The organism is uncultured Algibacter sp. (genome assembly GCF_963976535.1).
Taxonomy (GTDB): Bacteria; Bacteroidota; Bacteroidia; order Flavobacteriales; family Flavobacteriaceae; genus Algibacter_B.
On the sequence record NZ_CAXBLF010000007.1, the window covers coordinates 1 to 57,671 of the forward strand.

The window sequence follows — 57,671 nt, forward strand, 5'->3', positions numbered from 1 at the left end:
GCATAAATATTGGTGTTATGTGGTATTAGGTCGAAGCTAAAGATAAGAACTTAATTAAAGGTGTGTAATTTAGAACAAGTATAAATTGATTACTTTTTGTAAGGATTTAAATTTGATAAGACGTAAAGAACTTTTGTTTATACCTATTTAATTTTTAAATGACATATTAATAATTTCAATTATTTTTTGTTTAGTTGAAATAGGAAATATAACCATAGTCACAGCTACGATTCTATTTTATGTTGAAATATGAGCCAAAAAGGAACATAATAATATGCCATATTTTGAGGTTAAATTGGTGTTTTCTGTAATTACCTGAAGTTTTGTTCGACCTAATGGCAGTTACTTTGTAGAGATTAAAAAAAATAATAATTACGAATAAATGAAAAAACAATTTATAATACTACTTATAGCTTTAATTTCTGTTGAAGGGTTTTCACAAGAATTAAACGCCTTTTTTAGTAAAGCTGATGCCTTTTTTAAAACAAACGTATCTAACGGAAAAGTAGCTTATTCAAAAATTCATGCAAATCAAGATGAACTTAGCAATATTTTAAAAATAGCTGAAGGGATTTCAATTTTAAAAAATGATGCTGATAACTACCAAGCGTTTTGGATTAATGCTTATAATTTATCTGTGATAAAAGGTATTATTGATAATTATCCAACAAATTCACCACTAGATAATGCAGGTTTCTTTGATAAAACAACCTACAGTTTAGGCGGAAAAAACATCACCTTAAATGATATTGAACACAAACTTTTAAGAGGACAGTTTAATGATGCACGATTTCATTTTGTATTGGTATGTGGTGCAGTTGGTTGTCCACCTTTAATTAATCAAGCTTATTTACCAAGTACTTTAAATGCGCAATTGGATACCCAAACAAAAATAGCATTAAATGGTTCTTTTTTAAGAGTAAATGCTAAAAAGAAACGTTTGCAAGCATCTCAAATCATGGAATGGTATAAAAGCGATTTTACTATGAATGGTAAAAGTGAAATAGATTTTATAAACACCTACAGAACAGAAAAATTAGATCGTAAATTTAAATTAACCTATTTTCCTTATGATTGGAGAGTGAACAAACAATAACAAATTCCTCCGAAGGCAGGAATTTTTTTTAGAACCAAAGAAAATAATAAAGAGATTCCCTTTTTCAAGGGAATGAAAAAAAAACTAACACCAATGAAAAAAATAATAACCATATTAGTATTTACAATCATCTCGTTTAATGGGTTTTCACAAGAAGATTCAGAAGTAACTCAAAAAAGTAATGTTCAAACCTACACACCATCAAAACTTTTAAAGAAAGGGCAGTGGGATATTAAATGGTTTAATAATCTTTTCACGCAAACAAAAAGTGCTGATAGTAATGGTGATATTGCGAAAGACTTAGATAGAGAAACTTATTTTACATCAAGCATTGATATCTTTACTGGAGTTTCTAAAAACAGTAATATTAATGTTGGTTTATTAGCAGAAATTAGATCTAATGTTATTGGAGATAGAAATGCATTGGATGTGTTTTCTTTTGATGGCGAAATCGGAACAGCGCGTTCTGGATTAACTTCTATTGCTCCAGTTATTAAATTTAATCCGCTTAAAAATGTAAGTAACTTTACTGTCCAAACCGCAATTCATATTCCTTTAATTGATAATGAAAGCGAGAATGGAGTGTTTTTAGATCAAACGGCTTATACATTTCAAAATAGATTCTTTTATGATTATACATTTCCTAGTGGAGATTGGCAATTATTTACAGAGTTAAATGCAGAATATAATTTTGGGGATGACAATAGTTTTGCTAATAAAACATTTGTGTTGGCGCCAGGTGTATTCATGAGTTACTTTCCAAGTGATAAATCTACTATTTTAGGTTTTATTCAGCATCTACAGCGTTTTGGTGATTTTGACCAAGATTTCACAGCATTAGGTTTTGGCGGAAAGTATCAATTAACACAAACATTAAATTTAGAAGTACTTTATAGCAGTTTTGTAAGAGGTACAAATTCAGGTATAGGACAATCTTTTAACATTGGCTTAAGAGCCTTGTTTTAATGAATAATAGTAAATTAGAGGTTTAAACCTGTATTATGAAACCATTTAAACTCCTAATTTTATTGTCAATTTTAAGTATACAGTCCTGTAAAACTCAGTCCAGTAAAATTAATGGAGTGAGTTTTGTTGCTTCAAGAGACGCTGTAAATGAGAGTCATATTAATCCTGTTGTAAATGTTAATGCAAATTATGCAGCCATTATGCCATTCGGATTTATAAAAAACATAGAACACCCAGAGATAACCCATAATACAGACAGACAATGGTTTGGTGAAACTAAGGCTGGGGCTAAACAATATATCGGCGAGTTACGAAAGAAGAAAATTAAGATTATGATTAAGCCTCAAATTTGGGTTTGGCATGGTGAGTTTACAGGGTTTATAGAAATGAAGAATGAAGCCAACTGGAAAATTTTAGAAGACTCCTATTCAAAATTTATTTTAGAATATGTTGATTTAGCAAATACCGTTAAAGCTGAATTATTTTGTATTGGTACAGAGTTAGAAAAATTTATAGAAAATAGACCAGATTATTGGATGACTTTAATCAAAAAAATAAGAGTTAAGTACAAAGGGAAACTAACTTATGCCGCAAATTGGGATGAGTTTAAGCGCACACCTTTTTGGGGTGATTTAGATTATATAGGTGTAGATGCTTATTTCCCTGTAAGTGATAGTAAAACACCAACAGTTGAAGAATCTTTAAAAGGTTGGAAAACACATAAGCAAGTGATTTACAAAATGTCTCAAAAACACGATAAACCTGTTTTGTTTACTGAGTATGGCTATAGAAGTGTTGATTATTCAGGAAAAACACCTTGGATAAGTGATAGAAGCATGAATCAAGTAAATCTTGAGGCTCAAACTAATACAATGCAAGCACTATTTGAAACCTTTTGGGAAGAAGAATGGTTTGCTGGCGGATTTATCTGGAAATGGTTCCATAAACACGATAAAGTAGGAGGTAAGGAAAATTTTATGTTTACACCTCAAAACAAACCTGCTGAAGCCTTATTGCGTAAACAGTATAAAACTACTAATGAATAAAATAAAGTATATAACGCTATGTTTTGCTGCGCTGTTGTCTTGTTCTGAAGATAATGATGATGTTTTGCAAACCTTAGCAACTTATACACAAGGTCGAGTTTTTGAAATGGGTGCTGTTATTGCTTGTGCTGCAAGTGATAAAGATACAGGAGAAGTGCTCGCATTTTATTACCTAGAGTCGCAAGCATCAGATATAAGATTTTACGAAACAAATAATGCTCAAGTAGATGAAAATGATTTTACAAATTATACTAGAAATTCAATACGCGAGGAGCCTTTTTTTAACGGGTATTTAGGGAAGTTTACTCAAAGCGCTGACCATGAAAAATGGATTATTATAACTTTTGAGTTAGATGGTGAAATAAAAATGTCTAATCCAATACGTTTAAAACAAATCTCTAAACCCACGGTTTGGAATGATGATGTAACAATAAATCAATCTCAATCTGGAATGCCACATTTTATGTGGGAAGATAATCCCTTTGGTGACAATGCCATTTATTTTCAAGTGGTTTCAGATGAAAGCGATAATTTATTATCAGGAACCTATACTTATGAAAATCAGTTTCAATATTACAACACAAATAATGTGGTTTTAAATGTTACAACCAAAACACCTCCTAATTTAGTTTTGAGTGAAAATTATAATTTCACGGTAATGGATGTAAGTCTGGATAATTGGGTAAATTGGGTGATTGAAAAACCGTTTATTGCTGAATGAAAAAACTAATACTATTCTTTCTATTATTTGGTTTTATCACTTCTTGTGTTTATGCTCAAGAAGCTATGGTGCACGATTTAAAAATTCAAGGAAATAAAAAATTAAGAGCATCATTTGTAAAAAGTATTTCTACTATTAAATCCGGGAGTGTTTTGGATTCAACGCGTATAGAACAAGATATTTTAAGATTAAAACGATTGCCGTCCGTATCACACGCATACTATCAAGTGTTTCCATCTGAAGATAATCTGTATAATGTGTTTTATAACATAGAAGAAAATTTCACACTCATCCCCTCTGCAAATATTTATACGACTAATGATGACGAGTTTGCATACAGACTAGGGCTTTATGAGTTCAATCTGCTTGGAAGAAATATCACCTTTGGAGGATTTTATCAAAAGGATATTTACAATAGTTATGCTTTAAATTTTCGAGCGCCTTATTTGTTTTCTAATAAATTGGGATTAGCAGTAAATCATCAGGATTTAACTACTCAGGAGCCGGTGTTTTTCGACAATACAACCTCTAACTACAAATACAATAATAAATCTTTTGAGATTTTAGGCTTGTATGAATTAAATTTTAAAAACAGATTAGAATTGGGTTTAAACTATTTTGTTGAAGATTATGAATATAAATCAGGGGCAACTAATCCTAATGTTCCGCAAGAGTTAAATGTTCATAAATGGTTGCTAAAAGGCATTTATGAGTTTAATGAACTAGATTATTTTTGTCAATATGTTTCAGGGTTTAAAAGTCAGTTTAATATTCAATATGTTACTTCTACAAATGATATGTTACCCGATTTTTTTATAGGTTGGAATGATTTTTTCCTATTTAAACGAGTGGGTGAAAAAGGAAATTGGGCTAATAGGTTACGTTTAGGTCTTTCTACAAATGATGAAACTCCTTTTGCACCTTTTTCAGTAGATAATAATTTGAATGTTCGAGGTGTTGGTAATACCATTGATAGAGGTACAGGTGTGATAGTTTTAAATACGGAGTACCGTCATACACTTTATGAGAAAGGATGGTTTGTGCTTCAAGGGAATGCTTTTGTTGATGCAGGAACATGGCGAAATCCAGGTGGGGATATTGGTGATTTCAGTAAATCTGATAACGTTAAAGTGTACCCAGGTTTAGGGCTTCGTTTTATTCATAAAAAAATATATAACGCTATTTTTAGGATTGATTACGGTTATGGAATCTCTGAAAATGCCACCAAAGGTTTCGTTTTTGGGATAGGGCAATATTTTTAAAGCTTCTTTACTCCAAAACAATAACTAAATCTTCAGAATTCACCATAAACCCTGTTTTTAAAACAATTTTCTTTACAGCGGCATCAGTAGTTGAGGTTATCGTTGTTTCCATTTTCATAGCTTCGATGATAAAAAGAGGTTGGTTTTTAGCTACTTTTTCTCCTTTTTTTACTAAAATAGTAGATAACATACCTTGCAATGGCGCGCCAATTTGTTTGTCATCAGCTTTGTCTGCTTTTACGTTTTCAACCTTGTCTACTTTAATCGAAGTGTCTTTAATATCCACACTTCTACCTTGTCCGTTTACTTTAAAATATACAGTAACTATCCCATCATCATTTGCTTTTCCAACAGATTCTAAAGTGATAAGCAACCTTTTTCCTTTATCTAATTCTACTATTATTTCTTCGCCTACGTCCATACCAAAGAAGAAATTCTTAGTTGGTAAATTCATGAGGTTGTCATACTTCAAATGCTTGTTAAAAGCATCAGTAAACACTTTAGGGTAAAGTTGATACGATAGAAAATCTGTATAATCAATTTTTCTGCCTAAATCATGCTCAAATATTTTTTTGAAGGCTTCATATTCTTTGTCAATTTCTATGGGTAGCATATGCGCATTTGGCCTGTCGGTGTAAGGTTTTTGGTCTTTTAAAACAAGCTTTTGAAGTTTTTTAGGGAAACCACCAACGGGTTGTCCTAGGTCACCTTTAAACATATCTACCACAGATTGAGGAAAAGAAATGGTGTCTCCTTTTTCAATAACATCCTGTATGGAGAGGTTATTACTAACTAAATATTGCGCCATATCACCAACTACTTTTGAACTTGGAGTTACTTTAATGATATCTCCAAAAAGTGTATTGACTTCACCGTACATTTTAGTGATTTCATGAAAACGGTCTTCCAATCCTAAAGCCTGGGCTTGGGGTTTTAAATTTGAATATTGTCCACCAGGGATTTCATGTTTAAAAACTTCCCCAGAACCTGCTTTTAAGCCTGATTCAAAAGGATAATAGAATGCTCTAACGGCTTCCCAATAATTAGAGTATTCATTTAGAGAATCAATATTAATGGTGCTTGCTCTATCTTGAAATTTCATCATTTCTACAACCGAATTAAAATTGGGTTGAGAGGTTAAACCAGATAAGCCTCCAAGGGCTACATCAACCACATCCACACCAGCTTCAATAGCTTTTATATACGTTGCAGATTGAATAGATGAGGTGTCGTGAGTATGAAGATGTATGGGGATTTTAAGTTCAGATTTTAATGCTGAAATAAGTTCGTAAGCCGCATAAGGTTTTAATAAACCAGCCATATCTTTTACGCCTAAAATATGTGCGCCGGCGCCTTCAATTTCTTTAGCTAGATTGATATAGTATTTTAAATTATATTTAGTGTTTTCTGGATTTAAAATATCGTTAGTGTAGCATATCGATCCTTCTGCTAAACCTCCAGTTCGGGTTCTCACATGCTCTATGCAAGGGCCAAGAGATTTCATCCAGTTGAGGGAATCAAAAATTCTAAACACATCAACGCCGTTTTCCCAAGATTGTTCAACGAACTCACCTATTAAATTATCTGAGTAGGCTTTGTAACCTACGCCATTTGAGCCTCTAATAAGCATCTGCATTAATAGATTGGGCATTGCTTTTCTTAACAATTTTAGTCTTTCCCAAGGATTTTCTTGAAGAAACCTAAGGCAAACATCAAAAGTAGCACCACCCCAAACTTCCATACTAAAAATATCTGGGTGGTTTTTGGCATATCCTTCAGCGACTTTTAGCATATCAAAAGTACGCATACGCGTGGCAAGTAAACTTTGATGTGCATCTCGCAAAGTGGTATCAGTAAAATGAACTTTCTTTTCATTCATTAACCATTGTGAGAATTTTTCTGGACCTAATTTAGTTAGTAGGTCTTTGGTGCCTTCAGGAAATTTAGTGCTAGCATCAAATTTCGGGACTTTGGGTTGAACAAACTTTTTAGAATCATCTATCTTTTTTACATCTGGATTTCCGTTTATAATAACATCGCCCAAATAAGTAATTAATTTTGTAGCTCTATTTCTAGGGGCTTTAAAAATGAATAAATCAGGATTAGCTTTAATGAAATTTACTGTGACTTTACCTTGCCTAAAAGTGTCGTGTTTTAATATATTATCAAGAAAAAGCATATTTGTTTTTACGCCACGGATTCTAAACTCTGCTAATGCACGACGTATTTTTCTGCTTGCACCATCAAGTGTTCTGCTATTTGCCGTTACTTTAACTAACATAGAATCAAAAAATGGTGAAATTTTTGCACCTTGATAGATGCTGCCGGCGTCTAATCTAATCCCAAATCCTGAAGCACTTCTGTATGCGGAAACTGTTCCGTAATCTGGTTTAAAATCATTTTGAGGGTCTTCTGTGGTAATGCGGCATTGCAGCGCGTAACCGTTTACTTTTATAGATTCTTGATTTGGTATTTTTATTTGTTCGTCCGAAAGTTTATAGCCACCAGCAATAAATAATTGGGCTTTTATCAAATCTATATTGGTAATAACTTCTGTAACGGTATGTTCTACTTGAACTCTTGGGTTTACTTCAATGAAATAGATAGAATCGTCATCATCTACTAAAAACTCAACAGTGCCAATATTGTTATAGTTTACAGCTTTACATATTTTAATAGCATAGTTGTATAAATCTTGCTTTGTTTTTTCCTTTAAACCAAAAGACGGTGCAAACTCTATTACTTTTTGATAACGTCTTTGAACAGAGCAATCTCTTTCAAATAAATGAACGATGTTGCCATGACTATCAGCAACAATTTGAATTTCTATATGTTTGGGGTTTTCTACAAACTTTTCTAAAAAAACGGTATCATCACCAAAAGCATTTAATGCTTCACGCTTACTTTCGCTGAACGCTTTTTTTAATTCATCTGCCTTTCTTATGACGCGCATACCACGACCACCACCTCCAGAAGCTGCTTTAAGCATAACAGGATAACCAATTTTTTTGGCTTCGGAAAGCGCTACGGTAATGTCTGTTAATGGATTTTTATTACTTCTAATAATGGGAATATCATTAGCTACTGCTACTTGTTTAGCCGTAATTTTATCACCTAAAGATTTTAAAACCGATACTTTTGGACCAATAAAAATAATGCCATTATCATGACAGGCTTGAGCAAAATCTGCGTTTTCAGATAAAAACCCATAACCAGGATGAATGGCATCAGCACCGTTTTCAATGGCAACTTGTATTAAAGCATCAATATTCAAATAAGGTTTTAAAGGTTCATTGTCTTCACCTATTTGATAAGATTCATCGGCTTTGTATCTATGTAATGAATATCTATCCTCAAACGTATAAATACCAATGGTTTTAATATTGATTTCTGTGCATGCTCTAAAAATTCTGATGGCGATTTCGCCTCGATTTGCTACAAGTACTTTTTTAATTTTCAATGTGATGGCTTTTTAGTGGCTTTAGATAAATTTTAACTAAAAGTAACTAAATTCATTCAAAACTTAGTGTTCCTTTCAATTTAAATTCATTAGTAATTGCATTCTATTTAACTTTTTTTAAACTAAATTAATATTACTAAGTTGTATTTTTAAAGGAATCTATTAGTTTTGCCTAAAACCAAATTAAATATGCGCGTTTTAGCAATAGGAGATATTCATGGCGGATTAAAAGCTTTGCTTCAAGTTTTAAATAAAATAAAAGTTACGGATGAAGATACTTTAATTTTTGTTGGAGATTATGTGGACGGTTGGAGTGAATCTGCTCAGGTTATTCAGTTTTTAATTGAACTTTCTGAAAACATAAAATGTGTTTTTATTAAAGGAAATCATGATGTTTGGTGTGAAGCATGGTTGAGGAGTAGTGATGTTAATCCTACTTGGTATATGCATGGCGGTAAGGAAACTATAGAGAGTTATGATCGCTTTTCTGAAGATGATAAAAAACAGCATTTAGAATTCTTTGAAAAAATGCCTTCGTATTTTATTGATGATGAAAATAGATTGTTTCTTCATGCAGGATTCACATCCATGCATGGTGTTACAAAAGAGGTTTTTGAAACCACATTCTATTTTGATAGAACCCTTTGGGAAATGGCTTTAACTATGGACAAACGAATTGAAAAAGATTCGGCAATTTATCCTAATAGACTAAAACACTACAAAGAAATTTATATTGGACATACTCCAACCATTAACTTTAATTGTGATGTACCAATGCATGCAATAAACGTCTGGAATATAGATACAGGTGCCGCCTTTACAGGGAAATTGTCAGGTGTTGATGTAAATACTAAAGACGTTTTTCAAAGTGATAATTTACCAACTTTATATCCAGATGAAAACGGAAGGAATAAGTAAGTTTTAACGAATATTCTTTTTATAATAATCATACAAGGCATCATAATCTGCTCCTAACCATTTTTTTACATAAATAGACCAGTATAAATATTGTAGTTTCCAAACGCCATGTTTTCTGTACATTCTAGCCGAAGTCTTAAGTTTTTCATTAATAACAACAAATTGGTTTCTGGCATATAATTCGTTAATCAAAATATTGTCTTCGTAAATACTGTAGTTTTCGTCAAAGCCATCAATATCATTAAAAAGCGTTTTAGTTATAAACTGACTTTGGTCTCCGCCACGGCAAGCGCGCCATCTAAATTTGGTGAGCCAACTTGCTAAACGTAACCACCAATGCTGGCTGTCAAACTGCATTCTAAAACAACCCGCTTGATTTCCTTTTTTTACTTCTTTGATGATTAGTTTATCAAAATATTTAGGAGGAAGAGAATCTGCGTGTAAAAAATAAAGGATATCTCCTGTTGTAGATTTAACGCCTAAATTCATTTGTTTAGCTCGCCCTTTTTCTGAATCTAAAAGATTGATAGGCGTCTTTATTCCTTCAGATGAAACCGATTCATCTTCTAAAAGGGTATTGTCTATATAGTTAAAGGCTTCTTTATTATTAATGCAGGTAAAATTGGAAAATGCTTGAGCAATGTGTCTTGTGTTATCAAAACTCCCGCCATCAACAACTATAATTTCAGAAATGTTTTTAGCAGAAGAATTGGCTAGTAAATGCTCTAATAGTTTGCCTATACAAGTTTCTTCATTTAAAACAGGAATGATAATTGAAATTTGATGATTCATCATATATGGTTATTCATTCAAAGTCCAATCGTAATCTTTAAAACTTGTTTTAGCTTTTTCTGAAATTTTCAGATTTGAATATAGATTTAAAAAATCTATTAAACTCCCATTTTGATTGAAATCTTTAGAAAACCATTGAAAAATCTTGGATAATTCTAAATTATTTTCTGATATACTATTTCGTTTAGAATCACTTAAAAATGATTTGGTAGCCTTGGTAAGTTGAGACTCTAATTTTGAAGCTGTAAAGGCTACATTTTGTAATTTTGGACAAGAATACGAAGCGCAAACAATAGCAAAATGAATTCTGGGTTCATCCATTTTTCGAAGAATTTGGTGTTCAATTTCGCTTAAACTATACCATTTGTTTCCAAATTTCCAATAGCGTTGGTCCCAAGGTTTTTTTATATCTTTAATGCTTTCTATAGGATAATGACGTAAAATTAAATCGACAGTTAAGGTATTGTATGTATTAATCCAATACGCTAATTTATCCTCTTTTGTCCATGATTCATTTGGCATATTTTCGCTTAAACTTGTTATGTAGTTTAATAATATTTTTCTATCTGATTTGAATCCGTTATAATTTACGCTTCCATGATTCGATACATGTTTTTGAAGTAATTTCGTCCATGAATCATGATTGAACGATTTGGATATTCCATTTTTAATTTCAGGATCTGATTCTGCAGGTTCACTTTTTTCAGTAACTATTATTGGTTCTGGAATAGTTTCTTCAATAGGTTTAACGTTCTCACTTATAGAATCCGTAGTTTTTACAGTTTTAAGAGGCTCTGTTGAAGTTGTTTCAGAAATGCGTTTTGTGCTAGAACAAGATGCTATTAAAATAAGGAGCGTGAATAAGTGTACGTTTTTCATTTGAAACTTAGTCCGTAATTTATGCCAAACCTTACAGGTTTTGGTAAATCATATAATTGAAGATTAGTCATAGAAAATTCAATGTCATTTAAAAATTCAGCAATAGTATTTTAGGTGATTTCAATACTCAGAATAGGGATTTTTTATGATGTCTATATATTTTTGCATTATTTATTGTAAACAGACCCTTCAGGTTTTTAAAACCTGAAGGGTCTGGCAAATTAACAACAACCCCCACCATCATAATGAAAAGTAGATTCTGAAAAGTAAATATCGTCTCTATTTAATGCTTGTAATGCTCCAGCAGTTTTATCGCAAATTGCTAAGGGTTGGTTTTTAACTAAAACATGTCCTTTGTTATCGTCAAAATAATCTTCTGAACCATAATAAATAGCTGCTTTTCCTGTAAAAATACAAGGGCCGTCATCTGGCATTGGGTCTTTAATGGCGGCAACTTCAATGGATTCTATGTAAATTAACTCATCTGTTGGGTAGTTTTTAGGGTCTAAAATTCGGTACGGTTTACGAGCGCGAATTTCAATGGTTCCAAAACCAGCATCTGTTAGTGCTTTAACATATTCTGAAATTGGCAGGCTTCCGCTTAAGCATAAAGCACGTAAACGTTCGTCATTACGCAACGTATCATTCATAGGTTGTTCGCAAGTAGGATCACTCATTACCAAACGACCATGAGGTTTTAAAACACGATGCATTTCTTCGATTGCTTTCTTTAAATCATCGGCCTTAAAAATATTAAAAAGGCAATTTTGGGCAGCAACATCAATACTGTTATCTTCAACAGGCAAATTCATAGCATCTCCTTTTTTGAGGTCTATAAATTCACTTTTAAACCAATCATTTTGCGCTTCTGCTTCTTCGAAATTTTTTCTAGAAGCTTCAAGCATTTCATCAACTACATCAATGCCTATAACACCACCTTTTTGACGATTAAAATATGAGAATTGTAATAATTCCATGCCACCGCCAACACCTACATAAAGCATTTTTGGGTTATTGGTTAAATCACGAGCATGCACCGTTGAGCCACATCCGTAATTCATTTCTTGCATGATTTTCGGAATTTTTAAACCAGGTAATTCCCAAATAGGATTTGTAGTACAGCATAAGCCGATATCTGGTGTTAAGGCTGCTTCTTTGTAAACGTCGTGTGTGGTTTCTAAATAGCTCATAATTTTAGTATTCAGTATTCAGTATGCAGTCTTCAGTATGCAGTCTTCAGTTGGCAGTATCAATGTGACTGAATACTGCTAACTGCTTACTGCTAACTTATTAAATTGTTTTTATAAGTTCTTTAAATAAAGTCACCATATCAGGTTCTGCTTTTCCAGCCATAGCAATAATTTCACCTATATCAACAGGGGCTAGGTTTTCTGGGTCGCATTCATCTGTTAAAACTGACACAGCTGCAACTTTTAATTTTAAATGATTGGCAACAATAATTTCAGGTACAGTACTCATCCCTACGGCATCAGCCCTCATTATTTTTAACATGCGGTATTCTGCTCTAGTTTCTAATTGTGGGCCCGCAACACTCGCGTAAACGCCCTCGTGTAAAGTGATGTTGTTTGCTTTAGCAATAGTTTTGAAAGTCTCGTTAATCTTGGCATCATAAGGCGCGCTCATATCTGTAAATCGTTCACCCAATTTCCCAACACCTTTGAAAGCGAGTGGCGAACTGCCTTGAAGATTAATGTGGTCTTCAATCAGCATTAATTCCCCTTTTTTAAAGTTCAGGTTGATGGCTCCAGAAGCGTTAGAAACCAATAGGGTATGGATGCCTAATTTTTCCATGACGCGAACAGGATAAGTAACATCTTGCAACGAATAACCTTCATAAAGATGAAAACGCCCTTGCATCACGATTACTTTTTTACCAGCCATGTTGCCATAAATAAGTTTACCTTTATGAAACTCTACTGTTGCCGTCGGGAAATTAGGAATATGGTTGTAGCTAACCTCTTTTATTATTTCTACGTCATTGATGAGCTGCCCTAAGCCTGTGCCTAGAATAATACCAATTTCTGGATTATCAAAGCCTTTATCTTTTAAATAATCAACGGTTTCTTCTATAATTTTCAGCATGTTTAAATTTTTTAAAATAAAAAAAATGTTTAAAAAATTGAGAACCTGTGTAACCACTTCGTTCTCTTATTTAAAATTAAATTATTGAAATAATAATAATTTAATTTATAAACATTCGTTTAATCATATAGTTGTTTGATTTTTTCTTGTAATTCTATATTAGATTGATAAAATTTTGAAGCTATTAAATCTTCATAAGTATCAATGTCATTTAAAATATCTAATGTAGTAAATGTGACACCGTTTTCTTTTAATTCACTTAGCGTTTCTTCTAATAAATTAGTTTCACTCCATGGCTTGTTATCAAAAACAAAATGGTGCATTTTTGATAGTCCTATTAAATAGTATCCACCATCTTCTGCTGGACCAAAAGTCATTTGATTTTGTTTTAAAGCTTCTAGTCCTTGGTTGATATGGTTTGCTGTTATATCTGGCAAGTCTGAACCGATTAAAACAATATGTTCATAACCATCTTCAAAGCCTTTTTTGAATGCGTTTTTCATGCGTTCGCCTAAATCGACTCCATGTTGTACTGTTTTATAGTCATTCTTCCATATAGTCTCAACTACAGCGTCAGAAAAATAAATACGTTTATCTACTGAAAGATTTTCTGTGGCTTTTTCGGTAACTTGTACAAGTTCGTTATAAACCTCGGATGCGCCCTGATTACCAATGGTTTTTGCAAGGCGGGTTTTTACCTTACCTAGTTTTATGTTTTTTACAAAAACGATAACTAATGCTTTACTCATATACTTTTATGCCTTTCTTTAACCATTTACTCCATGCTTTAGAAAATGTATGAATGGAATCTGTTGGTTTTTCATGTGAATTTAATACTTCTAAATCATTGTTTTTCCACTCAAAAATACCACCATATAAATTATAAACGTTTGTGTATCCTGCTTTTTTAAGTTTTTCAGCAATATCTTCAGAGCGAATCCCTAAAGAGCAATACACTACTATTTTTGAGTTTTTATTTTTTAATTTAGATTGAACTGAATCTAAATTAAAAAAATCATAGCCCACCCAAATGGCATTTTTTAGATGACTGGTTTTAAACTCTTTTTCTTCCCTAGAATCTAATAAAACAGCTTTGGTTTTTGGCATTGCCAATTCTTGCACTGAGATATAAGGCATGCTTTCGGAATTGTGTTTTTTTAGTAATTCTGAAATAGATTCTTGAGTGAATCCAATAGTTGAAACTAAAGTAAATATGTAAAAGATAAAATTTTTCATACGTTGAGTTTTCCTCTTTGGGGAATTAAAGGGGCTTTTTTGTTACGCAACACTTCCTTGGCAACTGCTTCCTGCTCCTGCGGTACAACCGTAGCAATGCTGCGAAATGACAATATTCCGTCCTTCCAACAAATCTTCGTTGTATTCTGAAATATGTTTTACTTCACTGTTTACAGGTAATTCTAACATTTGATTAAAATCGCAATCAAATAAATAACCATCCCAACTTACAGAAAGTGTATTTGTGCACATGACGTTTGCAACAGCAGAGGGATTATATGATTCAACTAAAGAATACATATAATATTCGTAGTTTTCAGAAGCGATTAAGTAATCTAAAAAGCGCGATATTGGTAGATTAGTAATGGCAAATAAATTGTGAAATTGTATACCAAAATCGTCCTTTAAGGCTTTTTTGAAATCTTTTTCCATAGCAGCTTGATCACTGGGTAAAAAGGCTCCTGTTGGGTTGTAAACTAAATCAAGTTTTAAGTTGCTATCGGGTAAACCGTAACCAACGGCGTTTAATTCTTGAAGTGCTTTTATCGATTTATCGAAAACCCCATCACCACGCTGCTTATCTGTTTTTCCACGTGTCCAATGCGGCATAGAACTTACAACATGTACATTGTGTTTTTTGAAAAATTCTGGTAAATCGTAATATTTTTTATTGGCTCTAATGATAGTTAAGTTAGAACGCACAATAAAGTCTTTAACTCCAGCTTTTGCAGCTTCTTCCACAAACCATCGAAAATCTGGATTCATTTCTGGTGCGCCACCAGTTAAATCTAGAGTATGTGCGCCAGTGTTTTTTATAACTTCCAAGCATTGTCGCATGGTCTGTCGAGTCATGATTTCTTTGCGATCTGGACCAGCATCTACGTGACAATGATGGCATACTTGGTTACACATGTAACCTACATTGATTTGTAAGATTTCAAGTTTTTTTGCTCTAAGCGGAAATTGATTTGTTTCAGCAATTTTATTTTTAAATTTTGGTAATTCTCCGTTTTGAAAAATACCGTTAGATAAAATTTCTAATTGCCTGTTGCTATTTGCTAAATCGCTTTCGCGTTTATGAAGTGATTGTGTTGCCATATTTTGATTTAAGAATTACGAATTATGAATTACGAATTGAAAACTCAAAAATCGTAAGTCTGATATCGTAAATCGTTTTACCCGTCTAACTTGTTTACTTTGTTCATCATTTGTACACCATGTACCAATGTTGCGCCGCTTTTTATGGCTGCACCAACGTGTATGGCCTCCATCATTTCTTCTTTTGTAACACCACGTTGTAAGCCATCTTTTGTGTAGGCGTCTATGCAATATGGGCATTGTTCGGTATGTGAAACGGCTAAAGCAATTAAGGATTTTTCGCGTGCGGTGAGTGCGCCATCTTCGAAAACTTTTCCGTAGTAATCAAAAAATTTGTCGCCTAATTCTTGATTCCATTCACTTATTTCGCCAAATTTTCTAAGATCTGCTGGGTCGTAATATGTTTTTTGCATAAAATATTTTTGTCTAAAGATAGAAATCTATTGAACTTCAGTCGAGTAATTTAATAATACTTAACAAAATTTTCACTTAAAGCATGTTTTTATTTTCTGGGTTTTAAATAATAATTAATTCTATATATTATGATTAAAGATGCTTTATTTTAGCCAAATAAAGTTTTTAGTTATGACGGATTATTTTTTTATCATTACCATATTAGTGGTTCTTTCGGCTGTTTTTGGCTATATAAATGTGCGTTTTTTAAAACTGCCAAATAGTATTGGTTTGATGCTTATAACCATCGTTTTTACATTTGGTGTTTTCGCTTTAAGTTATTTTGATTCTACTTTATTAGATGCTGAAAGATTTATAATTAAGCAAATAGATTTTAAATCGGTTTTATTAGAGGTTATGTTAAGTTTTTTACTGTTCGCAGGTGCTTTACATACTAATTTCGAGCAGTTAAAGGTACAGCGATGGCCTGTTTTGGTATTCTCAACTTTTGGAGTATTGGTGTCTACCTTTTTAGTTGGTGCTAGTGTTTTTTTAATTCTGAAATTAATTGGTTTAGATATTGATTTTATTTATTGTTTACTGTTTGGAGCGTTAATATCACCTACCGATCCTATTGCTGTTTTAGGTATTTTAAAAAAGGCAGGTGTGCCCAAGAAATTAGAAGCCAAAATTGTTGGAGAATCATTGTTTAATGATGGTGTTGGTGTTGTTATCTTTTTAACTATTTTTCAGATAGCAGCTTTAGGAACAGGTGAAGTTGAAGCTTTTGATGTGTTTACTCTTTTTGGGAAAGAAGTTTTTGGAGGTATTTTATTAGGAGGTGTTTTAGGATGGGTTACATACCGTTTAATGAAATCTATAAATGATTATGATATTGAAGTTATTATAACATTGGCTGCTGTTATGGGAGGTACTGTTATTGCGCATAAATTGCATTTATCTGCTCCTTTAGCCATGGTAACAGCTGGGTTAGTTGTTGGTAACGACACCGTTAGAGGAACTGCAATGAGTGAAATTACAGAAAGTTATGTTGATAAATTCTGGGAGCTTATCGATATTCTTTTAAACACTATTTTATTTGTTCTAATAGGTATGGAAATATTGGTGCTTACTTTTAAAACAGAATATATTTTAGCAGGACTAATAGCTATTCCAGTGGTGTTGTTATGCCGTTATTTATCCCTACTCTTACCAATTAGTCTTTTTAAAAAGAAACTAGATTTTGTACCAAAAACCAATCTAATAATGACTTGGGGTGGCTTACGAGGTGGTATTTCCATTGCATTAGCCTTGGGGTTAACCGAGGCCATGCAACGAGATTTATTTTTAGTAATTACCTATGTTGTAGTTGTGTTTTCTATTTTAGTTCAAGGGCTTACTGTTGGAAAGTTGGTGAAACGTGTTGAACAAATAAAATAAAAATTATTGTTTTATAAGACTTCTTGAAATGACTATTTTTTGAATCTCAGATGTGCCTTCATATATCTGTGTGATTTTTGCGTCACGCATTAAACGCTCCACATGATATTCTTTTACGAAACCGTTACCACCATGTATTTGTACAGCTTCCACAGTATGTTCCATAGCCACTTTTGAGGCGTAAAGTTTTGCCATCGCGCTAGAGTAATCATAATTTTTGCCTTGATCTTTCTCCCATGCCGCTTTCATAACTAAATGTCTTGCTGCTTCAATATCTGTAGCCATATCTGCTAATTTGAAAGCAATAGCTTGATGGTTGCAAATTTCTGTTCCAAAAGCTTTGCGTTCTTTCGAGTATTTTAAGGCCAATTCAAAAGCCCCAGAGGCAATACCTAATGCTTGTGCGGCAATACCAATACGCCCTCCTGAAAGTGTTTTCATGGCGAATCGAAACCCAGAACCATTAACTCCAATTCTATTTTCTTTAGGTACTTTTACATCGTTAAATTGTAAGGTGTGGGTGTCGCTTCCGCGGATACCAAGTTTATCTTCTTTTGGTCCTATATCAAAACCCTTCATACCTTTTTCAACTATAAATGCATTGATACCATGTGAACCTTTATCTCTATCTGTTTGAGCAATCACGATATAAACATCTGCTCGTCCGCCATTTGTAATCCAGTTTTTTGTACCGTTTATAATGTAATGGTCGCCTTTATCAATGGCTGTGGTTCTTTGCGATGTGGCGTCACTACCAGCTTCTGGTTCACTTAAACAAAACGCACCAACAAATTCGCCTGTGGCCAGTTTTGTCAAGTATTTTTGCTTTTGCTCTTCACTCCCGTAAGTTTCTAATCCATAGCATACTAGAGAGTTGTTTACTGATACAATTACTGAAGCTGAAGCATCAATTTTTGAAAGCTCTTCCATAATAAGAACATAAGAAATGGCGTCCATTCCGCTTCCGCCGTATTTTGGGTCAACCATAATGCCTAAAAAACCTAAATCTCCCATCTTTTTAACAAGTTCTTGTGGGAATTGCTGTTTGTTATCGCGTTCAATAACACCAGGAAGTAGTTCTGTTCTGGCAAAATCGCGAGCCGCATCGCGAATCATAATATGTTCTTCTGAAAGGCTAAAATTCATAATTCGTAATTAAAATGTTGTTTTGATAAAAAATGTTTACAAATATAGCTTTTAAATGTGAATTCTTAAAAACAATGATTTGATTTCACGCATAGATTTTTTTATATATTTAATCAAGATGATTACTTTTACTTTCTATGATTAAAGACGAATACAATGTTATTGGCGTGATGTCTGGCACTTCTTTAGATGGTATAGACTTGGTTTACGCTAAGTTTTGTTTGAATGAGACATGGAGTTTTGAAATTGTACATGCTGAAACTGTTGAATATCCTTCTAATTGGTACGAAGCGCTTAAAGAATTGGTGAATACACCTATTGAAGAATTAAAAGCAATTGATACGAATTACACAGAATACATAGCCAAAGTCATTAAGAATTTTATAATCAAATACCAGATAAAAAATATTGATGCTATTTGTTCTCATGGGCATACGGCATTACATCAACCAGAAAATAAATTAACTTTTCAAATTGGTAATAGACCTTTTTTAGCTGAATTACTAAAGGAAACAGTGGTTTGTGATTTTAGAGTTCAAGATGTTGAACTTGGAGGTCAAGGTGCCCCGTTAGTGCCAATTGGAGATGAATTGTTATTTTCTGAGTTCGATTTTTGTTTGAATCTTGGAGGGTTTGCTAATGTTTCAACAAATTTTAACAGGAATAGAATTGCTTATGATATTTGTCCTGTAAATATTGTATTGAATCATTATATAAGGAAACTTGGACTGAATTATGATGATGAAGGGAAAATAGCTTCAGAAGGAATGATAAGTGTAAAATTACTAAATCAATTAAATGCTTTAGAATTCTATAAGGAAACTTATCCCAAATCTTTAGGTTTGGAATGGGTAAACAATACTGTTTTTCCACTGATTGATACTTTTAAGTTAGAAATACAGGATGTTCTTAAAACGTTTGTTGAACATATTGCTATTCAGATAGCTTCAGAAATTAATAAAAAACACACAGGCAGTGTTCTAATCACAGGGGGCGGTGTTTATAATATTTACTTGATGGATAGAATTGAAGCACATTCCATTCAGAAAATAATAGTTCCAAAAAATGAGGTTGTTGAATTTAAAGAAGCTGTAATTTTTGGATTTTTAGGTGTACAAAAACTTAGAAATGAGGTCAATTGTTTAAGCAGTGTTACTGGCGCTATTAAGGATCATAGCTCTGGTAAAATATTTCTTCCCTAAAAATCACAAAAAATTAATCTTAAAGGAGTTTTAGTTTTTTATATTTGTTTCACTAATAATTTAATCGCTTTCTTATGACTCAGTTATAGCTACTCTACTATTTACCTTTGGATAAACAATAATGTTAGCTTAATATGTATCAATTTTAAAATAGAAATGAAAGAATTATTAAAAATATATGAAAATAAAACCCCTGAAATAGTCTTTAACTGGAAGGATTCTGAAACAGAAGCTGAAGGTTGGGTTGTTATAAACTCGCTTCGTGGTGGAGCTGCAGGTGGCGGAACAAGAATGCGTAAAGGACTTGATATGAATGAAGTTTTATCTTTAGCAAAAACTATGGAAATCAAATTTACGGTTTCTGGTCCTGCTATTGGTGGCGCTAAATCTGGAATTAATTTTGACCCAAAAGACCCAAGAAAAAGAGGCGTTTTAGAACGATGGTATGCTGCTGTTTCGCCTTTGTTGAAAAGCTACTACGGTACTGGAGGTGATATGAATGTAGATGAAACTCATGAAGTGATTCCTATTACTGAACAAAGTGGGGTATGGCATCCGCAAGAAGGTGTTTTTAATGGGCATTTCAAGCCAACTGAAGCCGATAAAATAAATAGGATAGGGCAGTTGAGACAGGGAGTTATTAAAGTTATTGAAAACCCGCAATATTCACCAAGTGTATCAAGAAAATATACAGTAGCCGACATGATTACGGGTTTTGGTGTTGCTGAAGCTGTAAAACAATATTATAATATTTATGGTGGTTCGGTTAAAGGAAAAAAAGCTGTTGTTCAAGGTTTTGGAAATGTAGGAGCCGCTGCGGCATTCTATTTATCTCAAATGGGAGCTAAAGTGGTTGGTATTATTGATAGTACAGGAGGTTTAATTAATGAAGAAGGCTTTACTTTTGATGAAATAACAGCATTGTTTCTTGCAAAAAAAGAGAATACTTTGGTTGCAGATAATTTAATACCTTTTGAAGAGATAAATAAAAAAATATGGGCGTTGAAGACCGAAATTTTCGCACCTTGTGCTGCATCACGATTAATCACGATTCATCAAATAGATGAAATGATTGATAGTGGATTAGAAGTTATATCTTGTGGCGCAAATGTGCCTTTTGCAGATAAAGAAATTTTCTTTGGACCAATCATGGAACACACAGATTATAAAGTTAGTTTAATTCCAGATTTTATTTCTAACTGTGGGATGGCAAGAGTTTTTGCCTATTTTATGGAACGCAAAGTGCAAATGACCGATGAGGCCATTTTTAACGATACATCAAATAGAATTAAAGAAGCAATAGAAAAAGTTTACAATAAAAATAAATCAAAAACGGAAATTAGTGCATCCGCATTCGAAATTGCACTAAAACAACTTATTTAACCAAAAACTTATGGAAGCAGCAATTATCTTAGTGTTTGTTATGGGCTATTTAGCCATTACTTTAGAGCATAGTATAAAAATTGACAAACTTATTCCGGCACTGGTCATGATGGCTATTAGTTGGGCATTAATTGCTTTAGGTATTGAAAGTTTCCCACAGTGGTTTGATTCTGCAAACCATTCTTTAATGGAAAATTTTGGAAGTTTAGCGTCCGAGGAAAAAATGCAATTGATGGAAGAATCACTCTTACATCATTTAGGTAAAACTTCAGAAATTTTAGTATTCCTTTTAGGCGCCATGACTATTGTTGAAATCATTGATTATTTTGATGGTTTTTCAACTATAAAAGACTTTATAAAAACTAAGAAAAAAAGCAAAATACTATGGATTTTTGCCATATTAGCTTTCATCTTATCGGCTATTATTGATAATCTTACAGCTACCATTGTTTTAATCTCTATACTACAAAAAATAGTAAAAGATAGAAGCGTACGTATTTGGTTTGCTGGTTTAATTATTATTGCTGCTAACGCAGGGGGGGCTTGGTCTCCAATTGGTGATGTTACTACAACCATGCTTTGGATTGGTAAAAAAGTAACCACAGGTCATTTAATTGGGTATCTATTGTTACCATCCTTTTTATGTATGGCAGTACCAACATTTATCGCATCGTATTTACCAGCATTTAAAGGAGATTTAGATGTGGAAGAAGTTGAAGAAAAGAAAAAATCTAGATTTAGCGGTACCATGCTTTATTTAGGTTTAGGCGCCATTGTGTTTGTGCCAATTTTTAAAATGGTAACTCATTTGCCTCCTTATGTAGGAATGATGCTGTCTTTAGGTGTTGTGGCTACTTTTGCTGAAATTTATAGTAGTTCTAAGTTTAGTATGACTATGCATGACTCGGAAGAAAGTGATGCGCATGCACAACACAGTCCAGTACATTATTCGTTGTCTAAAATAGAATTACCTAGTATTTTGTTTTTCTTAGGTATTTTATTGGCTGTGGCGGCGCTGGAATCTTTAGGTATTTTGTTCAACTTTGCATCTTCATTACAAGACTCAATGCCACAATTAGGAACAGAAATGAGCTCAGGTGGTGTTTCTGATTTAGTAGTTTTATTACTAGGTGTGGGATCAGCAGTTATTGACAATGTGCCATTGGTAGCCGCTAGTTTGGGGATGTTCTCAGAGCCAATAGATGATCAATTATGGCACTTTATTGCCTATTCTGCTGGTACCGGAGGAAGTATGTTAATCATTGGTTCTGCTGCTGGTGTTGTTGCTATGGGAATGGAAAAAATAGACTTTTTCTGGTACTTAAAAAAAATAGCTTGGTTAGCCGCAATTGGTTTCTTAGTAGGGGCTGCAGCATTTATGTTTACTAGAACTTGGTTTTAGTCTATTAAGGATTGAATTAAATAATTTTTCGCTTTTACGGAAGGGGAAGTAAAAAGCAATAAACTATACTTTTATATATAAATAAGCGTTATACAGTTGCAATAAATTAATATTATATGCTAAGTACATTATTACAAAATGCTCAAGAAGGAGCTGAGGTGCTAACTGATGGTGAATCAGTTGAAAAAACACTTTCAATTATAGAATTAATTAGCAGCGGTGGTGCTGCGGGACAAGTTATAATTGCTGTTCTGTTTTTACTACTAGTTGGAGCAATTTATATTTATTTTGAACGCATTTTCGCCATAAAAGCCGCTTCAAAAGTTGATGCAAATTTTATGAATCAGATTAAAGACCATGTAAGTAATGGTAAAATTGATTCTGCTCAAATGCTATGTGCTCAGGTTAATACTCCTGTATCCAGATTAATTGGTAAAGGGATTTCCAGAATAGGAAAACCACTTGCAGATATTAATACGGCTATTGAGAATGCAGGTCGTTTGGAAATTTATGGCTTAGAAAAAAACGTAAGCGTTCTAGCAACAATTTCTGGTGCTGCTCCTATGATAGGATTCCTTGGTACAGTAATTGGAATGATATTAGCCATATTTGAATTAGCTAATGCCGGAGGTACTATTCAAATGGATGTTTTAGCAAGTGGCTTATATACGGCTATGACAACTACAGTTGCAGGTTTAATTGTAGGTATTGTGGCTTATATGGCATACAATCACTTAGTCGTTAAAACCGACAAAGTAGTATATCAAATGGAAGCTAATTCATTAGAATTTTTAGATCATTTAAACGAACCTACTTAGTATGAACTTTAGAGGAAGAAATAAGGTTACACCAGAGTTCAATATGTCGTCTATGACGGATATTGTGTTTCTGCTTCTTATCTTTTTTATGATTGCTTCTACATTGGTTACCACAAATGCTATTGATATTTTATTGCCAAAAGCAAGTGGAAAAACTGAAAACAAAAAATCAGTTGCAGTTAGTATCAAAAAAGATTTAACCTATTATATAGACCAAAAACGAGTTGGTGAAAGTGTTTTAGAAAACGAATTGTTGGCAGCCTTGTCTTCTCAAGAAAAACCGACAATAGTTTTAAGAGCAGAAAAGTCTGTGCCTGTTGAAAATGTTGTAAAGGTCATGGATATAGCAAATAGGAATAAATTCAAGGTCATTTTAGCGGTAAAGCCTTAACAAGATAATGAAGTACTTCAAAACAAAGCACGAAAAGAATTCTGCAAGATTAACAGCTTTAATAGCTGTTATTTTGTTGCTTTTGCTGTTTGTGGTTGGTACAACATATATGGATCCACCAGAAGAATATGGCGTTGCCGTAAATTTTGGTAATTCAGATTTTGGTAAAGGAAAAGTTCAACCCTTAAAGCCTGTAAAGTCTGAACCTAGAAAGATTGAAGAACCGCCTCAACCAGATGTTTCAAAATCGGAACCTACAAAAACTTCAGAAACTAAAGAAGAAGTGTTAACCCAAGAAGATTTAGAATCTATAGCTATAAAAAAGGAAAAACAGGCAGAAGCTAAAGCAAAAGCCATTGCAGATACTAAAGTTAAGGCTGAAGCCGATAGAGTTGCGAAAGAAAAACGTGAGCAAGAAGAAAAAAAGAAAAAATTGGATGCTTTAATTGGTGGCGTAAGTAAATCAGAAGGCTCTGAAAGTGGTAGCGAAGGGAATGACAATAAATCTGGTGATAAAGGACAATTAGATGGTAATCCTTATGCGCCAAGTTATTTTGGAGGTCAAGGCACAGGTAGTGGTGGCGTTGGTTACGGTTTAAATGGAAGAGGTAAAGCGTCTTTTAAGCGACTTAAACAAGATTGTAATGAATCAGGAATGGTTATTGTAAAGATTATTGTAAATCAAAGTGGAAATGTTATTTCGGCGGAACCTGGACAAAGAGGAACTACAAATACAGCACAATGTTTATTAGAGCCAGCCAAAAAAATTGCCATGTCTCATAAATGGCCTTCAGATTCTAAAGCGCCTACACGTCAAATAGGATTTGTTAGTGTTAACTTCAAATTAAGTCAATAGTAAATGACATATCAAGATACGCTCAATTGGATGTTTTCTCAACTACCAATGTATCAACGACAGGGTAAAACGGCCTTTAAGAAAGATTTATCTAATACCTTAAAACTCGCGGAACATTTAAGTAACCCTGAAACCAAGTTTAAGACTATTCATGTAGCTGGAACTAACGGAAAAGGCTCTACTAGCCACATGTTAGCCTCAGTTCTACAAGAAGCAGGATATAAAGTAGGTTTGTACACATCTCCGCATTTAAAGGACTTTAGAGAGCGAATTAAAATCAGCGGGAAAGAAGTAAGCAAACAATTTGTTATTGGTTTTATAAAGCGAAACAAATCTTTTTTTGAAGCTAATAAACTATCGTTTTTTGAAATGACAGTAGGACTGGCTTTTGATTATTTCGCTAAACAAAACATTGATATTGCTGTTGTAGAAGTTGGTTTAGGAGGACGATTAGATTCTACAAATATAATTACCCCAGAAGTTTCAGTAATTACAAACATAGGCTTTGACCATACCCAATTTTTAGGTGATACGCTCGAAGCTATTGCTTTTGAGAAAGGTGGAATTATTAAACCGAATATTCCAGTAGTCATTGGTGAAACACAAAAAGAAACAACCCCAGTTTTTAGAAGTTTAGCTAAAGCATGTGATTCTGAAATAGTTTTTGCAGATATGGTAGTTTTTGAAATGTATAAATCGGATTTAATAGGTAGTTATCAATCTAAGAACATAAAAACGGTCATTCAAACGGTAAAAGTACTTCTGAAAAAAGGGTTCAAAATATCTAGCAAAAACCTTAAACAAGGCTTGCTAAAAATTGTTGAAAATACTGGTTTGTTAGGGCGTTGGCAAGTTTTATGCGAGAAACCTAGGGTGATTTGTGATACAGGGCACAATAGAGAAGCCTTAACGTATGTGATGCAACAACTTTCAAATGAAACTTTTGAATTATTACACATTGTTTTTGGCGTTGTGAATGATAAGGATTTAAGCACTATTGTTGATTTGCTTCCAAAAAAGGCAATTTATTATTTCTGTAAACCCAATATTCCAAGGGGTTTAGACGCAGAAGAATTGAAACAAATATTTTTTAGGCACAATTTAAAAGGTGAAGCTTATAATTCTGCTAATGAAGCTTATATGGCAGCTTTAAATAATGCTAAAAATGAGGATTTAATTTTCATCGGAGGAAGTACATTTGTTGTAGCTGAAATAATTTAAATTTTTATTGAAAAAGTTTTTGCAGAATTAAAAACTAGGTTATATTTGCAGTCCAATTTAGAGGACGCATAGCTCAGTTGGTTCAGAGCATTCCGATTAACATCGGAAGAGTCGGAGGGTAATACCGAGCCTTTTAAAAAAATTTCGGGCGCATAGCTCAGTTGGTTCAGAGCACTTGGTTTACACCCAAGGGGTCGGGGGTTCGAATCCCTCTGCGCCCACAAAAAACCCAAGATTTATCTTGGGTTTTTTTATTCACAGATTTTTCTACCATGACATATTACATTTACATTCTCTTTATTCAGCGTCTCTAAATAAATATTATGTTGGTTCTACTGAAGATGTTTATAATTGGTTGTAGAAACATTTACAAAATCACAAAGGATTTACAGGGAAAGCTAAAGATTGGGTTTTAAAGTATACTGAAACCTACAATCCTAAAAGCGAATCTATAAAACGAGAGTTGTGGCAAATAAAGAAATGGAAAAGCAGAAAAATGATTGAACGGCTTATTGAAAAGTAGTCAAGTCAAGGAACAGAGCATCCCGATTTTTTATCGGGAGAGTCGGGGGTTCGAATCCCTCTGCCACAGAAAGAATCCTGATAGTTATATCAGGATTTTTTTATACAATCCGATGGATCCTAAATTACCTCAAAATTATGTTAGTTCAATAGCAAGTTATCATAATCAAGGATAGCGAGAAGCGATCTTTTATCTGTTCGTCTTATTTTAGATGTTTATAGATTTTGCTTAACAGATTTTTTTTATCAAAAGGTTTAACCAAAACATCATTGATGCCGTTTTGTTTAAAGCGTTTTATATCTTTTTTGTATGCTTGAGTAGATAATGCGATAATGGGTGTTTTTTTATAGTCTTTGGATAGGTTTCGGACAGAAGCAGCTAAATCCATGGCAGAAAAATCTTGGATGGTATTAGACAGCAATATTAAATCTACGCTTTGATTGATAATATTTGGCACCAATTCTTGGCCTTTAGAAATTATATTAATGTAAAAATCGCCAGTAGTTGCTAGTATTTTTAAAATAGTAAGTTGTATTAATTCAGAATCTTCAACTAATAAAATATGATGCTTTTTATCTAAATGTGGTAATTGTTTGTTCAACAATTCTGTTTTTAAACTTTGGTTATAATCTGATATTTTAAAACTTAGGTTACATATAAATTGTGAGCCTTTCTTAAGTTCACTTTCAACTTTAATATTGCCTTCCATTTCAGAAATTAAATATTTCACGACCGCTAAACCAAGTCCAGTACCTTTATTATTTTGAGTCTCTGATTCTATTTTAGTAAACCTTTTAAATATAGACTCTATGTTTTTTGTTTCAATACCACAACCTGTGTCGGTCACTTCTATACGAAGATTTGCTTTTTTTGCTCGGATATAATTAAGGGATATATTTAGGTTTATTGACCCTTTAGTTGTGAAAGAAATGGCATTATTTAAAAGATTACCAATAATTTGTTTCAATCTATATTGATCTCCTTTTATAAATTCAGGAAGATTTTTATCAATGTCAAAATTAAATTTAAGGCCTTTTTTTACGGCTAAAAGATTGTAGCCAATAACAATATCATGCAATAGTTTTTTTAAGTCAAAAACGGTTTCAATTAAGGTTAGCTTACCAGATTCTATTTTAGAGATATCTAAAATATCTTCAATTCTATTTTTTAAATCTCTATTCGACGATTGAATAATGTCTAGATAATTTTTTTGTTCAGAACTTAATTCGCTATTAATTAGTAAATCACTAAAAATTATGGATGCTGTTATTGGGTTTCTAAGTTGATGGCTAAAATTTGCTATAAAGTTGTTTTTGAAAGTTTCTTTTTCCAGCAAGTACTCATTCTTTAACTCTAATATTTGTGAGTTTATAATAGACTCATTTCTTGTTTGTGCAGTAAGTTGATAATTATTGTAGTGCTTTGTTAAATCCTCAATAATTATGAGGTTTTCATTGTTGTTTTGCGAACGAATTGTAACATCGACTATAACAACCTTATCTTTAAAATCTAAGTTAATACAAGAAAATTCAAAACATTCATTTTCAATTTGTAATAGACTGTTTAATATGTCAAAAAAAGGATGAAAATTTTGTAGTTGATTATTTTCGTGGATAGATAGAATAGAATTGTCAGTTTCTAAAATACATCCTGAATTATCAACTAAAATATATTGAAAATTATTTGTGTAATATTTTTTCTTGTAGGCCTCTAGCATGGTTTCTAAATTAACTCTTTAGCTAATTTAGAGAAAAGAGTTTCAACTCTACTACCAGTTTTGGCGCTAACAAAAAAATCGACCAAAGGCTTAAAAACATCGCTATATTGCGTTAAATATGCTTTATTTACTAAGTCCATTTTGTTTCCTACTACTTTAACAGGAATATTTGGGTAATTTTCTTTAAGAAATTTTAATTCAGAATCAAGATTTTCAAAAGTTACAGGTCTTGATAAATCAATGACGTAAATAAATCCATTGGTACCTAACAAATAAGAAGGACGTGTATTTTTTATATCATCTTGCCCTTCTAAATCCCAAATTATAAGAGAAATGGATTCCTTTTCTGGTATATCAATCGTTTTTTTAGAAATATGAACACCTATAGTAACTGTGTATGCCTCAGAAAAAGTGTTTTCAACAAAGCGCCTAATTAAAGACGTTTTGCCAACACCAAAATGCCCAATTAAAACAATTTTTTTAGATACTGCCATCATTAAAGAAGCCTTCTAACTTTTTGGTTAATAAATTTTTGTCCTTTAGCGTGTCAACAATTTTTTGTTTACTAGTAAACTTAAAAATTTTGTCTTCCAATTTGTCTTTAAATATCACATTATAAGCGCCAGAAACAATAACAGCAATGTAGAATGAAGAGAAATTTTGAAGGTGAATATGGTAAAGGTCATATTCTATATATTGTAAATTTTGACTTTCTTTTTTGAAGGCATCTTCAACAAAACTCTTTATAGCCGTCAACATACCAGCTACCATATCTTCATCTGTCATCTTGTTTTCCGAAAATTCAGCTAATACCAGTCCAGAACCTTTTTCAATAATAATAACTTGTTCGATTTTGGTATGGGTTTGTTCTTGAATTATTAAATCTGATTCATCTATTCCTGATGCTTTAGATTTTGCTTTTCTAAAGAAACGTTTAAATGAAAACGTATGATTTACTTGGTTGTTTATTCTTTCTGACAGCAATTTCATTTCATGCTGTACATAGCGCTTAACCATTTTTCCTAAGATTGGAAAAAGCGCTTCAACAACAGCATCTTTAGAGTTTTTAATTTCCTCCTTTAAGGCTTGAGTAATCGTAGGCCCTAAAGTGTTGGGTATTTCTTTTACAAAATCTTCTAGTTTTGCATCAATTATTGGATCTACCTTTGTGGAAAGGTTTTTCTTTTCATTAACAGTGTTCTCAAGAATTTTAATTTTTGTTTCAATAGAAGAAGCAAACTCCCGCGTATCAGTAAGCAGAATATCTTTAATGATACTTAATTTTTCATCTTGATTCATCTATGAGAAGGTGTTTAATCACTAATTTTTTCTCCTAATTTGATAAAAAGTTCACTTAATAATTTACGATTAACTTTTTTATTGTCAAGATTGTCTAGCTTGTCATTTACAGAATTTTCAAGATCGGTAATTCTTATGTTTATATCTGTACTAAGTGTATCAATATTTTGTAAAAGCTCAGATTCTACCGTGCTAATTAAATTTTGAAGTTCTTCTTTTTTAGCTAAAATATCAGCCTTAACACCTTCAAATTCTGAATTGTAAGCCTGAATGTTTTCTCCAAAAATAAGTTCCTTAATGGCATCAATTTTTGAAGTGGTATTTTGAGATTCTCCATTCAAATTTTCCTTGGTTTTTTCTTTTGCTTGGTTTTTCATTATCAGGAAGTTTGTTGTTATTTAATACAAAAATAGTTTAAAATAGGTTAAAATGAGAAATTCAAGTGAATAGATTTGCTTCAATTCAATTTTGAATCCAAAAAAAGTCCTACAATTTCATTTATTTATAAGTTTAAAGATGCATTTTTTTTATCAAACTTGAATGTTTATACTTCAAACTTCTGAGTACATGACAAAAATTAAAAAGTGTCACATTGAGCGCAGTCGAAATGCTTTTGAAAACGATATTCCTAATGTCTTCGACTGCGCTCAGACTGATATCCGATATATTATCAATTTTTGTCATGTACTTATTTCAAACTTATTAGTTGAAGGCTCTTATCTTAAATCAGAGGATTCTCTTATAACCAATTCGGCATCTAAAATAATTTTGTTTAGAGTTTGTTCAATGGTTTTTTTCTTAGTGTAAGATAAAAATGTAAGCGCTGCCTGCTTTCCAATTTCTGCACTATGCTGATTTATACTTGATATAGAAGGTGTTACCATAGCAGTAAAGGGTTCATCTCCAAAACCAACTAAAGCGATATCTTCAGGAACTTTTATGTTTTGCTCCTTGAGTAGTTGCAAGGCTCCCAGGGCTGCATAATCACTAGCAACATACACGGCATCAGGTCTTTCTTTAAGTTTTAGTAACTGAGACATTTTTTTTCTTCCATCTTCTATGGTCAGACTACTTTCAATAAGAAGCTCATGATCTAAAGGAAGGTTATGCTTTTTTAAAGCATCTATATAACCTCTAATTCTATTATTAAAAATTCGGGTATGTTTATAACCACCTATATGGGCTATTCGCTTGCGGCCTTGTTTTACGAGATGTTCAACAATGACATGGCTGCTATCATAATCATTAATACCAATATAATCGACATTTAAATCATTTTCTCCACGATCAAATAAAATTAACGGGATGCCTTTAGTTTTAATTTTTTCATAATATTCTAAATCAATAGTCTCATTTGCCATAGATGCAATAATACCATCAACTTGGGTAAATAATAGGGTGTCTATATTACGACACTCTTTTTTGAATGATTCGTTTGATTGTGTTATAATGATATTATAGCCTTCTTTGTTTAATACTTCTTCTATGTTTTGAATCACGGAAGAAAAAAAATTACTATTTGTTCTAGGAACTATAACACCAACTAAGTTGCTTTTTCCTTTCCTTAAAGCACTTGCTAAATGATTAGGTTGGTAGTTTAAGTTTTTAGCAACTTGTTTAACAGCTTTTTTTGTTTTATCACTGATACGAGAGTCGTTATGTAAAGCTTTTGAAACCGCCGCTGCAGATATATTTAAAACATTTGCAATGTCTTTTATGGTTGTTTTTTTTTTGTTTGTCAATTTTTTTATATATTTGCTTAAACGTTTAAGCAAATATACTGTATTAGTTAATCGAATCAAAGCCCAAATTACATTTTAAAAGGTTTTGATTTATTTTTAAATATTTGGTTAAACGTTTAAGCAAAACTAAAAACATTTAAATAAGACCAATTAAAATGAGTAAAGTAGTAACATTTGGAGAAATCATGTTAAGATTAGCTCCACAAGGATTTTTAAGATTTTCACAAGCTAATAATTTTGACGCCATCTATGGTGGAGGAGAATCAAACGTAGCAGTATCATTAGCTAACTATGGTGTTTCAGTAGATTTTGTAACACGTTTACCAAAGAATGATATTGGTGAATGCGCTATGATGGAAATGCGTAAACGAGGTGTAGGTGTTGATAAAATAGTTTATGGTGGTGATCGTTTAGGGATTTATTTCCTAGAAACTGGAGCTGTATCTAGAGGCTCTAAAGTGGTTTATGATCGTGCACATTCAGCCATGTCTGAAATTAAATCAGGAATGATTGATTGGGATGCTGTTTTTGATGGCGTAGAGTGGTTTCACTGGACAGGTATTACACCCGCTATTTCGCAAGGATCTGCAGATGTTTGTTTAGAGGCTGTAAAAGCTGCTAGCGCAAAAGGAATTACTATTTCAACAGATTTAAATTATCGAGCAAAACTTTGGAATTTCTGTGATGACGCACATAGAGAAGCCATTATGACTGAATTAACGTCGTATTGTGATATTGTTTTAGGAAATGAAGAAGATGCAGAAATGCATTTCGGAATTAAACCTGCAGGAGCGGCAGTTCAAACGGCTGGACATGATGTGAAAGCAGAAGCTTTCTTATCTGTTTGTCAACAAATGACAGAAAAATTCCCAAGAGCTAAAAAGGTAATTACAACATTGAGAGGGTCAATTTCTGCTTCTCATAATACTTGGGCTGGTGTTCTATATGATGGTAAACAAATGTTACAAACACGTCAATATCAAATCACTGATATCGTTGATAGAGTTGGTGGAGGAGATTCATTTATGGGAGGTTTAATCTACGGATTATTAAAATACCCAGAAGATGATCAAAATGCATTAGACTTTGCAGTTGCAGCATCTTGTTTAAAACACACAATTAAAGGTGATGCAAACTTAGTGACTGTTAGTGAAGTAGAAAAATTAATGGGAGGTGATGCTTCTGGAAGAGTTGCCAGATAATAAATTTATAAAAACTACAAGGTTTTTTTAAGCCTTGTAGTTTTTTAATTAAATCTTAAAATCAATTATTTTCTATGAAAAAATCGATTGCAATAATGTGTGGTGGTGGTCCTGCACCAGGTATAAACACAGTAATAAGCACATTGGCCAAAACTTTCTTAAAGGATGGTTATGATGTTATAGGTGTGCATCATGGTTATAAAGGATTGCTTTCTGATAATCCATCAATAGTTTTTTTTGATTTTCATCGTGCAGATCGCATTTTTAGTCTTGGAGGTTCTACTTTAATAATGAGTAGATTTAAACCAAAAGACAGCGATTTTAAAGCAGATTTTTTTAAGAAACATAATGTAAAATTATTAGTTACTATTGGAGGAGACGATACAGCTTCAACTGCCAATAGATTAACTAAATATGTTAATAGTCAGGATTTGGATGTTGCACATGTTCATGTCCCAAAAACTATAGATAACGATTTACCTTTACCAGACAGAAATCCAACTTTTGGTTTTCATACAGCTAAAGACGAAGGAGTTCGTATTGGTAATACCGTTTATGAAGATGCTAGAACTAGTGAAAACTGGTTTGTAGTTGCTGCAATGGGGCGTTCTGCTGGCCATTTAGCTTTTGGAATTGCTTCGGCTTGTCATTATCAAATGATGATTATTCCTGAAATGTTCGATAAGACTAATATTACATTGGAAAAAATCATTAATATGATTATTTCTTCTATTGTTAAATGTAAAATTCAAGGTATCGAATATGGTGTTGCTTTAGTTAGTGAGGGGGTTTTTCATTTTATGGAAGAAGAAGAAATTATAAACTCTGGTATAAATTTCACCTATGATGATCATGGTCATCCTGAATTAGGAAACGTTAGCAAGTCTCATATATTCAATTATTTATTACAAGTTAAATTAAAAGAACTTGGGTTGGATATTAAATCTAGACCTGTAGAACTTGGTTATGAATTAAGATGTTGTAAACCAATTGCATTCGATTTAACCCTATGTACATTACTTGGTATAGGTGTTAAAAAATTATATGACGAAGGAGTTTCTGGTTGTATAGTAAGCGCCAATTCAAACGGAGATATAATGCCATTGTATTTAAAGGATTTTGAAGATAATGAAGGTAAGATTCCACCTAGATTAGTCGACATTAATTCAGATATGGCGCAACTGTTTATAAACAACCTTTTTTATGTTAAAGAAAAAGATTACAAAAAAGCAAAAAAATATGTACCGAATCCGGAGGCATATGATTTCAAGAAAATATTAAACTGGAATTAAAAACAAAAAAAATAATAAAATGGCACAATTTTCAAGATTAGAAGTAGCGCAAGCAATGAAAGATACAGGAATGATTCCTTTGTTTTTTCATAATGATATAGAATTAAGTAAAAAGGTATTAAAAGCATGTTACGATGGTGGTGCACGCTTAATGGAATTTACTGCTCGTGGCGATTTTGCCCATGAGGTTTTTGGTGAATTAACAAAATATGCGATTGCAGAATTACCCGGAATGATTATGGGTGTTGGTTCTATTACCGATGGTGCAGCAGCATCTTTATATATGGCGCTTGGAGCGAACTTTATTGTAACTCCAGTTTTAAGAGAAGATATTGCTATTGCTTGTAATCGTAAAAAAGTGCTTTGGTCTCCTGGATGTGGTACATTAACTGAAATTGCTAGAGCAGAAGAATTAGGATGCGAGATTGTGAAACTATTCCCTGGTGATATCTACGGACCACAGTTTGTAAAAGGAATTAAAGGCCCTCAACCTTGGACCAGTATCATGCCTACAGGAGGTGTTTCGCCAACTGAAGAAAACTTAAAAGGATGGTTTGATGCAGGTGTTACTTGTGTTGGAATGGGATCTAAATTAATTTCAAAAGAGATTATTGCTAATAAAGATTATGCTAAGTTAGAGCAAGACGTTATAGCTGCTTTAAGTATTGTTAAATCTGTTAGAAAATAGTTATTAATATTATTTGAATTTGTAGAGTTGTACTTATGCAACTCTACTTTTTTAATTTCTCTAAGACATAAAATATATTTTTAATCTAAATAATTCCCCGATGGTTCTACCTCGGGGTTTCTGAATTTACCTCCCCCAAGGGGAGGTCGGAATTGCCTTTTCGCAATTCTGGGTGGGGCAAAATATAAAATTTTGATTTTTGGTTTCATGGCCAAAATGAAACCAACGAAACCTGCCAGCCGGCAGGCTGGTACAACTATGGCTTGCCTCGGGGATAATCGGCTTCAAGAAATTTTTTATTACTTAAACTTTTTCTCGTAATGCTGTTTTTCTTTTTTACTCACTAAAAAATTTATTACATTTGGCGTCGTACTAAAAAAAAATATTAAAAATGAAAATAATGAAATGTTTAAGTCTTGCAGCAGTGGTCATCTTACTAGTGTCATGTAATAAAAATGGAGCCACACAAAAACCTATAAAAACAGAACTAGATTCAGTTAGTTATGCTATTGGAATGGATGTTGCTAAAAATGTAAAAGCTAGTTTTGAAGATTTTGATAATGATTTGTTTATTCAAGGATTTACAAATGTTTTAGATTCAACAGACATATTAATTGATGCTACTGTGGCTCAACAAGTTGTTAGAACATATTTTCAAAAGAAACAGAAAGCAGATGCTGCTAAAGCGAAAGAAGAAGGAGAAAAAGCTAAAGTAGATGGTATTAAGTTTTTAGAAGATAATAAATCTAAAGAAGGTGTTCAAACTACTGAAAGTGGTTTACAGTACATCGTTTTAAAAGAAGGAACAGGTGAAAAACCAACAACTTCATCAAAAGTTAAAGTTCATTATCATGGAACTTTAATTGATGGAACTGTGTTTGATAGTTCAGTAGATAGAGGAGAACCAACAGAATTTGGAGTTACTCAAGTTATAAAAGGTTGGACTGAAGGTTTACAATTAATGAATGTAGGTGCTAAATATAAGTTTTTTGTACCTAGTAACTTGGCTTACGGTGCTAACCCAAGACCAGGCGGAGTAATTAAACCTAACTCAACATTAATATTTGATGTTGAATTATTAGAAATTGTAAAGTAGTAGTTCATTACATATTCTTATAAAAAAAACAGGAAGTTTTACTTCCTGTTTTTTTTGTTTCTAATTTTTTGTGATGTAATGAATATTCAAATTGTAACTTTGCAGTAGATTAAATGAAAAATAAGATGAGCCATAAAGCAGGTTTTGTAAATATTATAGGGAATCCTAATGTTGGGAAATCAACATTAATGAACGCTTTTATTGGAGAAAAACTTTCAATAATAACGTCAAAAGCACAAACTACAAGACACCGAATTTTAGGTATTGTAAATGGTGATGATTTCCAAGTAGTTTTAAGTGATACCCCTGGAATTATAAAACCAGCCTATGAACTTCAAGAGTCTATGATGGGCTTTGTGAAATCTGCTTTTGAAGATGCCGATGTACTTCTTTATATGGTAGAAATTGGAGAGAAGGAATTGAAAGACGAGGCATTTTTTAATAAAATAACCGATTCAAAAATTCCTGTCTTGTTGCTGCTAAATAAAATAGATAAGTCAGATCAAGGGCAGTTGGAGGAGCAGGTTCAAACTTGGGCTGAAAAAGTACCAAATGCAGAAATTTTTCCAATATCAGCACTTGAAGGTTTCAACGTAAAAGAAGTTTTTACTCGTATTTTAGAATTGCTTCCTGAATCACCTCCTTTTTACCCAAAAGATCAATTAACTGATAAACCAGAACGATTTTTTATTAATGAAACTATTCGAGAAAAGATTCTTATTCATTACAAAAAAGAAATTCCTTACGCTGTTGAGGTAGATACTGAAGAATTTTTTGAAGAAGAAAATATTATTAGAGTGCGTTCTGTAATTATGGTTGAAAGAGAAACCCAGAAAGGGATTATTATAGGACACAAGGGTAGTGCGTTAAAAAGAGTAGGGGTTGAAGCTCGAAAAGACCTAGAGAAATTTTTTGGCAAACAAATTCATATTGAACTTTACGTTAAAGTGAATAAAAATTGGCGTAGTAATCAAAACCAACTAAAACGTTTTGGTTACAATTAAAGCACTTTTTCTTGGTTTACATTTAATATATTATTCATGAAATTATTGAGTAATCGCATATCACTAGTACTTGATGCTTTACCAATACTTCCTGCAAAATATAAAGTAACCCATATTAAAATCATTAAAAGTGTTATACTGGCTTGAACGGCATAGCTTTGTTTTAAAGTCAAATTGGTATAAGTCCAAATGGCAAAAGCAATAAATATTCCTGCAACAAGAAAATGGAGAAACATAAAAAGCGTCCAAACTGTTGGGTTGGGGCCAAATAAACCGTGAAGTGTGCAAGAGTTATCGTCAACTTTATTTATTTCAAGATGCAATTGTGGCGACCAAAAATGTTGTTTTTCCTTAGGGAATTTAATAAAAACATGATCGTCAACTCTAGCAATAACAAATTCAGATTGCGTTGTTTTAGCATTCTCAAAATCACTCAAAATCGCTTCATTATACCTAGGAATTTCCATTTTAAAACGTGGGCGTAATGCAATGTCGTTATTTAGTGGCATTCATAATAAGTTTAGCAAAGTAAATTACTGTTTTTTATTTAAACTTTAAATACATTCAATCTTTATTAAAAAAGAACTTTGCGTCATGTATATTCCCTATTTTTGCAAAATATTTCGGATAGAAATAATAAGGGCATCAGATAAGGTGTAATACCAAATGTATTTTAAAATGATTGATAGTAAATTTGAATTATATTTTCTTTAGATGATATAGAAAATATAGCCATAGCATTAGTTACGGTTCTATTTTATATTGAAATGTAAAGGAAATAGAAACGAATTTAATCGGTTATTTTAAAGTTTATTTGGTATAAAATACAATTTAAAAGTTATGAGTAATATAGTAGCCATAGTAGGAAGACCAAATGTTGGGAAATCAACGTTTTTTAACCGTTTAATACAACGAAGAGAAGCTATTGTTGATGCGGTAAGTGGCGTTACGAGAGACCGCCATTACGGAAAAAGTGATTGGAATGGAAAAGAATTTTCTTTAATTGATACTGGAGGTTATGTTTTAGGAAGTGATGATGTTTTTGAAGCCGAAATTGATAAACAAGTAGAGTTAGCTATTGATGAAGCTGATGCTATTATCTTTATGGTAGATGTAGAATCTGGAGTAACTGGAATGGATGAAGATGTTGCTAAATTACTTCGTAAAGTAAATAAGCCTGTTTTTTTAGTAGTTAATAAAGTTGATAATGGAAAGCGTGCAGAAGATGCGGTTGAGTTTTATTCATTAGGTTTAGGTGATTATTATACTGTGGCGAGTATTAATGGAAGCGGTACAGGTGAACTTTTAGATGCTTTAATTGAAGCCTTACCAGAAAAGGAAGAGGTTGTTGAAGCAGAACTACCTCGTTTTGCTGTGGTTGGTCGTCCAAATGCAGGAAAATCATCATTTATAAACGCCCTTATTGGTAAAGATAGATATATAGTAACAGATATTGCAGGAACAACAAGAGATTCTATTGACACTAAATACAATCGTTTTGGATTTGAATTTAATTTAGTAGATACTGCTGGAATTAGAAGAAAATCTAAAGTAAAAGAAGATTTAGAGTTCTATTCTGTTATGCGAAGTGTAAGAGCCATAGAGCATAGCGATGTATGTCTTATTGTTTTAGATGCCACCCGTGGTTTTGACGGACAAGTTCAAAACATTTTTTGGCTAGCAGAACGTAACCGAAAGGGTATTGTAGTTTTAGTAAATAAATGGGATTTAGTAGAGAAAGACCATAAGTCTGTTAAGGAATTCGAAAAAGTTATAAGACAACAAATGGAACCTTTTACGGATGTTCCAATTGTTTTTATATCTACATTAAAAAAGCAACGAATTTTTAAAGCCATTGAAACTGCTGTTGAGGTTTACCAAAACCGAACCAAGAAAATTAAAACCAGTAAGCTTAATGAGGTCATGTTGCCCATTATAGAAAACTACCCACCACCTGCGTATAAAGCAAAGTATGTTAAGATTAAATACATCATGCAATTGCCAACGCCACAACCTCAATTTGCTTTTTTCTGTAATTTACCGCAGTATGTAAAAGACCCATACAAAAGATTCTTAGAAAATAAATTACGAGAAAATTTTGGATTTAATGGTGTGCCTATCAGTGTTTATATGCGTAAGAAATAGTTTAATCTGAATGATTCCCCGATGGCTTTGCCTCGGGGTTTCCGATTTACCTCTCTTTGGGAAAGGTCGGAACTGCCTTTTCGCAGTTCAGGGTGAGGTAAAATACAAAATTTCAAGAATATTTTTATTTTAAGAGCATTAATACTACAAGAACCTTATTTTCGTTTCAAGTTTAAGTATTACACTTAAGCATCATTAATCAATCAAAAAACAACGAATGCGCAAATTAATTTTTGTAGCAACTTTATTGGGTTGCATCTTCTCTTATAGTCAATCAAAAGAATTTAAAATTACAGGTAGAATTGTTTCAGAAGAAAATCAAACACCTTTAGAAGCGGCAACTGTTTATCTGGAACGTAAAAAAGATAGCAGTTTAGTAACTTATACAATCTCAAATAAAGATGGTGGTTTTGAGTTAAAAGATGAAATTTCAGATGAAAGTTTAAATCTTTTAGTTTCCTATGTAGGTTATCAAACTTATAAAAAGGAAATTTCAATAAATCAAGCTAAAATTGTTTTAGAGCATATTAAACTTAAAATTAGTACGGATGCTTTAGATGAAATTTTAATTAAATCATCACCTCCAGTAACTATTAAAAAAGACACTTTAGAGTTTAATGTGAATTCGTTTAAAACAAAAAAGGATGCAAATGTTGAAGATTTATTAAAGCAATTACCGGGTGTCGAAATTGATGAAGAAGGCAAAATAAAGGTAAATGGAAAAGAGGTAAATAAAATATTAGTTAATGGTAAACCATTTTTTGGTAATGACCCTTCAATTACTACAAAAAACCTAACTAAAGAGATTATTGAAAAAATTCAAGTCGTAGATACTAAAACAAAAAGCGAAGCTTTTACAGGGGAAGAAGGAGATACAGAAAATAAGACGATAAACTTAACTATAAAAGAAGAAAACAATAAAGGTATTTTTGGTCGTGTTGCCGCCGGTGTTGGAACAGATAAGCGCTATGAGTTTGCAGGAATGTTTAATCGTTTTGATAACGATCAACGTGTTAGTGTTTTAGTAGGTGGAAATAATATAAATTCACCCGGATTTAGTTTTGGCGAAATCCAAAAAATGTTTGGCGGTGGCGGAAGCAGCTCATGGAGTAGTAATGGGTCTTTTAATATTAACGGACGGCAATTTGGTGGAGGAGAAGGTATTACAACCTCAAGATTGTCAGGCGTAAATTATGCTGATGATATTGGTAAAAAAACGGAGGCCGCAGCAGATTATTTTTATTCAAAAAGTAATTCAGAAAATGATAAATCTTCACAAAGAGAAACGATCTTGTCTAACTCTAGATATTTTTCAAATTCACGTTCCAATTCTAATAACGATACAGAAAGTCATACCGTTAATACCGATTTTGAAATAAAAATTGATACAACATTCATGATAAATATTAAACCTTCGTTTACATCATCAAAATCAACCACAGAATATGTAAGTGAAGATGAAACGTTAAACGAAAATTTAACGCTTACAAATCAGTCATCATTAAACTCTTTTGTAGCGCGTGAGCTGAATGATTTTTCAAATGAAATTAGTGCCACTAAAAAGTTTGGATCTAAAGGTGCCTTTTTAAGATTTAATATTGAAAACCGTATTAATAAAAATGAAAGTGATGATTTTATAAACTCTATTTCTGAGGTTTTTGGAGCATCATCTGAAACTATTGTAAGAAATCAGTTTACTGATGATAACAGCAAAAGCAACGATTTTTCAACAGATGTTAGATATAAATTGCCAATAAAAGCTAATGAATTCTTTGTTAATTTTGAGTATGAATACCAATATAATAAAGACGAGAATAGAAAAAGTACTTATGATTTTGACGACGTTTCAAACACGTATAATACGTTCAATGAAGATTTAAGTACAGACTTTGAATATACAGATGTAAAAAGTGCTCCAGGTATTCAATTAAGCTATAAAAAAGAAAAATTTTCAGCGAGATTTGGTGTGGCTTCTATATTTAGAACTTTAAAAAATAAAGACGGATTGAGACCTCAATTTAACGTAGAAAGAGATTTTAATGCAGTTGAAATAAAATCTAATTTTAATTACCGATTTAGTAAAAAGGCTTCATTTTATGCAAGTTACAGGTTATTAAACAGACCGCCTTCTTTAAGGCAGCTACAAGCTTTTGAAGATGTTTCAAACCCTTTGAATACTGTGGTTGGTAACCCAAATTTAGAACCTACCAACGAAAACAGATTTTACTTAAGTTTTAATGCGTACAATTGGCAGGAGCGTACAGGGTTTTACGTATATGCTAATATAACTGCAAATAATAGCGCTGTAGTTTCAAAAACAATTGTTAATCCAGAAACACTTACGCGTACAACCACTTATGATAATGTTGATGGAAACCAGAATGGATATGCAGGAATAGATTATAGTAAAAGAATCAAATTAGATTCGTTAAGCTCAATAAGATTAAAGGTTGGTAGTTGGTTAAATTTCTCGAGAAGTATTAATTTCAATAATGATGTTCAGTATGCAAGTAAAAGCGCAGCATTAAACCCTAATATTGGAATAGATTATGTTTTGAAAGATGTTTTTGAATTTAAACCAAGGTATAGATTATCTTTTACAAATAATAAATACGATATTGATGCTTTTGAAGATAGAAATTTCACATCACATAATTTAGATTTAAATACGGCATTTTTCTTGCCAAAAGGTTTTGAATGGCGAAATGATATTACGTACAATTACAATGCTGATATAGCAGATGGTTTCCAAAAAAGCGCTTGGTTTTGGAATGCAAGTATAGCCTACTCTGTATTGAATGAAAAAGGAACTATCAGTTTAAAAGTATATGATTTACTCAATCAAAATACCAATGCAATACGAAGAGCAACCCAAGACTATATCGAAGATACACAAAGCACAGTTTTACGCCAGTATTTTATGCTTAATTTCAGTTGGAAATTTAATAGTTTAGGATCAAAAGGTGAAACAGGAGGAAATGGACATTATTATGTAGATTAATTTTTTTACTTGGCAATGAAAACCAAACGCATCTGCTTCAACTTTGGCCTTAGCATTTTTATGAAACAAATTAGTAATTTCTACTTCCCGAATTACTAAAAACAATAATTTATTGATATTCAGTATTTATTATTTTTAAAACAACATCATAGATTTGGTTTTGTTCTAACATGAGTTATTAAATGTTTTGGAGCCTATAAGTGATTATGTAAAAAAAAGTAATTTCAAGATTATAGTTTTATTTTCGTATTTATTGGTTATTTTTAAATGATTTAAAACAATCAATTTATGAGTCAAATTATAACATTTGGAGAGGTGCTTATGCGTATATCACCTCGGGGAAATAGAAAGTTTATTCAGTCTAATACAGTAGAATTTTATTTCGGAGGAACGGAATTAAACGTGGGACTTTCCATTGCTCATTTTGGAGATAGCGTAAAGCATATTACATGTATTTCTGACGATTTTATTGGTAATACGGCTCTAGCATATTTAAATAAATTTGATTTAGATACCACAGCTGTTGTGCGTTCAAACAGACCTTTAGGTGTTTATTTTTTAGAAGTTGGAGCCGTTATGCGGCCAAGTTCAATTTCATATAATCGATCACATTCTGCCTTTTCTGAAATTAAACCTAGCATGGTTAATTGGGAAAAATCATTGGCAGATGGTAGTTGGTTTCATTGGACAGGAATCACACCAGCACTAACCCAAGGCAGTTTTGATACTTTAAAGGAAGGCCTGAAATTAGCCAGAAAAAAAGGGATGCAAGTTTCGGCAGACCCAACTTACAGAAGTGGTTTATGGAAATATGGTGTTGACCCTAAAGAGGCATTAACAGAATTACTTCATTGTTCAACTATATTTATTGGAGGTATAAACGAAATGAATGAAGTTTTAGATACAAATTTTGGCTATAGTAACGATGAATTTATTGAAGCCAGTAAATTGCTAATGGAAAAATTTCCAACTATTGAAAAAGTATTTGATAAAATAAGAACTTCCATAAATTCCTCATGGCATAAAATTCGAGCTAGAATGTGGAATGGCATTAAGTTCTGTGAAACCCAAGATTTTGATATTACGCATATTGTTGATCGTATTGGGACTGGCGATGCATTTGCAGCCGGTTTAATTTATGGTTTGCAACATTTTGACGATACTAAATCTATGGAATTTGCAAGTGCAGCATGTGCTCTAAAACACACTTATGTAGGAGATGTTAATTATGCTACAATTGATGAAGTTACCCGTATTGTAGAAGGAAATATATCTGGACGTTTTAATAGGTAGGCATATTATAATCAAATTAAGAATTTTGTTTTAGTACATGATAAAAATTTAGAATAGAACTATAAGCTGCAAAGGTATAGTGTATTACGGATTTTTAGTTACAAAGACCTCACAGGTTTTCAAAACCAGTGAGGTCTTTGTTATCCTGAAAATTACAAGTAGTTTATTTCTCATTAAAAAACCACCGTCTTTGACGGTGGTCATGTTTTAAAGGCTCTGCCATTGTTTATTAGTTTTATGATTAAAAACAGAGTAAATTATATAGATGTTTGTTAATCAGATATAGTTGATAAACGTGTGATGCCCCTTTGGGGCTAATCTGAAAACCAAAGCCACCGTTTTTAACGGTGGTTGTTTATTTACTTCTCAAAATTAATTTTTGTCATATACTTAAGAATTTTGTGCTTAATAGAAAGTTACCAACCACCAGAAGCACCGCCACCACCAAAGCCGCCACCGCCAAAGCCACCTCCAAAACCGCCACCACCGCTTGAACTTCCGCCCCAACCGCTTGATGAGCCTCGTCGGTAATTGCCACGTCCCATATTACTCAGAATAATAGCTTCTAATAAATCACTTCCGGCAGATTTACGTCCTCTGTTTCCGCCACCGCCACCACGTCTGTTTTTGGAAATTGAAATAAGGATAATGATAAATATGAAAATAAGAATAAATATAAGCCCAATAGGAAACTCACTACTATTTGATTGTCGGGAGCCTTTGTATTCACCATTTAAAACTTCAAAAATGGCATCAGCCCCTCTACTTAATCCTCCAGGGTAATCATTCTGTTTAAAATAAGGGATAATATCTCGTTCTATAATTCTTTTAGACATGGCATCGGTTAATAAATGTTCAACGCCGTAGCCCGTATTTATAGCTATTCTTCTATCATCCTTTGCTAATAGTATTAAAATACCATTATCTTCTTTTTCTTGACCAATGCCCCATTCTTGCCCCCATTTTGCTCCTAAATAGTTGATGTTTTCTCCATTTGTAGAATTGATAACAGCAATCACTATTTGAGTTGAGGTTGTATCAGAATACTTAATAAGCTTTTGTTCTAAACTGCTTTTTTGAGTAGAGGAAAGCAAATTTGCATAATCATAAACACTGGTTTGTACCTTTGGTTTTTCAGGAATATTATATTGCGCATAAGAAAAGCTAAATGATAATATAACAACCAGTAAGCTAAGTACAACTTTGTTTTTTAAGTTATACTGCGACTGCGACTGAATACTGCATACTGAATACTGCATACTGAATTTTATCCTTTAGAAATGGCGTTAGTTAGTTCGTTTGAGTCAGAATCTGAATATGGAAAATAGGTTTTAAGTTGTTCGCCAGATTTTAAAACACCTTCAATTAAACCTTGTTTAAAATCACCTTTTTTGAAATGTGATTGCATCAGGTTTTTAGTGCTGTCCCAGAAATCATTTTCAATCACATCATTAATTCCTTTGTCACCAAAAATCACAAAGGTTTTATCATCTATAGCAACATATATTAACACCGCATTTTGAAGTTTGGTGTTATCCATTTTTAAGGTGTGAAAAAGCTCTAAAGCACGATTTGTAGCATCGCCTTTACTTGTTTTTTCTATATGTACACGAATTTCCCCTGAAGTATTTAATTCTGCAACCCGAATAGCTTCAACAATGTCTTGTTCTTCCTCTGCAGTTAGAAAATCTTCAACCTTATCTAACATTTTAAAACTCTACTTTAGGAGCGTTTTCACTACCAGGAGCACTTTTAAATCTAGCCATTTCTTTAAATCCAAATAGGCCAGCTAATAATTTTCCAGGAAATTTAGTGGTGAATATATCGTAAATATTTACCTTTTCATTAAATCGGTCTCTAGTGACGTTAATTCTGTTTTCTGTACCTTCTAATTGTGATTGCAATTCAAGAAAACTTTTGTCTGCTTTTAAATCAGGGTATCTTTCTACAGTTACTAATAACCGAGATAAAGCACCACTTAAGCCTTGTTGAGCCTTCTGAAATTGCGCCATTTTTTCAGGTGTTAAATCTCCAGCATCAATAGTTGTTTTTGTAGCTTCTGAACGTGCTTTAATAACACCTTCTAAAGTTTCTTTTTCGTGAGCAGCGTAACCTTTTACTGTAGCAACTAAGTTTGGAATCAAATCTGCTCGACGTTGGTATGCACTTTCAACATTAGACCAAGCTGTTTTAGCATCAGCTTCATATTCAACAGCTGTGTTGTTAAATCCTTTTGCCCAAGAATAGACTCCTAATACCAAAATGGCAATTATAATCAATGGTAAAAATTTCTTCATGATAAATAAGTTTAATATAATTTTGTTAATTGTTATTGATAAGACACTTCTTTTTATAAAAAGTTACATCAGTCTTAATATTAAAGGTGTTGTTTTATTTTGATGAGCTGATTTTTTACATCTTCTAGCTTACTAATAATTTCAAAATTATTAAGGGCTTGCTTTTTTTCTTCTTTTAAATGTGTTTTTGCACCCTCAAGTGTAAATCCACGTTCTTTAACTAGATGATAGATGAATTTAAGATTTTTTATATCTTCTGGTGTAAACTTACGGTTACCTTTTGCGTTTTTTTTAGGTTTGAGTACATCAAATTCTTTCTCCCAGAAACGAATCAGAGAGGTATTCACTCCAAATGCTTTGGCAACTTCGCCAATACCATAATATCTTTTTTCAGGTAATTCTATATGCATTAATCGAGGGATTGATTTTCTAAAGAAGCATGCTCCAATAACTTGTTAAATTCTTCCGCAGTTAAACTTCCGTAGTAGAAATTTATTGGGTTAATGCGGTCTCCGTCTTTAAATATTTCGTAATGTAAATGAGGTGCTTCAGAGCGTCCAGTGCTTCCAACAAATCCTATTAAATCCCCTCGTTTTACTTTTTGGTTTTTTCGAACATTGTATTTGTATAAATGTGCATACAAACTTGTGTAACCATAACCATGCTTAATTCTTATATGTTTACCGTAGCCAGATGAATTACTGTCCGCACGTTCTACTACGCCATCACCAGTTGCATAAACTGGAGTGCCTCTTGGTGCCGTGAAATCCATACCCCAATGCATTTTTCTAACCTTAGTAAATGGGTCAGATCGCATACCGTAACCAGAAGCCATACGGGTTAAGTCTTCATTACTAACAGGTTGTATAGCTGGAATTGCAGCTAAAAGCATTTCTTTTTCTTCGGCAAGTATTTTAATTTCATCAAGAGATTTTGATTGCACTACAATTTGTTTTTGTAAAATGTCTAAACGCTTATTGCTTTCAATAATCAATTTAGAATTATCAAAACCTTCGAAACTTTTGTATCTGTTGATTCCGCCAAATCCAGCTCTACGTTGCTCATCAGGAATAGGATTAGCTTCAAAATAAACGCGGTAAATATTATTATCTCTATCTGCAACATTGGCTAAAACGGCTTCAGCGTGTTCCATTTTTTTATTGAGCAATTCAAACTGTAATTGGGCATTCTGAAGTTCTCTTTTAAAAGCACGTTCTTTAGGAGATTCAACATACTGGCTAGCTATAAAAACAAATATAAATGCGAAAAAAGCAGCTGCTAAAATAAATATACCTGCATACTTAAATGTAGTCCGCTTTTTGCGTATTATTTTGCGGTAAGAAAGCGATTCTTTATCGTAGTAATATTTTACCTTACTCATTTCTTAAATTATACTATTTTTGCAACTAAATTAGAACAACTAAAAGTGTTGTTTCAAGTACGTAAACGAACAAACCTACGAAATTATTATCATAATAATTAGCTGATAATTTAATTGTAGGTTCATGATCTCTTTAATTTTAAATATTTTTGGAGAGTAAATATAAAAATTGTTTCTTATTAAAAATAATTTAACAGAAACAAGATGCATAATAACGAAAGATGAACTCACAGGAAATACGATCAAAGTTTTTAAGTTTCTTTGAAGAAAAGAAGCATAGCATTGTGCAATCTGCACCCATGGTTATAAAAGATGACCCAACCTTAATGTTTGTAAATTCAGGTATGGCGCCTTTTAAGGAGTATTTTTTAGGCAATGCACAACCTAAAAATAATCGTATTGCAGACTCGCAAAAATGTTTGCGGGTTTCTGGGAAGCATAATGATTTAGAGGAGGTAGGATATGATACATATCACCATACCTTATTTGAAATGTTAGGGAATTGGAGTTTTGGTGATTACTTTAAAGAGGAAGCCATTGCTTGGGCATGGGAGTTACTAACTGAGGTTTATGGTATTGATAAAGACATTTTTTACGTTACTGTTTTTGAGGGAAGTGATGATGCTGATAATTTAGAAATGGATACCGAAGCTTATGATATTTGGAAACAATACATCTCTGAAGACCGTATTTTAAAAGGTAATAAAAAGGATAATTTCTGGGAAATGGGCGATCAAGGACCTTGTGGACCTTGTAGTGAAATACATGTAGATATTCGCTCTGCTGAAGAAAAAGCTAAAGTTTCTGGTAAAGATTTGGTTAACGAAGACCATCCACAAGTTGTAGAAATTTGGAATTTAGTATTCATGCAATACAACCGAAGAGCAAATGGTTCACTTGAAACCTTGCCGAATAAACATATTGATACGGGTATGGGCTTTGAGCGTTTGTGTATGGTGTTGCAAGGTGTTCAATCTAATTATGATACCGATGTTTTCACACCTATTATTCGTGAAATTGAAACCATTACCAATAAAAGTTATGGAAAAAATGAAAAGACAGATGTTGCTATTCGCGTCATTTCAGATCACGTTCGTGCCGTGGCATTTTCAATAGCTGATGGACAATTACCTAGTAATACAGGTGCTGGTTACGTTATTAGAAGAATTTTGCGTCGTGCGGTGCGTTACGGCTTTACATTTCTTGATAAAAAAGAACCGTTTATATATAGGTTGGTGGGTGTATTGAGTAATCGTATGGGTGAAGCATTCCCAGAGTTGAAAGCACAAAAACAACTTATTGAAAATGTTATAAAAGAAGAAGAGCAATCATTTTTAAGAACATTAGACCAAGGTTTAGTGTTGTTAAATCGAATTGTTGAAGAAACAAAAGGCGATACGGTTTCTGGTGAAAAAGCATTCGAATTGTATGATACTTATGGTTTTCCAATAGATTTAACAGCTTTAATTCTTTCTGAAAAAGGATTGAAACTTGATGAAGAAGGCTTTAATGAAGAATTACAGAAACAAAAAAATCGTTCTCGAGCAGCAAGTGAAATGTCTACTGATGATTGGACTATTCTTGTTGATGATGCCGAAGAAGAATTTGTAGGTTACGATACGTTAGAAGCTCATGTTAAACTGACTAGATATAGGAAAGTAATTTCCAAGAAAGATGGAAATATGTATCAATTGGTGTTTAATTTGACACCATTTTACCCTGAAGGCGGCGGGCAAGTAGGCGATAAAGGTTATTTGGAAGATACACATGGTGATGTGGTTTATATTCTGGATACTAAAAAGGAAAACAACGTTATTATCCATTTTGCTAAAAATTTACCAAAGCATATTGATGAAGCTTTTAAAGCGTCTGTTGATGTAAAACAACGCCATAGAACCGAATGTAATCATACCGCAACACATTTACTGCATCAAGCATTAAGAGCCATTTTAGGAACGCATGTGGAGCAAAAAGGATCTGCGGTGCATTCTAAGAACTTACGTTTTGATTTTTCTCATTTCTCAAAATTATCAGTTGAACAATTACGAGATGTTGAAAATTTTGTTAACCGAAGAATTGAAGGCAAATTACCATTAGAAGAAAAACGAAATATTCCAAAAGAAGAAGCTATTGCCGAAGGTGCCATGAGTTTGTTTGGTGAAAAGTATGGCGATACGGTTCGTGCGATTCGTTTTGGGAAGTCTATTGAGCTTTGTGGTGGTACGCATGTAAAGAATACTGCTGATATTTGGCATTTTAAAATTGTTTCAGAAGGGGCAGTTGCTGCGGGAATTAGAAGAATTGAAGCCATAACTAACGACGCGGTAAAGGATTTTTATTTTGAAAATAACAGAGCTTATTTTGAAATGAGAGATTTACTAAATAACGCTAAAGAACCTGTAAAAGCACTTCAAAATTTACAAGAAGAAAATACCGGACTTAAAAAACAAATTGAAACGCTTCTAAAAGAAAAAGCTGCGACTATTAAAGGTGAACTTAAAAGTGAACTAGAAGATATTAATGGCATCCAATTTTTAGCTAAGAAATTAGATTTAGATGCTGGTGGCTTAAAAGATGTGGCTTTTGAATTAGGAAGTCAGTTTGATAATCTGTTTTTATTGTTTGCTACTGAGCAAAACGGAAAAGCATTATTATCCTGTTATATTTCAAAAGAGTTAGTTGCTAGTAAAGGTTTAAATGCTGGACAAGTGGTTAGAGAACTTGGTAAATACATCCAAGGTGGTGGTGGTGGACAACCGTTTTTTGCTACTGCAGGAGGTAAGAACCCTGTTGGGATTGATGAGGCTTTAAAGAATGCTAAAAAATACTTGGTTTAGTTGCGCAAAATAAATTGGTCGCGCAAAGGCGCAGAGGCGCAAAGTTGTAATGCAGAAAAAGGACGCAAAGATATATGGATGATAAGAAGGAAGAACATTTTGAGAATTATTTGGCTACAATAATTGTTGATTGTTGTTATCAAATCCATGTTGGATTAGGCCCTGGTTTATTAGAGTCAGTTTATGAAGAGATTTTATTTTCTGAATTAAAGGAAAAAGGATTAAAAGTAGAACGGCAAAAACAATTGCCTGTTATTTGGAAGGATAAAACTTTGGATTTAGGGTTCAGAACTGATTTAATAGTTGAGAACAAAGTAATTATTGAGATAAAGTCAGTTTTAGAAATACACCCTGTTTATAAAAAACAGCTTACTACATATTTAAAACTATCTGGATTGAAATTGGGATTATTAGTAAATTTCAATAGTCCTTTAATAAAAACTGGAATTACAAGATTGGTAAATGGATTAGAATAGGATTTCATATTCTAAACTTTGCGTCTTAGCGCCTTTGCGCGAAAAAATATCTTTCAAAATGAAACTTCAAACCAAAATACCATTAGTAAAACAGTCTAAAAATCAAATAGACTACAATTATAATGTACTATTATTTGGTTCGTGCTTTTCAGAAAATATAGGAAAAAAGTTAGATTATTTTAAGTTTCAAAATCTTCAAAATCCTTTTGGAATCCTATTTCATCCCAAAGCCATTGAAACACTAATATCAAATGCGATTAAAAATAAGGCATATTCTGAAGAAGATGTTTTTCTTAATAATGGGCAATGGCACTGCTTTGATGCACATTCAAAACTAAGTAATACTTCTAAAGAGGATTTGATTTTTTATTTGAATTCTGAAATAAAGTTAACTTCAGAAGCAATTCAAAATTCAACTCATATAATTATAACATTAGGAACTGCCTGGGTATATCGCGATATAAAAACGGATAGTATTGTTGCTAACTGCCATAAAGTTCCACAAAAGCAGTTTAGTAAAGAATTGTTGTCGGTTCAAGAAATCACAAACTCATTAAAAAACATATTGAGTTTAATTAAAAGTATTAATAATGATGCTTCTGTGGTTTTTACGGTTTCACCAATTCGTCATACAAAAGATGGCTTTGTTGAAAACACACAAAGCAAAGCGCATTTAATAACAGCAATCCATCAAGTTATAAATAATAAGTCATTTTATTTTCCTTCTTTTGAAATCATGATGGATGAACTCCGTGACTATCGTTTTTACAACGAAGACATGATTCACCCCAATCAGGTAGCAATAAATTACATTTGGGATAAGTTTAAAACGGTCTGGGTTTCTGACGAGTCTTTAAAAACAATGAAAGACGTAGATGTTGTTCAAAAGGGCTTACAACACAAGTCTTTTAATCCTAAATCTCAAGTCCATCAACAGTTTCTTCAAAATTTAGAAGCTAAAATAAACACACTTAAATCTCAATTTCTACATATCGAATTCTAATGTACTAATTAATTTATTTTTTAAATCCGTCCTAGTATTTTTACGCTCATTAATAGCTTAGGTCTTTAGAACTAGATTTAATTAATTTCTAACACGTTTTATCTTTTTTAATAACTCTTTGTCGAAAAAATAACCAATGTAATAGTATTAATTGTAAATTGATAACGCTATTAATCAGTTCGTTTTTAAAAACATCAATTGCAAAAATCAGTAAAATGATTCTCAATTGATGTTTTTTGTTTTTAACCTTTAGTTTAATTTTCATAAATACATTGGTTAGACTTCCTGTCTTGAAGGAAACTCATGTTTTTTTGTTTAAATTAGTACATGCGAAAAATTCTATTCGGTGTCATCATCACCTTAATTGTTTTGTTTACTTTCAAATATTGCGGCGATAAGCAAGAAGATAAAATAGTACTTCAAGAAAGTTCAACACTCATTAAAGAGCAAATTAAAAACGTTGGAAAATTAATTGTAACCGAGGGTCATTTTAGCGAGGTTTTCAATTATAAAAATTCAAAAGATATTTTTGGCGATTATTTTACTTCTGAAAAAAAAGCACTTGTTGTGGTTAATGCTGATGTTACAATTGCCTATGATTTAAGTAAAATTGAATTTGAAGTAGATGAAGAAACTAAAACCTTAACCATTTTAAGTATTCCTAAAGAAGAAATAAAAATAAGTCCAGATTTTGAGTATTATGATATTCAAGCTGATTTTTTAAATCCTTTTGAAGCTAAAGACTATAACGATATTAAAAATATTGTAAAGAAATCCTTGAATAAAAAAATAGAAGCTTCGGATATAAAAACAAATGCTAAAAACAGATTAATCAGCGAGCTTTCAAAATTTTATATTTTAACGAATTCACTCGGTTGGACTTTGCAATACAACAATAAGCCAATTACTAAAAATGAAGAATGGGAATATTTAAAACTATAATTTGTTTTTAAGGCTCATCCAGCCACCACCATTTATCGCTTCAATACCGTTGTTTTTTAAAATTGAAGCAGCACTTCCAGAACGTATACCGCTGGCACAACATGTAATTACAGGCTTATTGAATTTTTTAATATCGCCAATTTTGGATTTGATAGTTTGTAAAGGAATATTTTTCGAACCAGCGATAGCACCTTGGTTGAATTCTTTAGTAGTTCGAACATCTATAATAATAGCACCTCTTGTTTGAAAATCTTTAATCATGTTATTTTTATTACCAAATAGAAAATTTAATAAGCCCATAGTTTATTTTTTACTGCAAAATACTTTAATTTTTTTTAAAGTAAGCGTAACATAAGTTGCATTACAATTCATTAAAATTTTATGTATATTCAAACTTTAAAATTTTGAATATTTATGGAAGCTTATGTTACGCTTACTATTGAAAATGAAGTTGGTTTTATCGAGTTTTTTCATCCTAATAGAAACTCCATGCCTAGTACTATTTTATCACTATTAGAGCAAGCTATTATTGATGCTGGTGAAAATGACGATGTAAAAGTTATTGTCTTAAAAAGTGGTGGAAACAGGACCTTTTGTGCTGGTGCAAGTTTTAATGAATTAATTGCCATTGAAAATGAAATATCTGGTAAACGATTTTTCAAGGGTTTTGCTAATGTTATTAATGCCATGCGTAAATGCCCAAAATTGATTATAGGTCGTGTTCAAGGAAAAACAGTTGGAGGAGGTGTGGGTTTAGCTGCTGCTACAGACTATTGCTTGGCAACAAAACATGCATCTATCCGACTAAGTGAATTAAGTATTGGTATTGGACCTTTTGTAATAGAGCCTGTTGTTTCAAGAAAGATAGGGGTAACAGCCATGTCGCAAATGACCATTGATGCTGAAACTTTTTTTTCTACGGAATTTGCAAAAAATAAAGGGTTATATGCTGAAGTGTTCGAAACTCTTGAAGATTTAGATGAAGCAGTTAAAACCTTAGCTGAAAAATTAGCTGGTTATAATCCTGAAGCTTTAATAGAAATGAAAAAAGTGTTTTGGAAAGGAACAGAAAACTGGGATGCTTTGTTGAGTGAACGTGCTGAAATTAGTGGAAAACTAGTTTTGAGTAAGTTTACAAAAATGGTATTGAAACGTTTTAGATAAAATTATTTTACAATTGATTTATTCTGAACAATCTCCAATCCATCATCAATTAAATGCCCTAAATCTGGGTTATTCTGTTTAATAATTTCTAAATGTTTCAATATTTTTTTTCTTAGCTCGGTTTCATTTCCTAAGTGAGCTAATTCATAAAGTTCCACAGGTAATAACCAGTCATTAGGATGCTTTTCTATAAGTTGTTCTAAAACTTTTGTTCTAGAAATAGTTTTGTTGATGCCTTCTCTATAATCTCTAACCTGCTGGTATAATGCTTCAAGTGCTAATCGATTTTTTGATTTTTTTGCATGAATGGTGTTAGATGACGTTTTGTGCGTAATTAAATCAAAACTATTTAAATCAGCTGGTCCTGAAAAAGCTGAAACAATATCTTTACCCACAGCCATGTCATAAATGCCCCATTCAGATTTGAATAATATAGTTTCTTGGTGTGTAACCGTACAGTTTTTAAAACTAATAAGAATTATTTTTCCTTGAAGATTTCGTTTTCCTGTTATGATTTCTCCAGAAACTTTAATGCCGCCTTCAAATTCTAAGTTTACAATCCGTTCTTCATAAATATTATAAGCAGATAAATCACGCGGACTCATATCTTCAATGGCAAGATTTATGCCTTTTAATTTTCCAATGGGAGAACCAAAACCATCTATATGAGTATCTACACCATGACCTACGAGTTCTTTTTCGCGATAAGCGAGAGCCGTTTTTCCTGTAGTTTGTATGTAAATGGGTTGTCCTTCATTTTCAATAATAGTGTTAAAAACTCCAGAAATTTGCAATCCTGTACTCAACTCAATGGTGCCTAATGCGTTTGATTCAATTAGCTTATTAACTCCAGATAGCCCACCTTTACGCAATGCCATGGTGTTTGCAAATTCTTCTAATATTAAACTTAAATGTGCGAAATCTGGGGTTACATAAAGTTGAGGTTGCGGTTTGGTGATGTCAAAATTTTTGTAAGTTGCATTAATGTCGTAAGGACGTTTTTCAACGTCTTTAGTCATACACCAAGCACTTTCGCCAATTGATGATAGTAAACCAGCACCATATATTTTCGGATTTTCAACAGTTCCAATCAAGCCATATTCAACAGTCCACCAATGTAAATTTCTTATGAGTGCCATTTCACTAGGAGTGCCCATATTATGTTGTAAATCTTCTACTTTCTTTTCTGCGGAAGCAATATCTTCTTTCAAGGAGTTAGGAGCTTCTTTTATAATGGATAAATATCTGACTGCTTCATATAGCTCATAATCTTTAGCTGAAGAAATGGCCTTACAACCAATTTCTCCAAAACGTCTTAAATATTCAGCGTATTCAGGATTAGCAATAATTGGAGCATGTCCAGCGCCTTCATGAATAATATCTGGAGCGGGTGTATATTCAATATGTTCTAGTTGTCTAATGTCACTTGCAATAACCAAAATGTTATAAGCTTGAAATTCCATAAAAGCATTTGGAGGAATAAACCCATCTACGGCAACAGCTGCCCAACCAATATCTTTCAAAATACGGTTCATGCCATACATGTTGGGAATGCTATCAATAGAGATGCCTGTTTGTTGTAAGCCTTCTAAATATGAGTTGTGAGCAACAGTGCTTAAGAAATCTACATTTTTGCGCATCACGTAACGCCAAACAGCTTGGTCTATAGCCGAATAATCTTTATAATTTTGAGGTTTTATAAACTGCTTTAAATGCTTTGGTAGCTTTTGAAGTATTTCGTTTGATTCAAATGAATGCGACATCGGTAAATTTTGTATATATAACTTGCTTAAAAATACGAATAATTCATTAAAATAGTAAATATTTAACTTTTCTTTCAATAGTTACCTGCTCAATACCAATATTGTTGAACAACAATTAAAGATTTCTATATATTTATAGAGTCTGTTTAAGAATTTGTGATTAGAATTTTTATAGGCTATTTTTGATGCAGTATGAGGCAAAATTTTTAAACATAGCCTAGTTACGATTCAAAATTTTAACAAAACCTGCCTGCCGGCAGGCAGGTAATGCACAAAAAGAGGCATAAAAAAATAATTTACGAAATCTTAAACAGACTCTAAAACTAAATTCTTAAAAAAGACATATGTACACAAGACGTATATTTCCTATTAAAGGTGTTATTAAATGGACTAGACGGCATATTTTTTTGTTTTTAATACTTGCTACAATTCCAGTAATATTATTTGACATATTAGATTGGAAATGGTTACATATTCCTTGGTTGCCTTTGGGGGTTTTAGGTACAGCTGTTGCCTTTTTGGTTAGTTTTAAAAATAATGCATCTTATGATAGGCTCTGGGAAGCGCGTAAAATTTGGGGTGGCATTGTAAATGCATCACGTTCTTGGACTATTATGGTTAAGGATTTTATTGGTAATACACATACTAAAGAGGATGTGACAGACGAGAAACTACAATCGATAAAACGAGAATTAGTGCATAGACACGTCGCCTGGTTAACCGCATTGCGTTATCAAATGCGTACCGATAAGCCTTGGGAAATGCATTTAAAAGATACTAAGTCTAATGCAGAATTTAGAGAAGCCTATTACTTAGTTTATTAAGATGAAACACCCATTAAAGAAGCTATTAAACCTTATTTATCTGAAAAGGAGTATAATGAAGTTTTTGCGAAAGGAAATAAAGCCTCTCAAATTCTAGGTGTGCAATCAAGACATTTAAAAGAACTGATGGATCAAGGATTGATTGAAGACTTTAGGCATATGGTAATGGTTAATATTTTAGCCGAGTTTTACACATTACAAGGAAAATCTGAGCGTATTAAGAACTTTCCATATCCAAGACAATATGCGACTTTAAACTATCTTTTTGTTTGGAGTTTTATTCTGTTATTACCTTACGGAGTTATGGAGGAATTTGAAGTGATTGGTAATCGTGTATTAGAACATTTAGCTACGCATGTAGTGCAAACAGATATAATGCACCGAATTCAAGAATTTATCGGGCAACATTTTGTTTGGTTCTCAATTCCATTTAGTGCTTTGTTATCTTGGGTGTTTCATACTATGGAAAAAATTGGGGAGAACACCGAAAACCCTTTTGAAGGAGGTCCGAACGATGTACCAATAACAGATATGAGCCGAGGCATTGAAATTGATATTAGAGAATTAATTGATGACACGGATATTCCTAAACCTTATGTTTGGGAAAATGATATTGTGATGTAAGAAAAGCACTAGTAATTAAATAACATGTTTTACATTCGCTGAAATTTTAAATTAAACAAATGAAAGTTATTACTAAAGCTATCTTGTCTATTATTACTATATCATTATTGAGTTGTGCATCTGGATATAAGACTATAGCACCAAAATCTATTAATTATATTTCTAAAAGTGAAGCGAACGATGTTGTATTAGAATATAAATATAATCTGTTATCCAAGAAATATGCTAAAAAAGAAGATAAGAAAGGGGTTAAGCTTGTTGCGGTTAAAATTGCAAATAATACAGATAGAGATTTAATTTTAGGTAGGGATATTAATCTAATTTTCGAAAATGGAAATGCGGTTAATGTTTTAGAAAATGATAGAGCATTCACTAATCTAAAACAAAGTCCAACATCATATTTATGGTATTTACTATTGACTCCTGTTAATTTTTATACCTATAAAACTAATTCTAGAGGTGTTGAAGAAACAACAAGTTCAACACCAGTAGGTTTAATTTTAGGACCTGGTCTTGCAGGCGGTAACATGATTGCGGCTGGTTCTGCAAATAAAAATTTTAAAAATGAATTATCAAAATTCAATATTTATGGACAGACCATTAAAAAAGTAGAAGTAAAATTTGGTTTAATTGGAATTATGTCAAATTCCTATGAATCATTAAAATTGAAAGTAGAATAAATCTTTTCTATTCAGAATAAAAGAGGCTGTCTGAAAAGTTTTTCGAGTTGTCAGTTTGAGCGCAGTCGAAAACGTTATAATCTTGATTTTCAATGCATTTCGACTGCGCTCAATGTGACAATTTATTCCAAAATTGACTTTTCAGACTGCCTCTTTAATTTTTATTGTTGTGCTCCTGGAGGATATTTCTCCATGATTTTAGTAACAAACTCTTTTATACGGGCTTCTTTCTTTTCCATATTTCTGCTTAAATAGCCTGTGCCCATTCCTTGCCATACCAATTCTTTTTTATTAGCATCAATAAGGTCTATATATAAATGACCTTGTACACTTGTTGAGACACTAGGTTGGTTCCAACCACCATAGCCACCCCAACCACCATAGCCACCCCAGCCCCAACCCCAGCCGCCATAACCACCCCAACCCCAGCCACCATAGCCCCAAGAGTTGTTGTAAACGTCAACACGTTGTTGTGATTTTGTAAAAAGACTTACTAATAAATCTGGTTTTTCAGATTTTGTAAAGCCTTTAGCTAAAAGTTCTGCTTCAATAGCACGAAGAATTCGGCGTTTATCTAAATCGCTAATTTCTGCTTTGTCAATACCAGTCTTAAAGAAAGCAAAGGTTTTATATTCGTTAAATGTCGCCTCTTTATCATAATCAGCAGCCACTTTAATAGAGCTACATGAGGATACCACAATTAGTAATGCTAAAAGCGGTAAGGTTTTAATGATTTTTTTCATAATACAATTTTTTAAAGGTTGTAGTAGCTGTAAAAAAAATGGAGTGCATATATTAATTTACAGCAGCTTTATTCTTATCACTTGATGTAACAAATAGCATCAATAA

At 32.5% G+C, this 57,671-nt stretch carries 52 protein-coding genes, 1 tRNA gene and 1 pseudogene; 30 read left to right on the forward strand and 24 right to left on the reverse strand.

Features of this window, described 5'->3' with window-relative positions:
* Window positions 1-382 precede the first annotated feature (382 nt).
* The 5 genes from AAC024_RS03680 to AAC024_RS03700 all read left to right on the forward strand — a co-directional run bounded on the left by AAC024_RS03680 (window position 383) and on the right by AAC024_RS03700 (window position 5,091).
* Window positions 383-1,096, forward strand: a complete 714-nt coding sequence (locus AAC024_RS03680; RefSeq protein ID WP_339893837.1) for a DUF547 domain-containing protein — start codon at window positions 383-385, stop codon at window positions 1,094-1,096.
* A 93-nt stretch (window positions 1,097-1,189) separates the two neighbouring features.
* A complete protein-coding gene (locus tag AAC024_RS03685; RefSeq protein WP_339893838.1) occupies window positions 1,190-2,062 on the forward strand; it encodes a hypothetical protein in 873 nt (290 codons plus the stop codon).
* A gap of 35 nt (window positions 2,063-2,097) precedes the next feature.
* On the forward strand, window positions 2,098-3,108 hold the full coding sequence (locus tag AAC024_RS03690; RefSeq protein ID WP_339893839.1) for a glycoside hydrolase: 1,011 nt from the start codon (window positions 2,098-2,100) through the stop codon (window positions 3,106-3,108).
* Window positions 3,101-3,829, forward strand: a complete 729-nt coding sequence (locus tag AAC024_RS03695; protein WP_339893840.1) for a hypothetical protein — start codon at window positions 3,101-3,103, stop codon at window positions 3,827-3,829. The genes AAC024_RS03690 and AAC024_RS03695 overlap by 8 nt, the downstream gene beginning before the upstream one ends.
* On the forward strand, window positions 3,826-5,091 hold the full coding sequence (locus AAC024_RS03700) for a POTRA domain-containing protein (protein ID WP_339893841.1): 1,266 nt from the start codon (window positions 3,826-3,828) through the stop codon (window positions 5,089-5,091). Before AAC024_RS03695 ends, AAC024_RS03700 begins: the two co-directional genes overlap by 4 nt.
* Window positions 5,092-5,098: 7 nt before the next feature.
* On the opposite strand, the gene AAC024_RS03705 is transcribed toward AAC024_RS03700, so the two are convergent.
* The gene (locus AAC024_RS03705) at window positions 5,099-8,551 is read right to left on the reverse strand and encodes a pyruvate carboxylase (protein ID WP_339893842.1); all 3,453 of its coding nucleotides are present in this window, start codon (window positions 8,549-8,551) and stop codon (window positions 5,099-5,101) included.
* Window positions 8,552-8,740: 189 nt separating this feature from the next.
* On the opposite strand from AAC024_RS03705, the gene AAC024_RS03710 reads away from it, so the two are divergent.
* Window positions 8,741-9,469, forward strand: a complete 729-nt coding sequence (locus tag AAC024_RS03710; protein WP_339893843.1) for a metallophosphoesterase family protein — start codon at window positions 8,741-8,743, stop codon at window positions 9,467-9,469.
* A gap of 3 nt (window positions 9,470-9,472) precedes the next feature.
* Here the strand turns inward: AAC024_RS03710 and AAC024_RS03715 are convergent, their stop codons facing one another.
* From AAC024_RS03715 to AAC024_RS03750, 8 genes are all read right to left on the reverse strand, one after another.
* The gene (locus tag AAC024_RS03715) at window positions 9,473-10,261 is read right to left on the reverse strand and encodes a glycosyltransferase family 2 protein (RefSeq protein WP_339893928.1); all 789 of its coding nucleotides are present in this window, start codon (window positions 10,259-10,261) and stop codon (window positions 9,473-9,475) included.
* A 9-nt stretch (window positions 10,262-10,270) separates the two neighbouring features.
* Window positions 10,271-11,140, reverse strand: coding sequence for a DUF547 domain-containing protein (locus AAC024_RS03720; RefSeq protein ID WP_339893844.1), 870 nt, complete (start codon window positions 11,138-11,140; stop codon window positions 10,271-10,273).
* Window positions 11,141-11,361: 221 nt separating this feature from the next.
* Entirely contained in the window at window positions 11,362-12,330 is a 969-nt protein-coding gene (gene arsM, locus AAC024_RS03725) for an arsenosugar biosynthesis arsenite methyltransferase ArsM (RefSeq protein ID WP_339893845.1), read from the reverse strand.
* Window positions 12,331-12,430: 100 nt separating this feature from the next.
* Window positions 12,431-13,243, reverse strand: a complete 813-nt coding sequence (locus AAC024_RS03730; protein ID WP_339893846.1) for a purine-nucleoside phosphorylase — start codon at window positions 13,241-13,243, stop codon at window positions 12,431-12,433.
* A 119-nt stretch (window positions 13,244-13,362) separates the two neighbouring features.
* Entirely contained in the window at window positions 13,363-13,992 is a 630-nt protein-coding gene (locus AAC024_RS03735) for a TIGR04282 family arsenosugar biosynthesis glycosyltransferase (RefSeq protein WP_339893847.1), read from the reverse strand.
* A complete protein-coding gene (locus tag AAC024_RS03740; protein WP_339893848.1) occupies window positions 13,985-14,479 on the reverse strand; it encodes a rhodanese-like domain-containing protein in 495 nt (164 codons plus the stop codon). The genes AAC024_RS03735 and AAC024_RS03740 overlap by 8 nt, the downstream gene beginning before the upstream one ends.
* Window positions 14,480-14,521: 42 nt before the next feature.
* Window positions 14,522-15,577, reverse strand: coding sequence for an arsenosugar biosynthesis radical SAM (seleno)protein ArsS (arsS, locus tag AAC024_RS03745; protein WP_339893849.1), 1,056 nt, complete (start codon window positions 15,575-15,577; stop codon window positions 14,522-14,524).
* A 77-nt stretch (window positions 15,578-15,654) separates the two neighbouring features.
* Entirely contained in the window at window positions 15,655-15,990 is a 336-nt protein-coding gene (locus tag AAC024_RS03750; protein WP_339893851.1) for an arsenosugar biosynthesis-associated peroxidase-like protein, read from the reverse strand.
* Between the two features lie 172 nt (window positions 15,991-16,162).
* Between AAC024_RS03750 and AAC024_RS03755 the strand changes: the two genes are divergently transcribed.
* Window positions 16,163-17,410, forward strand: a complete 1,248-nt coding sequence (locus tag AAC024_RS03755) for a sodium:proton antiporter (RefSeq protein WP_339893852.1) — start codon at window positions 16,163-16,165, stop codon at window positions 17,408-17,410.
* Window positions 17,411-17,413: 3 nt separating this feature from the next.
* Here AAC024_RS03755 and AAC024_RS03760 read toward each other — a convergent pair whose 3' ends face one another.
* A complete protein-coding gene (locus tag AAC024_RS03760; protein ID WP_339893854.1) occupies window positions 17,414-18,556 on the reverse strand; it encodes an acyl-CoA dehydrogenase in 1,143 nt (380 codons plus the stop codon).
* 137 nt (window positions 18,557-18,693) lie between these two features.
* Between AAC024_RS03760 and AAC024_RS03765 the strand changes: the two genes are divergently transcribed.
* The 8 genes from AAC024_RS03765 (at window position 18,694) to AAC024_RS03800 (ending at window position 26,050) form a co-directional block, all read left to right on the forward strand.
* Entirely contained in the window at window positions 18,694-19,758 is a 1,065-nt protein-coding gene (locus AAC024_RS03765; RefSeq protein ID WP_339893855.1) for an anhydro-N-acetylmuramic acid kinase, read from the forward strand.
* Between the two features lie 156 nt (window positions 19,759-19,914).
* The gene (locus AAC024_RS03770; protein WP_339893856.1) at window positions 19,915-21,141 is read left to right on the forward strand and encodes a Glu/Leu/Phe/Val dehydrogenase dimerization domain-containing protein; all 1,227 of its coding nucleotides are present in this window, start codon (window positions 19,915-19,917) and stop codon (window positions 21,139-21,141) included.
* Window positions 21,142-21,151: 10 nt separating this feature from the next.
* A complete protein-coding gene (nhaD, locus tag AAC024_RS03775; RefSeq protein WP_339893857.1) occupies window positions 21,152-22,543 on the forward strand; it encodes a sodium:proton antiporter NhaD in 1,392 nt (463 codons plus the stop codon).
* Window positions 22,544-22,659: 116 nt separating this feature from the next.
* The gene (locus tag AAC024_RS03780) at window positions 22,660-23,361 is read left to right on the forward strand and encodes a MotA/TolQ/ExbB proton channel family protein (RefSeq protein ID WP_339893858.1); all 702 of its coding nucleotides are present in this window, start codon (window positions 22,660-22,662) and stop codon (window positions 23,359-23,361) included.
* A gap of 1 nt (window position 23,362) precedes the next feature.
* On the forward strand, window positions 23,363-23,752 hold the full coding sequence (locus AAC024_RS03785) for a biopolymer transporter ExbD (RefSeq protein ID WP_271560501.1): 390 nt from the start codon (window positions 23,363-23,365) through the stop codon (window positions 23,750-23,752).
* Window positions 23,753-23,759: 7 nt separating this feature from the next.
* Window positions 23,760-24,608 carry an energy transducer TonB gene (locus tag AAC024_RS03790; protein WP_339893859.1) on the forward strand — a complete coding sequence of 283 codons (849 nt, stop codon included), beginning with the start codon at window positions 23,760-23,762 and terminating at the stop codon, window positions 24,606-24,608.
* Window positions 24,609-24,611: 3 nt separating this feature from the next.
* Entirely contained in the window at window positions 24,612-25,829 is a 1,218-nt protein-coding gene (locus AAC024_RS03795; RefSeq protein ID WP_339893861.1) for a folylpolyglutamate synthase/dihydrofolate synthase family protein, read from the forward strand.
* Window positions 25,830-25,975: 146 nt separating this feature from the next.
* Window positions 25,976-26,050, forward strand: a tRNA-Val gene (locus AAC024_RS03800).
* A 504-nt stretch (window positions 26,051-26,554) separates the two neighbouring features.
* Here AAC024_RS03800 and AAC024_RS03805 read toward each other — a convergent pair.
* The 5 genes from AAC024_RS03805 to AAC024_RS03825 form a co-directional block, all read right to left on the reverse strand.
* Window positions 26,555-28,069, reverse strand: a complete 1,515-nt coding sequence (locus AAC024_RS03805; protein ID WP_339893862.1) for an ATP-binding protein — start codon at window positions 28,067-28,069, stop codon at window positions 26,555-26,557.
* A 5-nt stretch (window positions 28,070-28,074) separates the two neighbouring features.
* Window positions 28,075-28,566 carry a Rab family GTPase gene (locus AAC024_RS03810; protein ID WP_339893863.1) on the reverse strand — a complete coding sequence of 164 codons (492 nt, stop codon included), beginning with the start codon at window positions 28,564-28,566 and terminating at the stop codon, window positions 28,075-28,077.
* The gene (locus AAC024_RS03815) at window positions 28,550-29,368 is read right to left on the reverse strand and encodes a cell envelope biogenesis protein OmpA (protein WP_339893865.1); all 819 of its coding nucleotides are present in this window, start codon (window positions 29,366-29,368) and stop codon (window positions 28,550-28,552) included. Before AAC024_RS03815 ends, AAC024_RS03810 begins: the two co-directional genes overlap by 17 nt.
* Window positions 29,369-29,382: 14 nt before the next feature.
* Window positions 29,383-29,745: a fructose 1,6-bisphosphatase gene (locus AAC024_RS03820; RefSeq protein ID WP_339893866.1), complete on the reverse strand. Its 363-nt coding sequence runs from the start codon at window positions 29,743-29,745 to the stop codon at window positions 29,383-29,385.
* 339 nt (window positions 29,746-30,084) lie between these two features.
* Entirely contained in the window at window positions 30,085-31,110 is a 1,026-nt protein-coding gene (locus AAC024_RS03825) for a LacI family DNA-binding transcriptional regulator (RefSeq protein ID WP_339893867.1), read from the reverse strand.
* Window positions 31,111-31,265: 155 nt separating this feature from the next.
* Here AAC024_RS03825 and AAC024_RS03830 point away from each other — a divergent pair, with 155 nt between their 5' ends.
* The 5 genes from AAC024_RS03830 (at window position 31,266) to era (ending at window position 36,392) form a co-directional block, all read left to right on the forward strand.
* Window positions 31,266-32,312, forward strand: coding sequence for a sugar kinase (locus tag AAC024_RS03830; protein WP_339893868.1), 1,047 nt, complete (start codon window positions 31,266-31,268; stop codon window positions 32,310-32,312).
* 74 nt (window positions 32,313-32,386) lie between these two features.
* Window positions 32,387-33,604 (forward strand): 6-phosphofructokinase, encoded by a 1,218-nt coding sequence (locus AAC024_RS03835; RefSeq protein WP_339893869.1) that lies wholly within the window; start codon window positions 32,387-32,389, stop codon window positions 33,602-33,604.
* 19 nt (window positions 33,605-33,623) lie between these two features.
* On the forward strand, window positions 33,624-34,292 hold the full coding sequence (locus tag AAC024_RS03840; RefSeq protein ID WP_339893870.1) for a bifunctional 4-hydroxy-2-oxoglutarate aldolase/2-dehydro-3-deoxy-phosphogluconate aldolase: 669 nt from the start codon (window positions 33,624-33,626) through the stop codon (window positions 34,290-34,292).
* 391 nt (window positions 34,293-34,683) lie between these two features.
* Window positions 34,684-35,388, forward strand: a complete 705-nt coding sequence (locus tag AAC024_RS03845; RefSeq protein WP_339893871.1) for an FKBP-type peptidyl-prolyl cis-trans isomerase — start codon at window positions 34,684-34,686, stop codon at window positions 35,386-35,388.
* A 125-nt stretch (window positions 35,389-35,513) separates the two neighbouring features.
* A complete protein-coding gene (era, locus tag AAC024_RS03850; protein ID WP_339893872.1) occupies window positions 35,514-36,392 on the forward strand; it encodes a GTPase Era in 879 nt (292 codons plus the stop codon).
* On the opposite strand, the gene AAC024_RS03855 is transcribed toward era, so the two are convergent.
* A complete protein-coding gene (locus AAC024_RS03855) occupies window positions 36,389-36,901 on the reverse strand; it encodes a GTP-binding protein (RefSeq protein WP_339893874.1) in 513 nt (170 codons plus the stop codon). The two genes, era and AAC024_RS03855, sit on opposite strands and share 4 nt — an antisense overlap.
* Before the next feature lie 331 nt (window positions 36,902-37,232).
* Between AAC024_RS03855 and der the strand changes: the two genes are divergently transcribed.
* The 3 genes from der to AAC024_RS03870 all read left to right on the forward strand — a co-directional run bounded on the left by der (window position 37,233) and on the right by AAC024_RS03870 (window position 42,831).
* The gene (gene der, locus AAC024_RS03860) at window positions 37,233-38,537 is read left to right on the forward strand and encodes a ribosome biogenesis GTPase Der (RefSeq protein WP_339893875.1); all 1,305 of its coding nucleotides are present in this window, start codon (window positions 37,233-37,235) and stop codon (window positions 38,535-38,537) included.
* A 217-nt stretch (window positions 38,538-38,754) separates the two neighbouring features.
* Window positions 38,755-41,538, forward strand: coding sequence for an outer membrane beta-barrel protein (locus AAC024_RS03865; protein WP_339893876.1), 2,784 nt, complete (start codon window positions 38,755-38,757; stop codon window positions 41,536-41,538).
* 288 nt (window positions 41,539-41,826) lie between these two features.
* The gene (locus AAC024_RS03870) at window positions 41,827-42,831 is read left to right on the forward strand and encodes a sugar kinase (protein ID WP_339893877.1); all 1,005 of its coding nucleotides are present in this window, start codon (window positions 41,827-41,829) and stop codon (window positions 42,829-42,831) included.
* Window positions 42,832-43,247: 416 nt separating this feature from the next.
* Here the strand turns inward: AAC024_RS03870 and AAC024_RS03875 are convergent, their stop codons facing one another.
* From AAC024_RS03875 to AAC024_RS03895, 5 genes are all read right to left on the reverse strand, one after another.
* Complete coding sequence (locus tag AAC024_RS03875) at window positions 43,248-44,090, reverse strand: TPM domain-containing protein (RefSeq protein ID WP_339893878.1); 843 nt, start codon at window positions 44,088-44,090, stop codon at window positions 43,248-43,250.
* A gap of 8 nt (window positions 44,091-44,098) precedes the next feature.
* Window positions 44,099-44,539, reverse strand: coding sequence for a TPM domain-containing protein (locus AAC024_RS03880; protein ID WP_339893880.1), 441 nt, complete (start codon window positions 44,537-44,539; stop codon window positions 44,099-44,101).
* Window position 44,540: 1 nt separating this feature from the next.
* Window positions 44,541-45,128, reverse strand: coding sequence for a LemA family protein (locus tag AAC024_RS03885; protein ID WP_339893881.1), 588 nt, complete (start codon window positions 45,126-45,128; stop codon window positions 44,541-44,543).
* Between the two features lie 80 nt (window positions 45,129-45,208).
* A complete protein-coding gene (locus AAC024_RS03890) occupies window positions 45,209-45,538 on the reverse strand; it encodes a MerR family transcriptional regulator (protein WP_339893883.1) in 330 nt (109 codons plus the stop codon).
* Entirely contained in the window at window positions 45,538-46,509 is a 972-nt protein-coding gene (locus AAC024_RS03895; RefSeq protein WP_339893884.1) for a M23 family metallopeptidase, read from the reverse strand. Before AAC024_RS03895 ends, AAC024_RS03890 begins: the two co-directional genes overlap by 1 nt.
* A gap of 221 nt (window positions 46,510-46,730) precedes the next feature.
* Here AAC024_RS03895 and alaS point away from each other — a divergent pair, with 221 nt between their 5' ends.
* From alaS to AAC024_RS03915, 4 genes are all read left to right on the forward strand, one after another.
* Window positions 46,731-49,346 (forward strand): alanine--tRNA ligase, encoded by a 2,616-nt coding sequence (gene alaS, locus AAC024_RS03900; protein WP_339893885.1) that lies wholly within the window; start codon window positions 46,731-46,733, stop codon window positions 49,344-49,346.
* Window positions 49,347-49,420: 74 nt separating this feature from the next.
* A complete protein-coding gene (locus tag AAC024_RS03905; RefSeq protein WP_339893886.1) occupies window positions 49,421-49,822 on the forward strand; it encodes a GxxExxY protein in 402 nt (133 codons plus the stop codon).
* A gap of 58 nt (window positions 49,823-49,880) precedes the next feature.
* Entirely contained in the window at window positions 49,881-50,825 is a 945-nt protein-coding gene (locus AAC024_RS03910; RefSeq protein ID WP_339893888.1) for a GSCFA domain-containing protein, read from the forward strand.
* A 327-nt stretch (window positions 50,826-51,152) separates the two neighbouring features.
* Window positions 51,153-51,767, forward strand: coding sequence for a DUF4230 domain-containing protein (locus tag AAC024_RS03915; protein ID WP_339893890.1), 615 nt, complete (start codon window positions 51,153-51,155; stop codon window positions 51,765-51,767).
* Here AAC024_RS03915 and AAC024_RS03920 read toward each other — a convergent pair.
* On the reverse strand, window positions 51,762-52,067 hold the full coding sequence (locus tag AAC024_RS03920) for a rhodanese-like domain-containing protein (protein ID WP_339893892.1): 306 nt from the start codon (window positions 52,065-52,067) through the stop codon (window positions 51,762-51,764). The two genes, AAC024_RS03915 and AAC024_RS03920, sit on opposite strands and share 6 nt — an antisense overlap.
* 114 nt (window positions 52,068-52,181) lie before the next feature.
* Here AAC024_RS03920 and AAC024_RS03925 point away from each other — a divergent pair, with 114 nt between their 5' ends.
* Entirely contained in the window at window positions 52,182-52,931 is a 750-nt protein-coding gene (locus tag AAC024_RS03925) for an enoyl-CoA hydratase/isomerase family protein (RefSeq protein ID WP_339893893.1), read from the forward strand.
* 2 nt (window positions 52,932-52,933) lie between these two features.
* On the opposite strand, the gene AAC024_RS03930 is transcribed toward AAC024_RS03925, so the two are convergent.
* A complete protein-coding gene (locus AAC024_RS03930) occupies window positions 52,934-54,694 on the reverse strand; it encodes an aromatic amino acid hydroxylase (protein WP_339893895.1) in 1,761 nt (586 codons plus the stop codon).
* A gap of 344 nt (window positions 54,695-55,038) precedes the next feature.
* Here AAC024_RS03930 and AAC024_RS03935 point away from each other — a divergent pair.
* Together AAC024_RS03935 and AAC024_RS03940 are read left to right on the forward strand one after the other, a co-directional pair.
* Window positions 55,039-56,142: pseudogene (locus AAC024_RS03935) on the forward strand (bestrophin family ion channel).
* A gap of 59 nt (window positions 56,143-56,201) precedes the next feature.
* Complete coding sequence (locus AAC024_RS03940) at window positions 56,202-56,822, forward strand: hypothetical protein (RefSeq protein WP_339893896.1); 621 nt, start codon at window positions 56,202-56,204, stop codon at window positions 56,820-56,822.
* A 161-nt stretch (window positions 56,823-56,983) separates the two neighbouring features.
* Here AAC024_RS03940 and AAC024_RS03945 read toward each other — a convergent pair whose 3' ends face one another.
* Window positions 56,984-57,565 carry a DUF4136 domain-containing protein gene (locus AAC024_RS03945; RefSeq protein WP_339893898.1) on the reverse strand — a complete coding sequence of 194 codons (582 nt, stop codon included), beginning with the start codon at window positions 57,563-57,565 and terminating at the stop codon, window positions 56,984-56,986.
* Window positions 57,566-57,671: the final 106 nt, after the last annotated feature.

Bases quoted from the DNA above. Each gene is read 5' to 3' on its own strand.
- AAC024_RS03890 (WP_339893883.1), bottom strand. From the start codon at position 45,538: ATGCATATAGAATTACCTGAAAAAAGATATTATGGTATTGGCGAAGTT.
- AAC024_RS03710 (WP_339893843.1), top strand. From the start codon at position 8,741: ATGCGCGTTTTAGCAATAGGAGATATTCATGGCGGATTAAAAGCTTTG.
- AAC024_RS03715 (WP_339893928.1), bottom strand. From the start codon at position 10,261: ATGAATCATCAAATTTCAATTATCATTCCTGTTTTAAATGAAGAAACT.
- alaS (WP_339893885.1), top strand. From the start codon at position 46,731: ATGAACTCACAGGAAATACGATCAAAGTTTTTAAGTTTCTTTGAAGAA.
- AAC024_RS03865 (WP_339893876.1), top strand. From the start codon at position 38,755: ATGCGCAAATTAATTTTTGTAGCAACTTTATTGGGTTGCATCTTCTCT.
- AAC024_RS03750 (WP_339893851.1), bottom strand. From the start codon at position 15,990: ATGCAAAAAACATATTACGACCCAGCAGATCTTAGAAAATTTGGCGAA.
- der (WP_339893875.1), top strand. From the start codon at position 37,233: ATGAGTAATATAGTAGCCATAGTAGGAAGACCAAATGTTGGGAAATCA.
- AAC024_RS03810 (WP_339893863.1), bottom strand. From the start codon at position 28,566: ATGATGGCAGTATCTAAAAAAATTGTTTTAATTGGGCATTTTGGTGTT.
- arsS (WP_339893849.1), bottom strand. From the start codon at position 15,577: ATGGCAACACAATCACTTCATAAACGCGAAAGCGATTTAGCAAATAGC.
- AAC024_RS03880 (WP_339893880.1), bottom strand. From the start codon at position 44,539: ATGTTAGATAAGGTTGAAGATTTTCTAACTGCAGAGGAAGAACAAGAC.
- AAC024_RS03815 (WP_339893865.1), bottom strand. From the start codon at position 29,368: ATGAATCAAGATGAAAAATTAAGTATCATTAAAGATATTCTGCTTACT.
- AAC024_RS03730 (WP_339893846.1), bottom strand. From the start codon at position 13,243: ATGCTGAAAATTATAGAAGAAACCGTTGATTATTTAAAAGATAAAGGC.
- AAC024_RS03735 (WP_339893847.1), bottom strand. From the start codon at position 13,992: ATGAGTAAAGCATTAGTTATCGTTTTTGTAAAAAACATAAAACTAGGT.
- AAC024_RS03910 (WP_339893888.1), top strand. From the start codon at position 49,881: ATGAAACTTCAAACCAAAATACCATTAGTAAAACAGTCTAAAAATCAA.
- AAC024_RS03920 (WP_339893892.1), bottom strand. From the start codon at position 52,067: ATGGGCTTATTAAATTTTCTATTTGGTAATAAAAATAACATGATTAAA.
- AAC024_RS03945 (WP_339893898.1), bottom strand. From the start codon at position 57,565: ATGAAAAAAATCATTAAAACCTTACCGCTTTTAGCATTACTAATTGTG.
- arsM (WP_339893845.1), bottom strand. From the start codon at position 12,330: ATGAGCTATTTAGAAACCACACACGACGTTTACAAAGAAGCAGCCTTA.
- AAC024_RS03795 (WP_339893861.1), top strand. From the start codon at position 24,612: ATGACATATCAAGATACGCTCAATTGGATGTTTTCTCAACTACCAATG.
- AAC024_RS03855 (WP_339893874.1), bottom strand. From the start codon at position 36,901: ATGCCACTAAATAACGACATTGCATTACGCCCACGTTTTAAAATGGAA.
- AAC024_RS03820 (WP_339893866.1), bottom strand. From the start codon at position 29,745: ATGAAAAACCAAGCAAAAGAAAAAACCAAGGAAAATTTGAATGGAGAA.
- AAC024_RS03785 (WP_271560501.1), top strand. From the start codon at position 23,363: ATGAACTTTAGAGGAAGAAATAAGGTTACACCAGAGTTCAATATGTCG.
- AAC024_RS03845 (WP_339893871.1), top strand. From the start codon at position 34,684: ATGAAAATAATGAAATGTTTAAGTCTTGCAGCAGTGGTCATCTTACTA.
- AAC024_RS03925 (WP_339893893.1), top strand. From the start codon at position 52,182: ATGGAAGCTTATGTTACGCTTACTATTGAAAATGAAGTTGGTTTTATC.
- AAC024_RS03695 (WP_339893840.1), top strand. From the start codon at position 3,101: ATGAATAAAATAAAGTATATAACGCTATGTTTTGCTGCGCTGTTGTCT.
- AAC024_RS03830 (WP_339893868.1), top strand. From the start codon at position 31,266: ATGAGTAAAGTAGTAACATTTGGAGAAATCATGTTAAGATTAGCTCCA.
- AAC024_RS03780 (WP_339893858.1), top strand. From the start codon at position 22,660: ATGCTAAGTACATTATTACAAAATGCTCAAGAAGGAGCTGAGGTGCTA.
- AAC024_RS03770 (WP_339893856.1), top strand. From the start codon at position 19,915: ATGAAAGAATTATTAAAAATATATGAAAATAAAACCCCTGAAATAGTC.
- AAC024_RS03760 (WP_339893854.1), bottom strand. From the start codon at position 18,556: ATGAATTTTAGCCTTTCAGAAGAACATATTATGATTCGCGATGCGGCT.
- AAC024_RS03680 (WP_339893837.1), top strand. From the start codon at position 383: ATGAAAAAACAATTTATAATACTACTTATAGCTTTAATTTCTGTTGAA.
- AAC024_RS03915 (WP_339893890.1), top strand. From the start codon at position 51,153: ATGCGAAAAATTCTATTCGGTGTCATCATCACCTTAATTGTTTTGTTT.
- AAC024_RS03720 (WP_339893844.1), bottom strand. From the start codon at position 11,140: ATGAAAAACGTACACTTATTCACGCTCCTTATTTTAATAGCATCTTGT.
- AAC024_RS03895 (WP_339893884.1), bottom strand. From the start codon at position 46,509: ATGAGTAAGGTAAAATATTACTACGATAAAGAATCGCTTTCTTACCGC.
- AAC024_RS03940 (WP_339893896.1), top strand. From the start codon at position 56,202: ATGAAAGTTATTACTAAAGCTATCTTGTCTATTATTACTATATCATTA.
- AAC024_RS03875 (WP_339893878.1), bottom strand. From the start codon at position 44,090: ATGCAGTATTCAGTATGCAGTATTCAGTCGCAGTCGCAGTATAACTTA.
- era (WP_339893872.1), top strand. From the start codon at position 35,514: ATGAGCCATAAAGCAGGTTTTGTAAATATTATAGGGAATCCTAATGTT.
- AAC024_RS03790 (WP_339893859.1), top strand. From the start codon at position 23,760: ATGAAGTACTTCAAAACAAAGCACGAAAAGAATTCTGCAAGATTAACA.
- AAC024_RS03700 (WP_339893841.1), top strand. From the start codon at position 3,826: ATGAAAAAACTAATACTATTCTTTCTATTATTTGGTTTTATCACTTCT.
- AAC024_RS03690 (WP_339893839.1), top strand. From the start codon at position 2,098: ATGAAACCATTTAAACTCCTAATTTTATTGTCAATTTTAAGTATACAG.
- AAC024_RS03885 (WP_339893881.1), bottom strand. From the start codon at position 45,128: ATGAAGAAATTTTTACCATTGATTATAATTGCCATTTTGGTATTAGGA.
- AAC024_RS03835 (WP_339893869.1), top strand. From the start codon at position 32,387: ATGAAAAAATCGATTGCAATAATGTGTGGTGGTGGTCCTGCACCAGGT.
- AAC024_RS03685 (WP_339893838.1), top strand. From the start codon at position 1,190: ATGAAAAAAATAATAACCATATTAGTATTTACAATCATCTCGTTTAAT.
- AAC024_RS03930 (WP_339893895.1), bottom strand. From the start codon at position 54,694: ATGTCGCATTCATTTGAATCAAACGAAATACTTCAAAAGCTACCAAAG.
- AAC024_RS03870 (WP_339893877.1), top strand. From the start codon at position 41,827: ATGAGTCAAATTATAACATTTGGAGAGGTGCTTATGCGTATATCACCT.
- AAC024_RS03755 (WP_339893852.1), top strand. From the start codon at position 16,163: ATGACGGATTATTTTTTTATCATTACCATATTAGTGGTTCTTTCGGCT.
- nhaD (WP_339893857.1), top strand. From the start codon at position 21,152: ATGGAAGCAGCAATTATCTTAGTGTTTGTTATGGGCTATTTAGCCATT.
- AAC024_RS03840 (WP_339893870.1), top strand. From the start codon at position 33,624: ATGGCACAATTTTCAAGATTAGAAGTAGCGCAAGCAATGAAAGATACA.
- AAC024_RS03805 (WP_339893862.1), bottom strand. From the start codon at position 28,069: ATGCTAGAGGCCTACAAGAAAAAATATTACACAAATAATTTTCAATAT.
- AAC024_RS03765 (WP_339893855.1), top strand. From the start codon at position 18,694: ATGATTAAAGACGAATACAATGTTATTGGCGTGATGTCTGGCACTTCT.
- AAC024_RS03740 (WP_339893848.1), bottom strand. From the start codon at position 14,479: ATGAAAAATTTTATCTTTTACATATTTACTTTAGTTTCAACTATTGGA.
- AAC024_RS03905 (WP_339893886.1), top strand. From the start codon at position 49,421: ATGGATGATAAGAAGGAAGAACATTTTGAGAATTATTTGGCTACAATA.